This is a genomic window from Hymenobacter sp. UYP22 (assembly GCF_040547285.1).
In the GTDB taxonomy this organism is placed as follows: Bacteria; Bacteroidota; Bacteroidia; order Cytophagales; family Hymenobacteraceae; genus Hymenobacter.
This window is the reverse complement of the sequence record NZ_JBEPPK010000008.1, coordinates 115,343-173,013: the sequence shown is the minus strand read 5'-3', so window position 1 is coordinate 173,013 and position 57,671 is coordinate 115,343. Positions and strand designations below refer to the sequence as shown.

Below are 57,671 nucleotides of genomic sequence, written 5' to 3'. Positions count from 1 at the left end.
ACAAGTACGGCCAGGACGCCGGCGACGCCCACGCCTACATGAACATGCGCAACTACCTGCGCAGCCCCCGCGACGCCCAGAAGCAGCTCGTGCGCTTCCATTACGCCGATAAGGAGGACATGTTTGACCTGGTGAGCTACCAGAAGGGCGGCCAGATTCTGAACATGCTGCGTAGCTACCTCACCGACGACGTGTTCTTCGCCGGCCTGAAAAAGTACCTTACCGATAACAAGTTCGGCAACGGCGAGGCCCACCAGCTGCGCCTGGCGCTGGAGTCCGTATCGGGCCAGGATTTGAACTGGTTCTTTAACCAGTGGTACTTTGGCAGCGGCCACCCCGTAGTTACCATCGACTATGGCTACGATGCTGCCGCCAAGCAGCAGACCGTGACCATCAAGCAAACCCAGCCCGGCACCATATTCCAGCTGCCTATTGCCGTGGATGTGTACGTGAACGGTAAGCCGGAGCGCCACCAGGTGATGATGCGCCAGGCCACCGAAACCTTCCGTTTCCCGGCGGCCAGCAAGCCCACGCTGGTAAATGTGGATGCTGAAAAAGTGCTGCTGTGGCAGAAAACCGACAACAAGCCCCTGGAGGAGTTTGCTTATCAGTATAAGAACGGCCCGCGCTACGTTGACCGCCGCGAGGCCATTGCCGCCGCCGCCGCCAAGCCAACTACCGACGCCACCGCCCGCCAGCTGCTCCTCTCAGGCCTCAACGATAAGTACACCGGCATTCGGATGGCCTCCATTGCTGCCCTGAAACTGGATGACAAGGCTGTGCAGAAAGCCGCCGCCCCCGCCCTGCGCAAGCAGTTCGCCCAGGAGAAAAACACCAACGTGCAGGCGGCGTTGCTCGGTGCCCTCGGCCAGGTGAAGGACAAGAAGGACGAAAAGACGTTCACCAAAGCCCTCGAAAGCCAGTCGTACGCGGTGCTGGGCGCGGCCCTGGAAGGCTTGGCCGAAGTGCAGCCCAAAGCTGCCCTCACGCGCGCCAAGGCGCTGGAAGCCGGCGCCAAAGGCAACGTGGCCACTGCCATTGCCAGCGTGTACGCCACTCAGGGCGACGCCAGCACCTGGACTTACGTGCGCAACCAGTTTGACACGGCCGGGCCCCAGGGTCAGTTTCAGATGCTGGAAAGCGTAGCTAACTTCATGACCCGCCTTGACGACGCAACGGTGCTGAAAGAAGGCACGGAGCGCCTACAGAAGCTGGCCGTGCAGTACAAGCGCTACGGCGTGGATGAGCCCATTCTGGCTATGCTGGAAAAGGCTAAGCAAGGTAAACCCGCCGACCAGCAGGCTACCGTGCAAGCCGCCATTGAGACTATTAAAAAAGCAGAATAGCTCATTCATTTCTTGATTCTACACAAAAAAGGCCGGACTCATGTTCGGCCTTTTTTGTGGGACACAGTGTGGGGTTTCACCCTTTTTTACCCTGTTATTACGCCAGGCCGGTGCAACGCAGGAGTTGAGCTTGGGTTACAGCATCTTTGAAAAATCGAACTATTCTTGACCGCCGGGTGTCGGTACTGCATGCGAAAGACCACTCTGCTGACTGCCGGAGCCCTGCTGCTTGCGGGCCCGACCTGCACCCTGGCCCAGACCACTGACCCCGGCCTCAACAACGGTGAGTCGCCTTTTGTGCGGCTTATCCGTCCCGACCGGCCCGGGCAGACCATCACCACCAACATGCTCTACCCCGGCCAGTTTCAACTGGAAACCGGCCTTACCCGCTACGATGCGGGCAGCAGCGTGGGCTACGCGGGCCGCTCGGCCTGGGGCAGCACGTTGCGGGTGGGCTTTTTCAACCACATTGAGCTGCGCGCCACTCAACACTACCTGCTTGCCCCGCCCGCGCAGCCCCTACTTTCCGACGGTGCCCCTACGCCTTACGCTGGCCCAGCCGGGTTTGCGCCCCTAAATGTAGGCGCCAAGTTTTTGGCCTCTACCACTCAAAATGCCCGCTCCCAGGTGGTGGTACTGCTGGATATGAACCTGCGCAACGGGGATACCAGCTTCGGGGAAAAACAATTTGAACCGGGTGGCCGCCTGCTGGTGTCGCAGCAATTAGGGCAACGGTTTGGCCTGGAAGGCAACTTTGGCTTTCGACAGCGCGGTTTCAAGGCCGAGGGCACCAAACAGGGCCAGTACCTGACCACCCTGGCCCTCAATGGCCCAATTGGCGCTGGTACGCACGTTGGCTTTCTGGCCGAAACCTACGCTACCTGGCAGCGGCAGCAGGGCTGGCGCCCCGGCCTCACGTCGGGCCTCTACTACCGTCCGGCTCCCGGCCTGCGCCTTGATGTTACGGCGGGCCACGGCCTTACGGCCAACGCGGGCGGCTTCACCGTTGGGGCCGGCCTAGCTTTCCGGTTTGGCAAGTGAATCAGAAGAGCTGAAGTACAAGAGCTGTGCTGAAGGTGCCATCAGCCTGAGTTTGCAAAGAACCTTCCCACGCTGGAACAAACCACTCCTACGAGCCTGGTTCCAGCGTGGGCAGGCTCTTCGCGCTGGTTAGGCCAACAGCGCCCCGGTTCCTTACTCTCCCCGCTTATCGGCTCTGCTACCTCATTTGCGCACCATGCGCACAGTGGCTATGCACCGGAAGCCCAGCCAGTTTTGCGGGCTTTGGTAGGCCTGCCGGGCACTGAGGGTAAGCCCCCGCACCGAGGTTTTGAATGAGCCTCCTTTGGCCACGCCCTTTGTTGCCGTCATTTCGGCCACATTCCCAATGACATTCTGAAGGCTGAACCCCTTGGGCGGCCCGATAGTAATCGGCTGCAAGGGGAATTTTTCCTTGCCTGGAGCGCAGGCAAATACCTGGTTGCTACCCGCCAGATAGTAATTCTCCCGCAGGTTGTAGGGCAGTCCGTAGGCCGTTTCGGTGGCGGGATGAGCCAGCTGCTGAGCATCCAGGCAGGCTACCAGCTCTTCCGACTCATTGAGCTTACGGGCTTTGGGCTTGCGCACCGAGCGGGTTTGTACCAGTTCAAAAGGTCGTGCGCCTGTCGGCAGCCCACCGGCAGCAGCCTGCTCACACTCCGCCTCCGTAGGCAGGCGGTACTGCACCGTTACCTCATAGTCGCGCAGCTCGGGATGCTGCTTGCGAAACTCCGCGCTCCGGAAATAGCTGCGGTTTACTACGGCGCTGCGCCAGCGGCAATAGGCCTGCGCCTGCTCGTAGCTTACTCCCGTGGCCGGATGGTAGCGGTAAGCCGGTGCCCGGAAGTAGGATTGGGGCGGAGCGGTCTGCTCCGGGTCGGGTACGGGCTGCCAGCCGGTAGAGTCCGGCAGCTGCGCCTGGAAGAAGGCCAGGGCGGAGTCGCGGCGGATGAAGTGGAGGTACTCCAGCCAGTGCAGGTTGGCCACCTCGGTTTCATCCATGAACAGGTTATCGGCCACGCGGGCGGTGCCGGGCGGCTCGGGTAGCGCAGGCACGGACGCCACCCTTGCCTGCGCCTAGCTCGTTACCGGCCAGAACACCGCCGCACTAACCATGCCAAGCCAACACATCCAAACAAGCTTTTTCATATACTCCGGCAGCCTAAAAAGACCAGAAACGACCTGGGAAACCTGCGCAAGATACTTCAGCGGCAAGTTAGCCCGGCTACGGGCCGGCACTGGGTTTCCGGGGCGGCAGTTCGGCTACAAACCAGGAAGCTGCGTACTGCCTACCACGCATCCTTTGCCAAGCCGTTATGTGGGTAGTTTTTTCGTTGTTGGCCGCTTTGTCGGCTGCCGTGGTAGTTACGCTTTCAAAAGTAGGCGTCAAAAATGTTGAAGCCAGCGTGGCCTTCGCCATCCAGTCGGTTCTGATTGTATCGGTGGCTTGGGGCGTAGTGGCCTGGCAGGGGCACCTGGGGCAGGTAGCCGAAATTGACCGCCGCACCTGGGGTTTTCTGATTGCCGCCGGCATCATCACCTGCCTGTCCTCCCTGTTCTCCTTTCAGGCCCTCAAAATGGGGCAAGCTTCGCGCACATCTTCCTTTGATAAAATCTCGCTGGTGTTTTCTATCCTGCTGGCTGTGTTTTTTCTGAAGGAGAAGGTTACTTGGCAGATAATTTTGGGCGCCGCCCTCATGGCCGGCGGGGCTCTGCTCATTGCCTTCACGCGGGAAAGCAGCTAACCACCCCTGTTACTTACAGCGCCAACAGCTCATGGTTGACGAAGGCCCCGGCCTTGGTGCCGGCCGCTACGGCCACGGCCACTGTACGCATGGGCGTAGTGGCGTCTCCGGCCGCATACACGCCGGGCACTGAGGTTTTCTGCCAGTCATCTACCTGCAGGTGGCCGCTTTCCGTGAGGGTGCAGCCCAGCAGCACTGGCAGCTCGCAGTGCTGCCGGAAGGGCACATGCGCAAACAAAGCCGCTAAAGGTACCTGCCTGCCGCCTTGTAGCACCACTTGTTGCAGGTGCCCCCGCTCATGGTACAGGGCCTGCAGCGGGGTTTCTTCCGTGCGTATTCCGGCCTCCCGTAGCTGCAAGGTTTGCTGCGGACTAAGGGTAGCAGGGCCGTTGGTGAACAGTGTGAGCTGGGGGGTCCAGTTCCTGATCAGGCGGGCCTGCATAAAACCGGCGTCGCCGTTGCCAAGCACGCCCAGGGGCTGGCCGTGCACCTCATACCCGTGGCAGTACGGGCAGTGCAGCACGCTGATGCCCCAGCACTCCGCAAAGCCAGGCAGGGCGGGCATCAGGTCCTGAATTCCCGTCGCGAAAATCAGCTTCTGGGCCGCAATGAGCTGGCCGCTGGCAGTAGTAACCAGGAACCCGGCCGGTGTTTTTTCGGCTTGCATGGCTTGCTCCTGTACCACTTGCACGGTGGGATACTGCAGCACCTGGGCCAGGGCTTTGGCCCGAATTGCGGCCGGCGTTTCCCCATCCTGCGTCAGAAAGTTGTGCGAGTAGGGTGTTTGGCGGTTGCAGGGCTGCCCACTATCCAGCACCAACACCGTGCGCAACGCCCGCCCCAACGACATGGCCGCCGCCAAACCCGCGTAGCTGCCGCCAATAATTACTACTTCCACACTGCTGTTCGGTTCCATTATCAAGTAGTTAACGAAGCTTATTGCAGAGGAGCCCACCCTACCGGGCGGGCCATACAACGCACGAAGGTACACAAATGCAACTTAGTTGCATTTGTGTACCTTCGTTTTACGCTCCTTTGCTTACTCTAGTGCAAGCACAATTTTACCAGCGGCACGGCCTGTTTCGCTGTAGCGGTGGGCCTCGGCCGTTTCACGGAGCGGGAAAGTCTTGTCAATTACCACGCGTATAGTGCCCGCCTGCAGCCAGGCCGAAATCAGGGCCAGATCTGTGCCTCGCTCCTTGGCGAAGAACATATGGGCCGATTTGGTAGTGAGGGCGGCGGCCAGCTTATCGGTGATGAGCAGGGCCGGCTCGGGCGTGGTGGTTACGTAGCGGCCGTTGCGGCGCAGGGCCAGCTGGCTGGCCGAAAAGCTACTCTTGCCCACGGCATCAAACACAATATCGTAGTGGCTGCGGTTTTTGGTGAAGTCCTGCTCCTCGTGGTTGAGCACCGTATCGGCCCCCAGGCTACGCACCAGCTCCTGGTTATCAGGGCCGCACACGCCAATTACCTCGCCGGCCCCCAGGGCCTTGGCTATCTGCACCGCAAACATACCCACGCCCCCCGAAGCGCCGTTGATCAGCACCCGGTCGCCGGAGAGCAGCTGCCCGTGGTCGTGGAGGCCTTGTAGGGCCGTGAGGGCGGCCAGCGGCACGGCCCCGGCTTCCTCAAAGGTGAGCTTATCCGGAATAAACGCCGCCACCGACTCCGCCAGTACCGCGTATTCCGCATTGGCATTGCCCACGCCATCATTGGGCATCCCGTACACCCGGTCACCCACCTTAAAGCGCGTTACGTGGGTGCCCACGGCAGCTACCTCCCCGGCCACATCCCGCCCCGGAATTTTGGGAAAGCGCTGGCCCGTCACCAGCTTCATGTCGCCGTTGCGCACTTTCCAGTCGATGGGGTTGATGCTGCTGGCCCGCACCCGCACCAGAATCTGGTCGGATTTGGGCGTGGGGGTAGGTTGCTCGCCGTAGCGCAGCACATCGGCCGGGCCGTACTCAGTGAAATAAATGGCGTTCATCAGGGCAAGTTCGATAGTTGAGCTTTTGCCTACGCAATAACGGCGCAAGGGGGCCGGCATTGGTCAGGGTTTTGGGCAGCCTTTTGGCTTATACGAGGGCGAAACTACCCCAATAGACGCAAAAAACCGCCCTATCCAATGAATAGGGCGGTTCCACACATCGAAAGCGCACTCCCCTCAGACTACGCCCGATGATGGTGTGCAGCGGTGGCGGTAACCCTCGCTGCGGTATCGTGATTCTTTAGTGTAATAACTCAAGCAAGAAAATGAACGGAATCAATTGCACTACCTTCCCCTAATGCCCGAGCACCTGTACCTGCGGAATAGCTCGTAGCTCCAGCTGAATACCTCGCTCAGGGGCAGCCAGGCGAAAGTTTTCAATGGCTTCCAGCACGTCGTAGTCAATGAAGGAAGAGTTGGAGCCGTCAATTAGCACCTGCGTATCATCGGGCAGCTCATCCAGCACCTTCACAATGCTGGCTTTGTTGAGGAAGGAAACCTGCTCGGATAGCTTGAGGTGAATGGGGCCAGCCTGCATAGCGGCTGGTTTGCTCAGAAAGTAGGCCGACTCATAATTGGCCTTGAGAATGTAAAAGATGCCTACGGCTAGCCCAATGGATACCCCTTTCAGCAGATCGGTGAGCAGAATGGCCACAATGGTGATGATGAAGGGCAAAAACTGCTGCCAGCCCAAGCGCCACTGGGTAACATATAAAGCCGGTTTGGTGAGCTTGTAGCCTACAATCAGCAGCACGGCGGCCAGCGCCGAGTACGGTACTTGATTCAGGATTGACTCCAGAAACAGCAGGCTAACGAGCAGCAGAATACCGTGGCTGAAGGCTGCCATGCGCGTTTGGCCCCCCGCGTTAATATTAGCCGAGCTTCGCACGATAACCGCTGTGATAGGCAAACCACCCAACAAGCCGCTGATGATGTTGCCGGTGCCCTGGGCTACCAACTCCCGGTTGGTGGGCGTAATGCGCTTGTGCGGATCCAGCTTATCCACGGCTTTCACACTCAGCAACGACTCCAGGGACGCGACAATGGCAATGGTGAAAGCCACCACAAAAAAGCCCGGCCGCTGCAGGGCCGTCCAGTCGGGTTGGGTGAAGGAGCCAATGAAATCCTGCCAGGAGGAGATGTTAGGGAGACTAACCAGGTGCTCCGGCCGGATGCGCAGCACGGGCGCAGCCTGGTCGAGCAGGTTATTCAGCCCAATGGAGAGCAGTACCACCACTAGCGCGCTGGGCACCAGCCGTAGAATCCGGAAGCGCTTGGCAATGACATCGTCCCAGAGGAACAGCACACCCAAGGACACCAACCCCACCAAAGCCGAGCCAGCCCCAATTCCCTGCATAGCCCGCTCAATAGCCGAAAATGTATTCTGGCCATCAAACTGCAGAAAGGTCATGTCCTCAAAATAGTCGGCGTCGGCGCCTACCAAGTGCGGAATCTGCTTGAGGATAAGAGTCAGGCCAATAGCAGCCAACATACCCCGGATAACGGAGGTGGGGAAATACATACCCACAATACCGGCCTTCACTACCCCCAGCACCACCTGAATGATACCCGCAATAACCACGGCAGCCAGCACGGCCTGAAACGACTGTAACGACTGCAGAGATGCCAGCACTATGCTCGTAAGCCCGGCCGCGGGTCCGCTCACGCTCAAAGGGGAGTTGCTAACCCAGGAAACAACCAAGCCCCCAACGATGCCCGCAATAATGCCCGCCAGCAGCGGCGCACCCGAAGCCAGCGAGATGCCCAGGCACAGCGGCAAGGCTACCAAAAAAACAACCAGCCCAGCCGGTAAATCTTTGCCAAGGTGCTTCCACGGCGAGGATGGCACCCCGGAGGGCGTGCGGCCCGTGGAAGTTGCAGCGGAAGGAGCAACTTCAATCATACAAACGAGGGGAGGGAGAAAGAGCAGGATGCCCGCCGCGCAACGACTTTGCGTAGCGGATTTACTGCAAGTCTACAGCCACCTCGTTAAGACCTAATTAAAAGTGAATTAAAATCTAGTTAAAAGCGGTATAGTTTGTTGTTCAGCGTCTTACGCGGCATTTTACTGGCTATTTATTTACCGCCAGGCCTCCCCCTTGCCTACAGAATGGAAGGCAGCTCCAGGCTAACTGCTGTGCCCTGCCCCAACTGACTTTCGATTCGGATTTCGCCCTCATGCAGCTCCATGATTTTGGCCGTGAGCGGCAGCCCAATACCGTGCCCGGGCACCGTGCGCACCGACTCGGCCCGGAAGAAGGGAACGAACACCTGCTGCCGGTCGGCTTCCGTCATGCCCATGCCCTGGTCGCGGACGGTTAGGCGCACCCGGGTGCGGGAGCAGAACAGGCTGGCTACCACTGGCTGAGCAGAGGCGGCGGAAAACTTGCAGGCATTTTCCAGAATGTTGAGAAAGGCTGAGAGCAGCAGCGCCTCGTTGCCCAGTACAGCAAACGGCAGACGGTTCGGTACTTCCGAGGACTCGGAAAATTCCAGGTCGATGCGGCAGGTGGGGTGGCGGCGGTGCACCTCCTCGTGGGCCTGCAGCAACAGCTCATCCAGACGCACCAGGGAGCGGGGCACCTGGGAGGGGTCGTCGGAGGCGCGGGCAATTTGCAGCAGCCCGTTGGTCAGGTCCTTGAGCAGGCGGGCGGCATCCAGGGTATTTTGCAGCACCTGCCGGTACTCCTGCTGGCTTCGCTCCTGCTGCAGCAAGGCCACTTCCAACTGCCCGATGATGGCCGCCAGCGGCGTGCGGAGCTCGTGGGAAGCATCTCGCACAAAAGTGCGCTGTCCGGCAAAAGCCGTTTCCAAGCGGTTGAGCAGGCTATTGAAGCGCTGGGCCAGCAGAGAAACCTCGTCCTGCCCATCGGCCTGGGAAAGGCGGCGGTGCAGGTCGGAGGCGGTAATGCTGTCTACCTCCTGAATGATGCGCTGCATGGGCTTGAGGGCCTGGCCGGCAAAAAACCAGCCCCCAATGCCTACTATCACAAACGAGGCCAGCAGCCCAAACGTGAGAACGGTGAGCAGATCCTGCAACTTCTGGCGGCTGTCGGCATCCACGGAGGAGGCCACCACCACAAAGTCGCCGCGCAGGGCGTCGCGGTAGAGCAGGCCCACGGTCTGGCGGTGGTCGTCTTCCAGCAGAATTTCGCGGCCATCTTCCCGCACGGCATTCAGCAGGGCCAGCGGTATGGCCACGCGGCCGGCCAAGCCTTCCTCAAATACCACTTGGTTGTCCGCATCGAATACGCGCACCTCCTCTTCGGGAAGGGTGCGATAGAACTGACGCAAATACAGGCGGTACGAGGCCCGGCTGGCTTCGTCACTGCGGCGGGTACCATCCAGGTATACGTGGGCCACAATGCGGGCCCGGGCAAACAGACTCTCGCTGAATGCCTCGCGCCGCGCCTGCTGGGTGAAGAAGTAAATGGCCGAGGAAAACAGCAGCAGCGTTACTCCCAGAATAGCCACAAACTGCAGCGTGAGGCGGGTACGGATGGACATTGCTAGGAGCTGTCAGTTGGTGATTGCTAGTTGTCAGTTGCTGGTTGTTAGGGCTGGATAGAATGTCGTACCGGACTTTGGGCTAACCAACAACCGTCAACTAGCAACCAGCAACTCATCTACTCCTCCTTCATCACGTAGCCCATGCCTACCAGCGTATGAATAAGCTTGGGCGTGAAGTCCTTATCAAGCTTTTTGCGCAGGAAGTTGATGTACACGTCGATGACGTTGGAGCCAGTATCGAAAGAGGTTTCCCAAACGTGCTCCAGAATATCTACCCTGGACACCACCCGATTTTGGTTGCGCAGCAGGTACTCCAGCAGGGCAAATTCCCGGGCCGTGAGCTGCACCGTTTGGCCGGCGCGCTGTACCACCTTGCGGGAGGGGTCCAGGGTGAGGTCGGCCAGGCGCAGCACGGGGTCGGAGGGCAGCTCGTTGCGGCGGCGGGTGAGGGCCCGAATACGAGCCAGCAGCTCCTGGAACGCGAAGGGCTTCACCAGGTAGTCGTCGGCCCCGGCATCAAGGCCCCGGATTTTATCGTCGGTTTCGCCGAGGGCCGTGAGCATCAGGATGGGCACGCTGGTATCCTGAGCCCGCACTTGCCGGCACACTTCTAGCCCGCTCAGACCGGGCAACAGCGTGTCCAGCACAATCAAATCATAGTGCCCACCCAGTGCCAGGCGCAGGCCCAGCACGCCATCAGCCGCCAAATCAACGGTGTGGTGCTGCTCCGTGAGGCCTTGGTGCAGGAAGGAGGCCACCTTGGGTTCGTCTTCAACCAACAGGATTTTCATAGGCGGGCTATAGAATGCTTGGAAGCCCGAAGGTAGAACACGCGGCCGGCACTCCGTCACTACCAGAAAACAGCTTGGGGGCATGGCACGGCGCCTCACTTATATCAATACAAAAAAATACTAGAATAATTTAAAAATAACTTGACTTTACAGCTTCAATCCAATACGTTTATGGAAATATTCAATACTAGTGCAAACCGGCAAAATTCTGGTTCCGCTTGCTTTTTGCCCTGCTCAGCTACTCTTCTCCCTAGCTTTTCTCTACCGTATGCTCCTACTCTCACGCCTTCGTTACTTACTGCTTGTACTGCCCTGGCTGGTGTTGTTGAATGGCTGTGTGTCCCAGAAAAGCCTGCCCTACCTGCAGGGCAAAACTTATAACACCCGCACGCCGGTGACGGCTGACAATGTGCGGCAGCAGTACCGCCTGCAGCCCGGCGACGTGCTCAGCATCCGGGTACAGAGCGTGCAGCCGCAGCTCAACGACATGTTTAACACGGTGGATGCGCGGGCCGTGTTTAACGGCGACCCGGGCAACCTGTACCTGACGGGCTATTCCGTGGATGAAAACGGCAACATTACCCTGCCCACGGCCGGCGTGCTGAAGGTAGCGGGCCTGACCGTGGAAGAATCCCAGACGGCTGTGAAGCAGAAGGTAAGCACGTTTGTGCGGGATGCCAATGTGCTGGTAAAGCTGCTTTCCTTTAAGATAACGGTGCTGGGTGAGGTGCGCAGCCCGGGCCGCTACTTTGTGTACAACGCCCAGTGTACCGTGCTGGAAGGCCTGGGCCTGGCCAACGACCTGACCGAGTTTGGTAACCGCCAGAACGTGAAGCTAATCCGCCAGACGGCCAAGGGCTCGGAGGTGGTGCTGCTGGACCTCACCGACCCGGGGCTGCTGGCCTCCCCCTACTTCTACCTGCTGCCCAACGATGCCCTGTACGTGGAGCCCATGCAGGCCCGCACCTCCCGGGGCAATGCCGGCAACCTAGCCCTGGTATTCGCCGGCATTTCGGCGGTGGTACTGGTACTCAATTACCTGAAAGTTTTATAGCCCGCGCTATCCGCTTGCTCTGTCGCCTTCCCTCACCCTGCTAATATCTATTGCAATGGAACAACGCCCACACTCCTCCGCCGACGAACTCGACCTGCACGAGCTATTTTTCCGTTTGCGGCACCGTTGGCCGCTGTTTCTGGCGGCTTTGGTGGTAGCCGGCCTGGCGGCTTTCTTTTATCTAAGGGTGAAGCAGCCGGTGTACGCCTTCCGCTCCACCATGCTGCTCGGCGACCAGGGCACGGGCTCCAAACAGGCCCAGGAGCTGCTCAAGATTCTGGAGGTGAAGGAGAAGGGCACCAAGATGGAAGATGAAATTGGCCTGCTAACCTCGGCCGACATGGTGCAGCAGGCCCTGCACCGGCTACCATTTGAAACCTCTTACTACGTAGCTCCTACCACCTGGCTAAATACGGTGAGTGATATGCAGCTGCAGGAGCGGCCGGTGGGTGCAGTGCCGTTCCGGCTGCAGCCTCTGGCCTCAGCCCCGCAGCTGACCGGGGTGCGCATTTACGTGGAGCCCATGGCCGACGGGCGCTTCCAGGTGCGGGCCGATGCCGACAAGGGCCGGCTCTATAGCCTGCCCACCGGGGAAATGGTGCGCGAGGTGCTCAACCCCCACCTCAACGAAACCGTGCGCCCCGGCGACACCCTGCGCACTCCTTTGCTCACGGCCGTACTCCAGGCCGAGCCTGGCTACCCCGCCCAGAACGTGACGGAGCGCTACTTTGTGCTCCTGCGCGACCGAACCAGCCTGACGGGCGAGTACCAGCAGCACCTAGCCGTCCGGCCCATCGACCGGGAGTCGCGCATTATTGAGCTGACCAGCAAAGGCACCGTACCCCAGAAGGAAATCCAGTTTCTGGATACGCTGATGCGGGTGTACGTGGAAAACGACCTGCATACCAAAAACCTCACCGGCCAGAAAACCGTGGCGTTCCTGGACAAGGAAATCGGGCACCTATCGGACTCCCTGCGCCGCTCCACGGCCGCGCTCAGCTCCTTCCGGGTGGCACGGGGCGTAGTGGATGTGGGGGCGCAGTCGGCCAGCGGTATTCAGCAACAGGGCGAGCTGCAAATGCTGCGGGCCAAGGTGGCCACCAACCGCAAGTACTACCAGAACATGCTTGGCTACCTCCGCTCCCACCAGCAGGCGGGGCAGCTGGCGGCACCCAGCAGCATTGGCATTGAAGACCCGGTGGTAAACAACCTGATTATTCAGCTGACCGACCTGAACAGCCAGCGGGCGGCCCTGGGCGTGAATGCCTCCGTGGAAAACCCCATGGTCACGATTATGGACGAGCGGATTCGGGTGGCCAAGGAAAGCCTGACCCAGACGCTGACCAACATGACCCACGCCGCCGACATTGCCCTGCGCGACCTGGACAGCCAGCTGGGCCGGGTGCAGGGCACCATGAGCCTGCTACCCGAGAATGAGCGCCAGCTGGCCACGCTAAAAAGCAAAACCGACTTCAACGACAAAAACTATCAGTTTCTGATTGAGAAGCGGGCCGAAGCGGCCATTGCCCTGGCCACCAACGCCACCGATAAGAAAGTGGTAGACGTGGCCAGCATGAACGGCGACGGCCCCACAGCTCCCAAGCCCGGCCTGGTTATTCTGATTGCGCTGCTAGGTGGGCTGGTGGTGCCAGTGGGTATTTCATTGATGCTGGACAAGGCTAACCGCCGCATTCAAAGCAAGGAAGACCTCTCGCGCATTACCAACATTCCGCTGCTGGGCGTGGTAGCCCACGGCAGCAAGCACGACAAGGAAGTGATGCTGACCGAACCCAAGGGCGCCATTGCCGAGTCGTTCCGGTCGATACGGGTAAATCTGCAGTACCTCTCCGCCGGCCTCGACAAGAAGGTCATCGGGGTTACCTCATCGGTACCGGGGGAGGGCAAAACCTTTTGTGCGGTAAACCTGGCGGCCGAAATGGCCCACAGTGGCCGCAGGGTGCTGCTGCTGGAGTGCGACCTGCGCCGCCCCACCGTGGCTGGCTACTTCAACCTGCAAAGTGCCTGCGCCGAACACGGCTTGAGCAGCTACCTGATGGGCCTGAGCACGTTTGAGGAGTGCCGCCACAGCACCACGCAGGTACGCAACCTGGATGTGCTGTGCTGCGGCCCTATTCCGCCCAACCCCACCGAGCTCCTGGAAAGCGCCCGCATGGACGACCTGATGCAGCGCCTGCGCCAGGAGTACGATTACGTGCTGGTAGACACCCCGCCCACCGGCTACGTGGCCGAGTTTTTTATGCTGCTGCGCCACCTGGATGCCAACGTGTACGTGGTGCGCCAGAACTACACCGACAAGGGCCTCATCAGCCAGATTAACGAGCTGCACCATGAGCAGAAAATCAAGCAAATCTATATGATTATCAACGATATGCATTTCACTAAAACCTACGAGTATCGCCATAAGGAAAAGGCATACTCCTAAGGCTACTAAGCACTACACCTAGGAGCGGGCCACTTACTTTCTGCCGGCTCTTGATCAGCCACGAGCTGCCTGCTTCTCACCTGCCAACTCCACTCCTCCCCACCCTACCGCGCTGCTTTTCTCTGTCCGTTGCCCCTTTCACCCGGATAGTACCCCTACATGGCCTCCACTGCATCAAACCTGACTACTGCCGCCGTGCACGGCGTAAAATGGACCACTGGTGCTACCATCACCACGGCCCTGCTGCAAATTGGCTACACTGCCACCATGGCCCGGCTGCTCAGTCCGGCGGCGTTTGGGCTGGTGGCCCTGGCCGGGGTTATCCTGCGGTTTGGGTCCTACTTCGCTCAAATGGGCATGGAGCAGGCCATCATTCAGAAGGCCGAGCTGACCCGCGCTGACGTGCGGGCGGCGTTTACCTCCTCGGTGGTGCTGAGCCTGGTATTTGCGGCGTTGCTGGTAGTGGCGGCCCCCTTGGCTGCCAGCATTGTGCAGCAGCCCGAGGTGGTGCCCGTGGTGCGGGTACTGGCGGCCGGCCTGCTGCTCACGGGCCTGAACGCCACAGCCCTTAGTCTGCTGCGCCGGCACATGCAATTTCGCACCTTGGCCATCATAGAGGTAGTTGCCTACGTGCTCGGCTACGGCGGCCTGGGTATTGGGCTGGCGCTGCACGGGTACGGGGTCTGGAGCCTGGTAGCCGCTACGCTGGGGCAGAGCTTGCTGCTCACCATCCTGAGCTACCTGGCCGAGCGCCACGATATCCGGCCGTTGCTTGAGTGGGAAACGTACCGGCCGCTGGTGGCCTACGGCAGCCGCATGTCGGCCATTAGCTTTCTGGAGTTTGTAACCGGCTCCCTGGATACGCTGCTGATTGGCCGCCTGCTGGGAGCCGCCGCCCTCGGTATTTATAGCCGGGGCTGGATGCTGATTGGCTTGCCCGTATACCTGCTTACTACCAGCGTATCGAAGGTGGTTTTTCCTTCTTTCAGCCAAGTACAGGCCGACCGGCCCCGCCTCCGGGCCGTGTACCTGAGCAGCATTACGTTAGTTGGCGCCTTGGTAATTCCTATTTGCGCCGGGGCCGCCGTGGCTGCCCCCGAAATTGTGCGCGTGATGCTGGGGCCCGACTGGCTGGCGGCCGTACCCATTCTGCGGGTGGTGTGCGCGGCGTTTGCCCTGAGCATGGTGACCATGTTTGCCGGCGTGGTATGTGATGCTACCGCCACGCTCACGCCCAAGCTCTGGCTGAACCTGCTGTACGTAGTGCTGCTGACCGGCCTGTTTATGGGCCTGAGCCGCTACGGGCTGCTGGGCGTAGCGGGGGCGGTGGTAGCCGGCGAGGTACTCCGGACGGTGCTGTACCTGGGCCTGATGCGCCGGGTACTGCAGGTTTCCGCAACGGCTGTGCTGAGCACCTACGTGCCGGGTTTGCTGGCCGGAGTTCTGGTAGCGGCCGGTATTGCCGGCGTACGGGAACTGCTGCCCTCTGGCTCGGTGCCCGCCGCCGCGCTTTTGCTCACTGAAATACTAACGGGTGGCTTGCTGCTGCTGGCCTTTGCAGTAGGCACCCCACCCGCCCAACTGCGCCACGTGCTGCGCCGCATACTCCAGCGCCTGCTGGAAGGCAATACGGCTTCCGGCCGGTTTGGGCACTTGCTGCTTGCTTTTTCGGCCCGGCTAGCCCACCTGGATAATAGGCCCGTAGCCGCCCCGATTACCTCCTCCGCTCCTGTTCATGCGCATCCCGCCCTGTTTCCCGATCCTGAAACCGAACTGATATAACCATGCGTGTTCTGTACGATCATCAGGCGTTTACCCTCCAGGATTTCGGGGGCGTCTCCCGCTACCACCACGAGCTGCTGTGTCATGCCACCTGGGAGTCGGAGCTGGCGGTAGCGCTGAGCAACAACCTGTACCTGCGCGACGGGCACTACTCGCGGCACCGCACCTTTCTGCCCAACTCGCGGCTGCCGGCCCGCTGGCGGGTAATCGAGTTTTGCAATAACCGGGCTTCGCGGCGGGCCATTGAGCGGGGCGAGTTTGATGTATTGCACCCGACCCTGCTGGACGACAACTATTTCTTGGATCTGCTTCCGGCCGGCAAGCCCTTGGTTGTTACCATCCACGACATGATTCCGGCCCTGTTTCCGGAGCACTACCCCGACCGGGACGCCCGCCGCCTGGAACGGACAGTTCAACGGGCTGACCGCATCATTGCCGTATCGGAGCACACCCGGGCCGATATCCTGCGGCTGCTTCCTGTGGCCCCGGAAAAAGTGCGGGTAGTGTACCACGGCTATACCGACCGGGAGTATCCCTCGGCGGGCCCCGCTTTGCCCGTGCCCGCGCGCTATGTGTTGTTCACGGGTAGCCGGGCGCTGTACAAAAATTTTGGCTGCGTGGTAGAGGCCCTGGCCCTGCTCCCGGCAACTCAGGCCCGAGGCTTGCACCTGGTATGCGCCGGGGGAGGCCCCTTTACCCCCACGGAGCACGCCTTGCTGCAGCGGGCCGGCTGGGCCGGCCGGGCCCATCAGTTTGGGCCGGTTTCCGATGCTCAGCTCAACTTGCTGTACCGCCAGGCGCAGGCTTTTATTTTCCCTTCGGAGTACGAGGGGTTTGGGCTGCCTATTCTGGAAGCCTACGGGCAGCAGTGCCCCGTACTGCTCAGCCAGGCCTCCTGCTTTCCCGAAATTGCCCGCGAGGCGGCTCTCTACTTCCCGCCCAACCAACCGGCCGCCCTGGCCGAGCAGCTGGGCCGCTTGCTCACCGACGCCCGCCTGCGCCGGGAACTGGTGCAGCTAGGCCAGCTGCGGCTGCTCGATTTTACCTGGCAGCACACGGCCCGACGCACCCGCACCGTGTACGAGGAAGCCTGCCAGCCCCTGGGGGCCGCCGGTGCGCGCATGCCCACGGGTAGTCCCATTCCTGCTTTGGAGTTATGAAAATCAGTCTTCGCTTCCGCCACGTGCTGCCTATTCTGTTGGTGTTGCTGACCGACCGCGCCTTCACGGAATTTGTTATTGCCTACCCAGATGACCCCAGACTGGGCTGGTACAACTACGCCATTACGGGCTTTTCTCTGCTGCTTATTGCCCTGTATTTCCGTCAGCTGAGCCCATTGATGCGGCGCTGGCTGCTGGTGCTGGTAGCCGCTGTGGGGTTATTGGCCCTGGAGTCTTACAGTGGTTGGGGTGCTCCCTTCGTGTACCTGCACGTATTTGCCAAGCTGCTGGCCCTATTGCCCATTTTTGCCCTGTATGCCTATTATCGGCAGCACCCGCTGCCCATGGGTCTGCTAATGGTGCTGGTGCTGGTGGGGTTGGCTACCAGCCTGGCCCTTTTCCATTCGGATGCCCTGAGCCTCACAGCCTTTCTGGATACGGAGCGGGGCTTCGATGTAACTTCCGCCTTCCTGCTGCTGCTACCGGCGCTGTACTACTTCAACCAGTACCTGTTACGGGGCGGGCTGCTGCGCCTAGTAGTGTTTTTTGGGATACTGGCGCTGATTGTGTTCTTGCAGCACCGCACGGTGTGGCTGACTACGGCCCTGGCCCTGGCCCTCAACCTGCTGCTGATTGTGACCCACCGCGTGGAGGGTCTGCGGCTTAGCGCCCACCGCCTCACGCCCCTGCTGCTGCTGCCGGTGCTGGTGCTGGCCCTGGGGGGCACCGCCCTGGTGCTGGATAACCCGCTGGTACTGCGCAAGCTGGAAAGCAACGTGGAGGATATTACCAACGCCGACAAGCAGGGCACCGGTAGCTGGCGGCTCAAGCAAATGGAGGCCTACCTGCCTTTTGTGGAAGAGCACCCGGTAGCCGGTATGCGCCTGGCGGGGTTTGAGCTGCCCGTGCAGTTTTACGGCGACGGTGACCGGCCCGTGTGGGCCGACCGCACCGGCCACCACTTTCACAGCTTTTACTTCGACCGGCTGTTTTACTTCGGTATTCTGGGGGTGCTGCTGGTGCTGGCCGTTCCTGTCTGGCAGCTACTGAAACGGGCGCGCCAACCCGAGCCCTTCGCCCCCAATACGGCCGTGTTGCTTTGCTTTTCTGCCTGCGCTCTGCTCTACGGGTTTTCCTACGATTGGCCACCCTACCTCTACGGCATCATTGGGCTTACGCTGGCCGTGGCCCCGCCCCTGCGGCTGCCGGCCCGCCACCCGGCTGGCTCCCTACCCGCCCCGCTCCGGGTAGCCGATACGCCGGTGCCCTCCCCGGCCCTCCCGCTGCCTGCTTAACCTGCGCTTTTGCCTGTACCTGCTGCTTTGGCCATGCTCACTTCTACCTCCCACTCCACTCCGGCAACGGCGCTTCGTACGGCAGTGCTGCTGCTCATCTTTAACCGCCCCGAAACAACCCGGCGCGTGTTTGAGGCCGTGCGCCGGGCGCGGCCGCCCCGCCTCTACATTGCCGCCGACGGCCCCCGCACCACCCACCCCAACGACCCCGCGCGCTGCGCCGAAGCCCGGGCCATTGTGGCCGCTATTGACTGGCCCTGCGAGGTATTTACCCTGTTTCGGACCACCAACCTGAACTGCGGCGTAGGGCCGGCCTCCGCCATTGACTGGTTTTTTCGGCAAGAGGAAGAGGGAATTATTCTGGAGGATGACTGCGTGCCGGCACCCAGCTTTTTCCGGTTCTGCGAGGAGCTGCTGGCCCACTACCGCCACGATGCCCGGGTAATGCACATTGGAGGCAACAACTTCAGCCGCGAGGCCCGCCGGCCCCGCCCCGCCGGAGCCGAATCCTACTACTTCTCCACCCAGGTAAATAGCTGGGGCTGGGCTACCTGGCGCCGGGCCTGGCAGCACTACGATTTTCAGCTGAGCAACTTCCGGGAGCTACACCGCCAGGGCAAGTTGCAGGGCCTGTATGGTACCCGCCTGGAAAACCGCTACCGGCTCAGCAAAATTGCCAGCGTACTGGACCTTCCCCAGCCTCCCGATGTGTGGGACTATCAGTGGCACTTTGCCATTGTGGCCAACTCGGGGCTGTGCATTGTGCCGGCCACCAACTTGGTGGGCAACATTGGCTTCGGCGACCAGGGCACCCACACGCTCAACAGCACCGATGAGTTTGCCGATGTGCCCACCACCGATGCCCACTTTCCCCTGCACCACCCCAGCACCATACTGGCGGACCGTCGCCGGGATAACCGCCGGTTTCGGGAGTTTTTGCGGGGGCGGGTGGCAGCCAAGCTCCGCCAGCTTCTGTCCCGCCGGCCGGCTCCTGCAGCCTCAGTATCTGCGGCGCCCTACACCCCACCCGTTCCACTACTCACTTCAGTTACTCACGCCTGACCTCTATGAAGATTCTACTTTCCGCCTATGGATGCCAGCCGGCTAGTGGCGGCGAAAATGGGAATGGCTTCAATTGTCTGTGGGAAACGGCTGCGCTGGGCCATGAGGTATGGTGCTTTACTACCCCGCTCAACAAGGGTGATTCGCTGGATAGCCATTTGCGGAAACTTGCCCATGAGCCCGCCGCCCAGCGCATTACTATTGTGTACGTGGCAGTACCGGCTTTGCTTACCTATCTGTACCGGTGGCAGTTTGGCGTGTACCTGCATTATATTTTCTGGCAGTTCAGGGCCTGGCGCAAAGCCCGGCAGCTGGATGCGGTGGTGGATTTTGATATGGTACACCATATCACCTACAACAGCCTGCAAATGGCCTCCTGGATGTGGCGCCTGGGCAAGCCCTTACTGCTGGGGCCCTTGGGAGGCGGCATTCATGCGCCGGCTTCGCTGCGCAGCTACTTACCCGATTGGTTTAAGACGGAAACCATGCGCAACGTCATCAGTTGGCTGCTGATAACCTTTGACCCGAACGTCCGTCAGTCTTTGCGGCACGCCACGCTGGTGCTGGCCGCCAACCGCGAAACTGCCGACCTGGCCCGGAAACTGGGTGCCACCCGCGTGGAGCTGGCCATGAGCACCGGCCACCCCCTCTCCTTCTATCCCGAAGCGTACACCCCCCGCGAGCCGGCCCCGAACGGGGAGCTGCGGATTCTGTGGCTGGCCCGGCTATTTCCGCGCAAAGGCCTGCACTTGGTGCTCGATGCCCTGGGCCGGGTGCACCCCCGCGTCAAATTTCATCTGGATATTATGGGCGACGGGCCCGTGGCCCCCTATCTGCCGGAGTGGGTTGCCGCGGCCGGTCTGGAGGGCCGGGTTACCTGGCACGGGGCGGTACCCTACGCCCGGGGCCGGCAAGCATACCAGGAGCACGACCTATTTATGCTCTGTAGCCTGCGCGACACCTACGCCGCCCAGTACCTGGAGTCGATGGCTATGGGGTTGCCCATCCTGACGCTTGACCACCACGGCGCCACCGATTTTATTCCGGATGAGGCCGGCCGCAAAGTGCCCGTGGGCACCCCCACTGCAACGGCCGAGGCCCTGGCCCGGGCAGTGGAGCACCTCTACGACCACCCCGCCGAGCTGGAGCGCATGGGCCGCGCCAGCTTTGCCTACGCCCGCGCCCACAACTGGCCGGCACTGGTTGCCCACCACCTGGGCCGCATGGCCGCCGCCACCCCCGCCCTGCACGACTTGGCTACCCCACCTGCAGCAGTTGCCACTGCTGAGCTTTTCCCGGTTGCCTAAGCCGCGCTGCGCCGCCTTTTCTCCACCGCCCAGACAGGCTTCCAACTCCTGCCCTGCTTTCCGCCCTCCCTATGAACGCCTTGGTTTCCGCCTACGCCTGCAATCCTCAATTTGGGGGTGAAGACGGCTTTGGCTTCAACTGGGCCTGGCAAACTGCCCGCCAGGGGCACCGCGTGTGGTGCCTGACCACCCCCTGCGGCCGGGCCGGCATTGAGGCGTTTATGGCGCAACACAGCCCCGAACTGAGCCCCAACCAGATGCAGTTCATCTTCGTGACGGTGCCCGCCTGGGTAGAGTTTCTGCAGCGCTGGCAGTTTGGCGTGTACCTGCACTACATGGTGTGGCAGTACCAAGCCTGGCGGGTGGCCCGGCAGCTCAGCCAGTCCGTGGCCTTCGACTACGTGCACCATGCCACCTATGGCAGCCTGCAGATGGGCTCCTGGCTGTGGCGCCTGGGCAAGCCGTTGGTGTTTGGGCCCGTGGGGGGAGCTCAACAGGCCCCGGCCGCCTTCCGCCGGTTCATCCCGGACTGGTTTAAAACGGAAACCTTGCGTAATGCCATTGGGTGGTTGCTGCTCACCTTCGACCCCAACGTGCGCCAAACCCTGCGCCATGCCACCCTGGTGCTGGCCACCAACTCCGAAACGGCGGCCTTGGCCCGCAGGATGGGGGCCCGCCGGGTAGAGCTGTTCCTGGATTCTGGCCTGCCCGACGCTTTTTTCCCCGAAATCTTCCCAGTACGCTCCCCCCGGCCGGTGCTGCACCTGTTATGGCTGGGCCGGCTGTTTCCGCGCAAGGCGCTGTTTCTGGTGCTGGAGGCTTTGTCCAAAGTAGATAAGCAGGTACCCTTCCACCTCACCATCATCGGCGACGGGCCATTACGGCCGCTTTTGCCCGCCTACCTTGCCCGCTACGGCCTCCAAGACCGGGTAACCTGGCGGGGTGGCGTACCCTGGCAGGAAGTGCGGGCGGCCTACCTCTCTCACGACGTGTTTCTGTTTGGCAGCCTGCGCGACTCGTTTGCCTCGCAGTTTCTGGAGGCCATGGCTACCGGGCTGCCCATCATCACCCTCGACCACCAGGGAGCCCACGACTTTATTCCGCCTACCGCCGCCGTCAAAGTGCCTCTCAGCACTCCTGCTGCTACCGCCCTGGGGCTGGCGCAGGCCGTGGAATATTTTTACCAAAACCCCACGGCCCGCTGGGCGGCCGGCCGAGCGGGCTTTGCGTTTGCCACCACCCAAACCTGGGCGCTACGCACTCAGCGCCTGCTGAGCCTGCTGCAGCCGCTGTTGCCCCTGCCCCTGGCGCTGGCTCCCAGGTCTGCTTCCCCACCGCTTCACGCCTCACCCCAACCGGTGCGAGCATAACTTTTTACCTGGCTTCTACTGCTTTTCGCCATGCTGTACATCGTCATTCCCGTCTTCAACCGCAAAGAGTTTACCCGGGCCTGCCTGCATTCCTTGCAGCAGCAAACCACGTTGACTTTCACTATTGTGGTGGTAGATGATGGCTCCACGGATGGCACCGGGCAGATGCTGCGTGAGGAGTTTCCGGCGGTGCTGATTGAAGAAGGCGACGGCAACCTGTTTTGGACGGCGGGCGTGAACCTGGGCATCCGGCGGGCTTTGCGCGAGGGGGCCACCCAGGTAATGACCCTGAATAATGACGTGCTGGCCGCCCCCAACTTTGTGGCCGATATGCTGGCTAAAGCGGCCCAGCACCCCACGGCCGTACTGGGGGCCTTGGAGTTAGATGTGGCCACTGGCCGGCCCGTGTACGGGGGCGAAACCCTGGACTGGCGCACCAATACCCGCCACGACCTGCTGGCGCAGTTGCCCGCCAGTCAACGCCACGGCCTGCACCCGGTAACTTACCTGCCCGGCCGGGGCCTGCTCATTCCGGGGGCGGTACTAGAAACTATTGGGCTATTCGATGAAAAGCACTTGCCCCATTACCTGGCCGATTTCGACTACACCAGCGTGGCCCGCCGCCACGGCTTCCCGGTGTACTGCAACTACGATGCCCACCTGAGCACTTACCCCGAGGAAAGCGGGCAGGAAATTACGCGCCGCCGCCGCAGCGTCCGGGGTTACTATCAGCATCTGTTTGGCATTCGGGGGGGCGGCAACCTACGCAATTTCACGTGGTTCAGCCTCAAAAACTGTCCCCGGCCTTACCTGCCCTATTTTCTGCTGAATGGTTACGCCCGGCGGCTGGTAGGGTATTTCCTGCACTAGCCCCCGCCTCAGCGGCCGGCTGCTTTCCTTTCGTGTTATGCTAACTACCTTCTGGACCCGCCTATTGGTAGCGGGGGCCCTGCTGGCCACTGGAGCCACCTGCGCCTTACGCTCCGCCCCCGACGCCGTATTGGTCATCCGAAAAGGGGGCACTTACACGGGCCACTACCAGAGTACCAGTTCCGGGCAGGCCTGCATCCGCATTGCCACCACCGAGCCCGTAGTGCTGGAAGGCTGCGAGCTGCGCGGCCCGGGCCTGCTCATTGATGCCCGGGGCGGCGGGGCCAACCTAACGGTGCGCAACTGCCGGGGCTACGGCGAACAGCCCACCACCGACAACCAGGCCCGGGGCCGCTTTCTGGAAATCAATGATGGCACCCACCTGCTAGCCGAGCGAAACTACCTGGACCACACCAGCGGCTTGCTTGTGTACCGCTGGCAGGGGGCGGGCACAGCGGCCCAAACCATTACGGTGCGCGCCAACCAAGCCCGTAATATTGATGGGCGCTACCGCAACGGCGGGGGAGCCCTAGTGAGTTTTCTGCAGCTAAACCAGGTGCACGGGGTTGAGCACATTGATATCAGCTGGAATGAAATAGTAAACATGCCCAACCACAGCCTGGTGGAGGATAACATCAACCTGCACAACTCCTCTGGCACGGCCCGCAGTCCGCTGCTCGTGCATCATAACTACATCCAGGGTGCTTACCCGCTGCCCGCTACGGCCCCTAAGTTTACCGGCTCCGGCATTACCACCGATGGCGACGCCTCCTCGGCCCTAACGACCACCGCCTACGTGGAGGCCTACCAGAATACGGTGGTGAGCACCTGCAATGCCGGCATGAACATAGCGGCCGGCCACCACAACTACTTTCACCACAACCGCATCATTACCAGCGGCCTGCTGCCCGATGGCAGCCGCTTACCAGCCACCTACGCCGGCACGGCCGTGTTCAACGGGTATGAGAAGCCAGGCACGGTATTCTTCGGCAACCGCATGCACAGTAACACCATTGGGTTTGTGAGTTGGGGCCGGCATAGCCCCTACCCTAACCGCCACGACCTGAGCACCGATGCCTGCGCCCCCTGCACCGGCACGCGCCACCTGCCGGGCCCGATTACGCTGCAAACCGAAGCACAGGAGCACGCTAGCTGGCAAACCCAACTCCGCCAGGCCGGTCAGCAAGTAGGTTTAATTACCTCATTGGCAAGTAATTGACCAGGCAACGTATATTTTTTTGTCATTTACGCTCAGTAAGAAAAAGGCCCGTCTGTTTCAGATGGGCCTTTTTTGTTGCCTCCATTTCTATTGCCAATTAAAATAATACAATTCATTAGCAAGCACCGGTTGTATCCATATGTAAGTTGTTTTATACATTTGCAATGAACCTCAGGTATCGATTTGGTACTATTACCATAATCAAGTCGATCAGGCTTTATCCAAACCCTTCTGTATTCCCTGAAACAACGGATTCGGATTGGATGGAAATAAGAGCCGACTGTTCAGCGGGTTTTTACAACCCCTGGTGGCTGCAGATAGGATTGTGCGGAAGGATAAACAGGTTTGCCACACGTTTTTAAGCTTTCATCACTTCAGCAGATTTTGCTCTACTGAAGCGGCAGGATAAGAAGAAGCAGGAGCATCAGGTGCCAGATAACTCCTCACTTTCTACCCGTTCTGCCAGAGCAATGCCTTCAAACAGCGCCTTTTGTCAATAGTACGAATTCCATCCAGCTGCCTGGAACAAATTGACTCAGGAATGAATTTATCTAATCATTCCTATATAAATTTTTTCTTGCATAGGCTCGCAGAATGCAAAAAGCCCTCAGAACATCTTTTCACCTGATGACTCAACGCAACCGCTCTGGTGTCCGTTTGCTGTCCTTGACGGCAGCAGTAGTATCTTTCTTTAACCTGCAGCCCGCCGCCGTGCAGGCCCAAGGCCAGTACCCCACCAACATCACGTACTCAGCCCCCATTACCATCACCCAGGGCGGTACCTACACGGGCAATTTCCGCAGCACCGACTCCAACACGCCCTGCATCCGCATTCAAACAACTCAGCCCGTAACCATTACCGGTTGCGTATTGGTTGGTGCCGGCGACCTGATTGATGCCAAGAACGGGGGCTCTACCCTCATCATTACCAACAACAAGGGCTACGGCATTCAGCAAAGCGTGGATAACCGCCGCCACGGCCGCTTTGTGGAGGTAAATACGGGTCGCTCAGTGCGCGTGGAGAACAACTATTTCGAGCACACCTCGGGGGTTGCCCTTTACCAGTGGAGCGGCGACGGCTCGCCCTCCCAGACGCTAACGGTGCGCTATAACCAGGCCAAGAACATTGATGGGCGCTACCGCAACGGTGGGAGCGAATACGTGCAGTTTCTGGGCCTGAACCAAGTACGCAACGTGGGCAACATGGAAATTGCCTGGAACCAGGTGATTAACGAGCCCAACAACAGCCTGGTAGAAGACAACATCAACTTTTTCAACTCCGGCGGGGTGCAGCAAAGCCCGGCCCGCGTGCACGATAACTTCGTGAAAGGGGCATACCCCTACCCGGCCAATGGCACCAAATTCACCGGCACGGGCATGACTACCGACGGCGACGGGTCATCGGCTTCCACCACGGCGGCCTTCATTGAGGCCTACAATAACCAGTTCATCAGCACCTGCAACGCGGGCATGAACATTGCCGCCGGCCACGACATCTACTTCCACGACAACCGCATGGTTACCAGCGGCCTGTTGCCCGATGGCTCGGCCATGAATGCCCACTACGCGGCTACGGCCGTGTTCAACGCCTATCAGCAGTCGGGCTCGGTATTCTACAACAACCGGATCCAGAACAACACCATCGGGTTTGTGAAGAACGGGTACAACGTGCCGTTTGCCAACCGCCACGACCTGAGCTCGGGGGCCTGCGCGACTTGCACCGGCACCAACCACTTGCCCAACCCCATCAACCTGCAGACGGAAGCGGGGGAACTGACCCTGTGGCAGCAGAAGCTGCAGCAGAACAACATTGCGCTGGGCGCGGGCGGCACCAATACGGGCACTACCACGCCGGCTCCAGCCCCCGCTCCTACTACTACCTCGCCGCCGGTAGCCACTACCCCGCCCGCCTCACCCTCTAACGCTACGTTTGTGCGGGCCATCAATGTGAACGGCAGCGCCACCACCATTGACGGCAAAAGCTGGGAGGCCAGCAACACCTCGGGCTTCCAGGTAAACGGCACCACCTTCGCCAACCAAGGCGTAACGCTGACGCCGGCCACCGATGCGGCCCGCGCCCAGATGATTCGCTCTTCCTCCTACGGCAATGCCCTAACGGCTAACGTAGCGGTAGCCAACGGCACCTACTTAGTGTACGCCTATGTGTGGGAAGACAACAATGCCGAAACCTTCAGCCTGGCGCTGGAAGGCCAAACGGTGCAGAGCAACTTCAACAGTGGCTCGGCGGGCAGTTGGAGCCGCCTGGGCCCCTTCACGGCCAACGTTGCGGATGGTACTGTTACCCTCACGTCTTCGGGCGGCACCATCAACCTGTCGGGTATCGAAATCTGGAAATCGGGCACCACGGCCCCTGCCAACCAGGCTCCTACGGTTAGCCTGGCGGCTGCCAGCACCAGCCTAACGGTAAATTCGGCCCTGGCCCTCACGGCTACTGCCGCCGATGCGGATGGCTCAGTAGCCAAGGTGGAGTTCTTCAATGGTGCTACCAAACTGGGTGAAGACACGTCGGCCCCTTACCAGTTGAGCTGGACACCCACGGCCACCGGCACGGTTTCGCTCACGGCCAAGGCCACCGATAACGCGGGGGCCAGCACTACCTCCGGGGCAGTTAGCGTAGCAGTTACTGCGGCTCCGGTGGCGGCGGCCACTACCACGTTCTACCGGGCTATCAACCTAAACGGCGCAGCTACTACCCTGGATGGCAACGCCTGGCAGGCTAGCTCGGCCGGTGGCTACACCACCAACGGCACCACCTTCGCCAACCAGGGCGTGGCCCTGACGCCGGCCACCGATGCGGCCCGCGCCCAGATGATTCGCTCCTCAGTGTACGCTCGTAACCTGACTTTCACAATGAACAGCGTACCCAACGGCACTTACGAGGTGTATGCCTACATCTGGGAGGATAATGCCGCCCAAACTGTGAGCATTGCCCTGAACGGCCAGCCGGTGCAGAGCAACCTGAACACGGGTGCAGCGGGTAGCTGGAAGAAGATTGGGCCTTTCACCACCAGCGTTACCAACGGCACACTCACGCTCACCAGCTCCGGCGGCGACCTGAACCTATCGGGGGTGGAAGTGTGGCGCAAGTCGTCGGGCACGGCCTTCCAACTGCTGAACCCTTTCCAGTCCTCGGCTTCCACGTTGGCAACCACTCTCAGCCCTGCTGCGGGTAAGCCCGCCGCTGCTGCAGTACTGCGCCCTACCCTGCTCGCCCTGGCACCAACCAACTCGCGTCAGCGTATGGCAGCTCGCCTCGGTTAATTTAAAGCAGAAGTTTTCGGCCCCGGCCGATACCCAACCAAAAAGCCCAATGCCTTGCCGGCGTTGGGCTTTCTGTTTGGGTATGCATTTTATTTATTTACCTTAATCAATATTTAAAATAAATATTTTTATACAATAAGTTGGATATGCGGTTTATAATACAATAATTTGAAGCAAAAGTTCTACTACATCAACCTACTGTTGACCTGTCTGTTCACTTCTCAATACGCATCTCTATGAAGCGCGCACTCATTACTGGCATAACTGGCCAAGATGGCTCTTACCTGGCGGAACTCCTGCTCAGCAAAGGATATGAAGTGCACGGCATTAAGCGGCGCTCCTCCATGTTCAACACCGAGCGGATTGACCACTTGTACCAGGACCCTCACGAGGACCACGTGCGCTTCAAGCTGCATTACGGCGACCTGACCGACTCCACCAACCTGATTCGGATTGTGCAGGAAGTGCAGCCCGACGAGATTTACAACCTCGGGGCCATGTCGCACGTGAAGGTGAGCTTTGATACGCCCGAGTACACGGCCGACGTGGACGGCATTGGTACGCTGCGGCTCTTGGAAGCCATCCGGATTCTGGGTCTCACGCACAAAACGCGCATTTATCAGGCCAGCACTTCCGAGTTGTACGGACTGGTGCAGGAGGTGCCCCAGCGCGAAACCACGCCCTTCTACCCCCGCTCCCCCTACGCCGTGGCCAAGCTCTACGGCTTCTGGATTACGGTGAACTACCGGGAAGCCTACGGCATGTACGCCTGCAACGGCATCCTCTTCAACCACGAAAGCCCCCAGCGCGGCGAAACCTTTGTGACGCGCAAAATTACCCGCGCCGCCGCCCGCATTGCGCTGGGCTTACAGGACAAGCTGTATTTGGGCAACCTGGACGCCAAGCGCGACTGGGGCCACGCCAAGGACTACGTGGAAGCCATGTGGCGCATGCTCCAGCAACAGCACCCCCGCGACTACGTGGTGGCTACCGGCGTAACCACCACGGTGCGCGAGTTTGTACGCCTAGCCTTTGCCGAGCTGGGTATTGAGGTTGGCTTCAGTGGCAACGGCGCCCAGGAAACCGGTTTTGTAGTGGCTTGCCACCACCCCGATTTCCAGCTGCCCATTGGCCAGGAAGTGGTGGCCGTTGACCCCGCCTACTTCCGCCCCACTGAGGTTGAGCTGCTCATTGGCGACCCGACTCGGGCCAAAACCGAGCTAGGCTGGGAGCCCCAATATGATTTGCCGGCCCTGGTGCAGGATATGGTACGGGCCGACCTGCGCCTGTTCCGCCGCGACGCAGTGCTGCTGGAAGCCGGCCACCAGATTATGTACCACGATGAGTAGGCGGTGAAATGGTGAGTGGTGAAATGGTGAGTTTGACGGGCTATTTGCGCCACCTGCGCAGCTTGCCCTGATAAGACCGCCAGAACATCCACCTCACCAGTTCACCACCTCACCAGTTCACCTATTCTCCCTGCTATGGAACTCAACGCTAAAATATACGTGGCCGGCCACCGGGGTATGGTGGGCGCGGCCCTTGTGCGCCGCCTAAAACAGGCCGGTTTTCAAAACTTAGTTACCCGCACCTCCCAGGAGTTGGACCTGCGCGACCAAGCCGCCGTGGAGGATTTCTTCGCGCTGGAATGCCCGGAATACGTGCTGCTGGCCGCCGCCAAAGTAGGGGGCATTCAAGCCAACAACACGTACCGCGCCGATTTCCTGTATGATAACCTGATGATACAAAGCAACGTGCTGCGTGAAAGCCAGCGGCACGGGGTGCGTAAGCTGCTGTTTCTGGGTTCCTCCTGCATTTACCCCAAGCTGGCGCCCCAGCCCATTCGGGAGGAGTACCTGCTCACGGGCCTGCTGGAGCCTACAAACGAGCCCTACGCCATTGCCAAAATTGCCGGCCTCAAGCTCTGCGAAGCCTACCGGGCCCAGTACGGCTGCAACTTTATCTCGGTGATGCCCACCAACCTCTACGGGCCCGGCGACAACTACGACCTGCAAGGCTCCCACGTGCTGCCGGCCTTGCTGCGCAAGTTTTCGGAGGCGGTGGCCCTGGGCCTGCCCCGGGTGCAGGTGTGGGGTACCGGCACGCCCCGCCGCGAGTTTCTGCACGTGGATGACCTGGCCGATGCCTGCCTGCACCTGCTGCTGCACTACAACGGAGCCGAGCCGGTGAACATCGGGACCGGGCGCGACATCAGCATTCAGGAACTGGCCGACCTAGTAGCGGAGCTGACTGGGTATGCCGGCGAAATTCTCTTTGATTTCTCCAAGCCCGATGGCACGCCCCGCAAGCTCCTGGACGTGAGCAAGCTGCACCACCTGGGCTGGCAACATTCTATTGGTCTGCGGGCGGGCATTGAGTCCGTGCTGCAGTCGGCCGAGTGGCGGCGGGCGGCCCAGCTTCCTGTACCGCAGTTAGTCTAGCTAGCTGGGATATAGCGTTCAACCAAACCGGTACATGTATGCATGATGTTTTACTTCGGACGCAACGGAAGGCAGGCCGGCTGCTGCGCGAGTGGCTTCCTTATAACTTACAATACCGCCCGGTGGGGGTGCACGCCAGCAGCCGCGAGCTAGCAGCCCGGCCTGGTAGCGGGGCCGCTTATTTTGGCGTGGTGCCGGCCTATACTTCCCGCCTGCACATTCCGGCAGAGTTTTACGCCCAGGCCTCCGAGTACGCCGGCCTCCACGATAAGCCTCACCCCACGGAAAATGTGCCGGCCTCTTTTGTGCTGGAAATTATTGACGGCCGCATTTACGCCGACAACTTCAACAGCGTGGCCATTATTGCGGCCGACAACCGGCTGGTGGGCGACGTCTCGTTTCAGTACAGCAGCAAGCACTGGAACCTGACGCCGCCCGAGGACAACAACATCTTTCAGCAGCGCTACTTTGAGCCCCCGGTAGAGGTGCCGGGCACCATGTGCAGCCTGCTGGCGGGCGGGGGCGCAGCCAGTGGCAACTACTACCACTGGCTTATCGACTCCCTGCCCCGCCTGCACCTGATTCGTGAAGCCGGCCTGCTGGACGCCGTGGATTACTTTGTGGTGTATGATAAAACCAAGCGGTTTGTGCTGGATACCCTGGCTGCGCTGGGCATCGGGCCCGAGCGGCTGCTGGACGTGCAAACCACGCCCCACCTGCGGGCGCGCAGCCTGCTGGCTACCTCCGCCGTGCGGGGTCGCCTCACCCACACGCCCAACTGGGCCTGCGACTTTTTGCGCAGTATTCTGCTGCCGCCCCCGCCGGTAGCGCGCACTTTTAGCCCCTACATCTACATCAGCCGCCGCGACGCGCCGGGCCGCCACATCCTCAACGAGCCCGAGCTGGAAGCCATGCTGGCGGAGTACGGCTTTGAAACCCACGTGCTCACGCCCTACTCCCAAGCCGAAAAAATTGCCCTGTTTGCCCAGGCTCAAGTGATTATTGCCTCCGTGGGCGCGGGCTTGGCCAACATCGTGGTGTCGCCGCCCGGGGCCCAGCTGATTGAGTTGTTCCCGCAAAGTTTCGTGGTGGCCGATTACCTGGAATTTACTTCTCGCCTAAGCATGGGCTATCAGTTTCTGGTGTGCGGCTCGCCCCACGCTAGCGCAGACCGCACCAATGCCCAGCGCGACGACCTACGCGTGGACCTGGCCGCCCTACGGCCCTTAGTAGAGGCCGCCCTCAACCGGCTGCCGCAAACTACGCCCGCCTGATACTTTCGCCTCACTTTTCCTGTTGCTTATGCCTGCCGTTTTACTTTCCGTGGTTACCTGGAACAGCGCCGCAACTATTGAGGCGTGTTTGCAGTCGGCCCTGCAGCAGACGTTCCGCGACTTTGAGCTGTGGGTTGTGGATAATGATTCGCACGACGATACGTGTGCCCGGGTGGCCGCCCTGGCTGCCCAGGATAGCCGTATCCGGCTGCACGCGCTGGGACAGAATACGGGTTTCTGCGGCGGTCATAACTTCTCCCTCGACCGCACTGAGCACCCGTTCGTGCTGCTGGTAAACCCCGACGTGGAAATGGAACCCGACTACTTAAGCCAGGCCGTGGCCACTATGCAGCGCGACGCCCGCATTGGCACCGTGTGCGGCCTGCTGGTGCAGAGCACCGAGGCCGACCCCCGCATCGACAGCGCCGGCATGGTGGCCCTGCCCGATGGCCGCTACAGCCTGCGCCTGCACGGCCAGCGGCTAAGCGAGGTTGCGGACCTGGAGTCCACCTGTGTGGATGGGGCCGATGGCGCATTGCCGCTGTACCGCCGCACCTTTATTGATGATTTGCGCGTGCAGGGCGAGTTTTTCGACTCCCGCTTTTTTGCGCACAAGGAGGATTGGGACATTGCCTGGCGGGGCCAGCTGTTTGGCTGGCAGACGGTGTTTGAGCCCGCGTGCCGGGCCTTGCACCCCCGCGTGTTTCAGCCCGCCAACCTGCAGCTGCGCCGCCGCCTGCATGGGGCCATCAAAGTAGATGCGGTGAAGAACCAGTGGCTCCTGCTCATCAAAAACACCCCGCGCAAACAGGCGCTACGCACGTTGCTGCGGGCCCTGCCCCGCCAGCTGGCCATTGTGGGTTACGCGGCCGTAGCGGAGCGCAGCTCATTGCGGGCCGTGAGCTACCTGTGGCAAAATTGGCGTAGCGTGTGGGCAACCCGGCGGCTGGTGCAGCACCGGGCCCGCCTCCCCTGGGAGCCGGCACTGGCTTCCCCGGAGCCCTTACTCAGCATCTGCGTGCCTACGTACCACCGCCCGGAGCTACTGGCCCGGGCATTACGCTCCATTGGCCCGTTGCCGGCCGATGTGGAGGTTATCGTTTCGGATAACTCTACTCAGAACGATGCCGGCCAACACATAACCACTCATGTACTGGCCGAGCAACCCGCCGCCCGCTGGCGCTACTACCGCAATGAGCCGGGTGGCACAGCTGCCACCAACTGGACCGCCTGTGTGGAGCGGGCGCGCGGCCACTACCTACTAATGCTGCACGACGATGATTACCTGCTGCCGGAAGCACTGCCTACCATGCTCCAAACGCTGCGCGTGGTACAACACAAGCAGCACGCCGTGTTGTTTGGCGTGCGTGTGGTAGATGCCGCCCGCCACGAGCTGCAACGGCAAGTGCCAGCCCGTACCGAGTACTTACCAAATCAACGGGCTGTTGAGGCCCTACTTTCCAACTCAAGCATGGTGCGCATGCCGGCCCTGGTGGTGAGCAAGGAAGCCTACCTGCACACAGGTGGCCCCGACCCTCAGCAGCACGACACGGATGATACGGACTTATGGCTGCGGGTATTTGCCTACGGTGGTGTGCTACAGGTGCCGGCCCTCACGGCCGCTTATTCCGTGCATGAGGGTGCCTTGACCACCAGCGTTTTTCACGAGCAAAATATCCAGCTACTGCAGCGCATTTTCCAGAGAGCCCGCAGCCGCCAACTACTTCCGAAGCGGCAGCTGCAGCGCGCAGAAGCTCGATTTTTTCACCAGTTTGTGCTGGCCGGTGCCTACCGGGCCCTGCGCCGCCACGATGTGCAAGGGGCCCGCAAGGTATTGGCCCTGCTGCAACTTTCCCAGCTTCGGCACCTTTCCACTCCCCTACCCTGGCTGCCCATCCGACTAGCTATGCAGGTGCTGACTCGCTTCCAGCTCACGCCGCCACCGCTGAGCCGTGTGAGCTGGCTGCGTCCTTCACTGTAGGTAAGCTACCCGGACATGGCCAGAAGCAGAAAACGCTCATAAAACGAACCTTCATAAAACAGCACAAATCCTCCGAACCCTGACTAATCATGCAGTCAGGGTTCGGGGGCTTGGCATTAATGGGAACTAGTTATACCGGCGGTACACTACTTTGAGTGGGCGCCCGGCCAGGTATTTCTCCACGCCCGCATCCAGGGCCCGGCGGTATATCTGCACTACTTCGTGCAGGCGGTCTACCGTTTGGTCGATAATGGCGTTGGTCATGGAGTAGTTGGTGATGAAGGACGGACAGATAAGACCGCGCCGCATGGTTTCCTGCAGAAACAACGCCCGCAGCGCCTGAGAGGGTTGACCGGCCGCGTCGCGGGTGGCGTAGGTGAGGCAGCAGGGCCGGCCCAGCACCTGCAGGTGAGCCTGCAGCCCCTGGTGGGCAATGGCCTGGTTGAAGCCAGTTGCCAGCCGCTCACCCAGCGCATAGAGGTGCTCCACTACCGGTTCCTGCTGATACACACGCATCACGGCGCGGGCGGCAGCCAGGGCGTGGGTTTCGGCCCCGTAGGTAGTTGAAAGCAGAAATACCCGCTCATGTGGGTGCTCCAAGCCGCCACGTTCCATCATTTCCCGTTTCCCAGTTAGCGCCGCCAAGCTGAAGCCGTTGCCCAGGGCCTTACCGAACGTGGACAGATCAGGGCGGATGCCGTGGCAGTACTGGGCCCCTTGGTTGTGCCACCGGAACCCGGTAATGATTTCGTCGAAAATCAGCACTACTCCTTCGCGACGGCACAGGGCCTGCACTCCGGCCAGGTAGCCCGGCAGTGGGGGCTGGTCTTTTTCTACCTCCATGATTGCGCAGGCCACCTGCCCTGGGTGCTGAGCCAATAAGGTTTCCAGGCTACCAAGGTCGTTGTAGCGGAAGCCAAGGCTGAGTTTTTGAACGGCAGCCGGAATGCCGGCGTACACGGGCGTGGTGGCCATAAACCAGTCATCAACCGAAAAAAACGGATGATCCTGACACACGGCTACCAGGTCGCGGCCAGTGTAAGCCCGGGCCAGCTTAATAGCGGCGCTGGTTACATCGGAGCCATTTTTGGCAAACTTCACCATATCCCCGGCCCCTGTAAATTCCAGAAACTCCTCCGCCGTCTCCAGCTCCAGCAAAGCCGGACGGCCAAAGTTGGCGCCCAATTGCAACTGGTGCTGAGCGGCCTGCACCACCGGCGCGTAGGCGTGGCCCAGGGTTACAGAGCGCAAACCGGCCCCAAACTCCACAAATTGGTTGCCATCCACGTCCCATACGTGCGTACCCTGGCCACGCACCAGGTAGGGCGCCATGCCCTCCGGAAACTGGTCGTCGCCCTTGGCATAGGTATGGCTGCCTCCCGGAATTACAGCGTTGAACCGTTTTTGCAGCAGCGTTGAGCGCGTAAAGCGGGGCCGCATCCGCCCTGGGCTGGCAGGCGACGCTGGTGGCTGTGGCAGGTGTTCCAGCATCATGAGCAAAGTTGTGTTGCGACGCTTTTCAGTGGAAAAAGTACCCGAGCTGATTGCTGGCCCAACCGCCGCCCTGCGCCCTCCGAGCTCAACGTCTCGGGTGAGCTAGAAAGCCGGGGCCATATTGCCGCGCAGCACGCCATACCTAGCTGTACTAGGCACGGCCACCATGAGGAGATGAACGGCGACAGAAACCTAAGGCAAGATGGGTCCACTTTGGCAGGAAGAGGAAAACAGTGTACCCCGAACTGCGTTAGGTAAGCAAAAGCGGCCCACCGTTGCGCTCCAGGTATCAATCAAATACCTGCACCGCCGGAATAGGCACCACAAAGCGCCCACCCCACTCCCTAATGTCCTGCATCTGCTCCATAATCTCCTCGCGCAAGTTCCAGGGCAGAATCAGTACGTAGTCGGGGCGGGTTTGCCGGATGCGGTTGGGGTGGCAGACGGGGATGCGGGTACCGGGCAGGAAGTTGCCCTGCTTGTGCGGGCTTACATCCACGGTATAGTCCAGGAAATCAGTACGAATACCGCAGTAGTTCAGCAACGTATTGCCCTTGCCCGGCGCGCCGTAGCCTACTACCGTTTTGCCTGCCCGCTTCGCCTCCAGCAGAAATTCGAGCAGCTTGCGCTTCGTTTCTTTGGCGTTTTCCTCGAAGTGAGCATAGTAGTTTAAATCCGTAACGCCGGCCGCCAGCTCCAGCTCCCGCAGCTTGGCCACACGGCTGGTTGTTGGGTGGCACCGGGAGGCCAGGTGCCGGGCATAAATGCGCAAAGAGCCGCCGTGCGTAGGTAGCTCCTCCACGTCAAACAGCGTGAGTCCGTGGTGGGCAAAAATCTGCTCCACGGTGTAAAACGACAGGTAGCTGAAATGCTCGTGGTAAATGGTATCGAACTGGTTGCCTTCCATCAGGCGCAGCAGGTGCGGAAACTCCATGGTAATCACCCCATCGGGCTTGAGCAGTAGGTGCATACCCTCCACAAAGTCGTTGATATCGGGTACGTGGGCCAGCACGTTGTTGCCCAGCAGCAGGTCGGCCTGTCCGTGTACCTGGGCCACGTAGCAGGCCGTGTCACGCCCAAAAAAGCGCACCAGCGTGTTGATGCCCTTGGCCTGGGCATGCCGCGCTACGTTGGCCGCCGGCTCAATGCCCAGCGCCGGTACCCCTTTCTCCGTAAAGTACTGCAGCAGGTACCCATCGTTAGAGGCCACTTCTACCACCAGACTGTTACTCGTGAGGCCAAACCGCTCCGCGGCCATGTCGGTGTAGCGGCGGGCGTGGCGCAGCCAGGAGGCTGAATACGAGGAAAAGTAGGCGTAGTCGTGCTGAAAAATACGTTCTGAGCTCACGAACTCATCCAGCTGCACCAGAAAACAGGCCCGGCATACCCGCGCGTGCAGGGGATAAAACGCCTCGGCCCGATTGAACTCATGGGGCCGCACGTGGTCCTGACACAGGGGCGAGGTACCCAGGTTGACGAAGGTAAAATCGAGGGGAGCCCCGCAAAAGCGGCAGGGGCTGACGGGTGGCTCAATGGGTCCAAGCAGCGCATCAGCCTCCAACGATACGGCAGACGACGCACTGAGGGGAGAAAGAGCCACCACGGGCAAGAACGGGGCAACCGGTTCCGTGGTCATACGAGGGGAGGAAAGATAGAGGAAGGAGCCTAGGCCGCTGAGGGCAGCTTAGAGAATAGAGCGGACACCCGAGAGGATGGCAGTTGTGGAGTACGAGCGGAAGTATTCTTCCTGCTCACGGCGGAGCTGGTCAATCAGGCGGCTTTCGGGCAGCAGCACATCGTCGTAGGTCAGCACCTGATCCTGGGGCACATCATGGCGCAGAATGCAGCCTTCGGCTACCCCTATTGGGAGTAAGTTTTCGCGCTGGGCTACGTCGGCGTTTTCGGCCAGGCCGTAGGTGTGATAGTGCCCGATACCATCCAGCACCTGCCCGGCGTGCAGGGCAATTTTGGCCGCCGTTACCACCTCCACGCACATGGGGCCAGCCGGAGCAAGGGCGGCGTCCTGGAACAGCACGGCCCGGGCTACGGTAGTCGGGGTTTCAAAGTGGCAGAGGTGGTAGGGCGTATGGAAGCAGTATAGCGGCCCGGGGCCCAGCTTGTACAGCTTCAGGTAATGTTGCTGCACGGGGTCATCAATAGTGCCCAGCACAAACACGCCGGGGCCTGGCTCTGCGCCCACCACGTAATCTACAATACCAGGGCCACCGCTCAGCAGCAACTCCTGCGGGTACCACTCGGCCGCTTGAGTAACGGGCGTGCCCGGCGCTACGGTGGGGCCCAGCATCCCGCGCCGGGCCACCTGCATGCCCAAGGCATTGGCAATTACGGCCTGCTCAAAACTGATTTTGCTGCCATCGGCGAAGCTGGTAACCATACTCGGGTTCTGGCCCCACTGCCGGGCAAAACCCTCCTGAGTGGTGGGGTTGCGGTAGGGGTCGTGCAAGCCTTTGATGTTGCCGCACAGCACCGGCGTAACACCCAAGCCCTTCACGAAGCGAGCCAGGTTGAGCGTAACGCCCGGCTGGTCGCCGTCGGATACGGTGTACACCACGCCGGCGCGGTCGGCGTACACTTTCAGAATCGGGCCCACGGTGCCATCCAGTTCGGCGTTCAGTAGCACAATGTGCTTGCCGTGCCGAATGGCTTCCAGTACTACCCGGGCCCCATGCTCTACGGCGCCGGTTACCTCAATAATGGCCTCAATGCCGCTGGCCCGGCTTAGGAGCAGGGCATCGTCCGTAATGGCGGGGCGGCCCTGCTCAATGCAGGCTTCCAGCTGAGCCACGGTGCCCACTTCCGTCACATCGGGCACGCCGGCCTCGGCGTAAATAGCGCGAGCCTTATCAAGGGTGCGGTTGGCAATGGCCACCAGCTCCATCCCGGGTACGTAGCGGCAAATCTGGCGGGCTACTCCCCGGGCCATAAAGCCCGCGCCTACCATGGCCACGCGTATGGGCCGGCCTTCCCGCTGACGTTTTTGCAAGGCAGTATCAATGATGAGCATATGCGAGAGTATCTGAGTGAATAAGGAACTGAGTAGCCGAATGCGGAAAAGCAGCGGAAGCACGGAGTGAAACCAGCCCGCCTGAAGCCGCGCCAGTATTCGCCCCGGCGGGGTAAGCACTCCGCCAGGCCGCGTACTGCGTTATGCTACCGGCTCGGGCACCCGCAACAGGAAATCGGGGTGGCATTGGTCCTTCCCGGAAATCAGGGTGGGTGCAATGGGCCACTGAATGTTGATGGCGGGGTCGTTCCAGCGCAGGCCCCGCTCGTGGCCGGGCGCGTACTTAGCCGATACCTGGTAGCTCACATCGGTGTTATCCTGCAGCGTGAGGAAGCCGTGGGCAAAACGGCCGGGTACGAATAGCATCCGAAACGAGTCGGCGGTAAGCTCCACGCCCAACCACTGCCCGTACGTGGCCGACTCTTCCCGCAAATCCACGATGACGTCGTAGATGGCGCCGCGGGTGCAGCGCACCAGCTTGGTTTCCTCGTGGGGAGGCAACTGGAAGTGCATGCCGCGCAGGGTGCCCCGTTGGGGGTTAGAGGAGACGTTGGACTGCAAAGGCGGCATCAGAATGCCGTGGGCGGCAAACTCGTCCTCGCACCAGGAGCGGGCAAAAAAGCCCCGCTCGTCGGCCATCCGGTCAACATCAATAATAAAAGCCCCGGCAAGTTCCGTTTCGGTAAAAATCATGGCAGTGGTGGTTGGTTGGAGTAGTTGAGCGGTAGAGCGCGGGGGAGAAACTAGGCTAGCAGAGCAGCCGGCACAGGCCGGGTACTGCTCGCGCGGGCCCAGTTCAGGTCGTCGCCCAGCTCCTGCGTTTCGCGCAGGCGCGTGAGCACCCGCAGGCGCATCAGCTCCGAGGAGCGGAAGCTGGCGTCCCGGAAATTCATGGCCAGCAGTCCGTCACGCAATTCGGCAATGGCATCTACCAATGTGCGGCGGGGCTGGTGGTTGGGGGCCAGCTCCTGGTACAGGCTGAAATCGACGCGGTAGGAGCGTTTGTCGGGTGGGGCATCGGCGTTCAGGCTCACGCGGGTACCGGGCAGGGCATCGGCCACGGCGTAGGCTAGGTCGCGCACTTGGTAGTTCCAGTGGGCCGAGCCGGTATTGATAGCCAGAAAGTTGCCGCCTACCTCGGTGGGCCGGCCAATGGCCCACTCAATGGCGCGGGCCATATCTTGCACATGAATCAGGGGCCGCCAGGGCGTACCGTCGCTCAAAATGCTGATTTCGCCGGCCGCTACGGCCCCGGCCACAAAGTCGTTCACCACCAAATCCAAGCGTAGCCGCTCACTCCAGCCGCAGGCCGTGGCAAAGCGCAAACAGGTTACCACAAACTCGTCGTCGGCCAGGGGGCGCAGGTCCTGCTCACTCATCACCTTGGAGCGGGCATAGGCCGTGAGCGGGTTGAGCTGGGAGCTTTCGGTTTTAGCCCCTTCGCCCCCGGCCCCGTACATGCTGCAGGAGGAGGCAAACACGAAGCTGCTTACCCCGGCGGCCTTGGCCTGGCGGGCCAGCTCAATGGTGGCGTGAAAGTTCACGTCCAGCGTCACCTGCTCGTAGGTCTGGCCCATGGGGTCGTTGCTGATGGCGGCCAGGCTTACTACCGCATCAACGCCCTCCAGCAAGCCCCCGGGCAGGTGGCGCACGTCCCCAAAAATCTGCCGGTCCAGGCGCGACTCAGGCAGGCGCGTGGGCCCCGTCAGGCAGTGGGCAAAGTAGCCCATGTCAAAGCCAATCAACTCAGCGTGCGGAAACTGCTGACGCAGGTGGCGCACTACGCCCGGGCCCACATAGCCCATATTGCCCGTGATAAGAATGCGCATATGGAAAGGTGATTTAGTGAGTTAGTGATTCGGTGAGTTGGTGATGTAGTAATCTGAGAGTGTATAAGGCTGAGACAGGAGCCATCCGGTACGGCTCATTTAGCACCCTACTCACTAAATCACCACTTCACTAACTCACCGCTAGTCGGCGGGCATGATGGTGGGGGCGGCTACCCGCTCACTGAGCGGAGCTACCAGCGGCGAAGCCAGAATTTCGGCCAGTACGGGGTCGGGCTCCAGGGGCTCAGGGGCACTGCCCCACACCTTCCATTTGGCCCGGCCCTGCTGCCACATTTCTTCCAGCATGTTCTTGTCGCGCAGGGTGTCCATGGGCTGCCAGAAACCAGTGTGGCGGAAGGCCGCCAGGTTGCCCTCCTGGGCCAGGCGCTCCAGCGGGGCCTTTTCCCACACGGTGTCGTCGTCGGCTATGTAGTCGAGCACGCCAGGTTCCAGCACAAAGAATCCGCCGTTAATCCAGGGTGTTTCGCCACCCTCCGGCTTTTCGGTGAAAGAGCCCACCAAGCTGTTCTCGTCGCTGAGGTTGAACACCCCGAAGCGGCCGGGCTGGCGCACGGCCGTGAGCGTAGCCAGTACGCCCTGCTGGCGGTGGTAGCGCACGGCGGCGCGCAGGTCAATATCCCCTACTCCGTCGCCGTAGGTCAGGCAGAAAGTTTCGCCGGGGGTGAGGTAGTCGCGCACCCGGCGCAGGCGGCCACCCGTCATGGTTTCCTGGCCCGTGTCTACCAGCGTCACAGTCCACGGCTCGGCGTGGTTGCGGTGAATCTGCATCTCGTTGCGGTCCATGCGGAACGTCACGTCCGAGTTGTGCAGGAAGTAGTCGGAGAAGTACTGCTTAATCATATGGCCCTTATAGCCGCAGCACACCACAAAATCCCGAATGCCGTGGTGGGCATAAATTTTCATGATGTGCCACAAAATCGGCTTGCCCCCAACCTCCACCATGGGTTTGGGCCGCACACCGCTTTCCTCACTAATGCGGGTGCCGTAGCCGCCCGCCAGAATAACTGCTTTCATAGGAAGTAGAATTGAGAAACATCGACTACAGGAAAAGACGAGCTGAGAAGCCCAACTACCGCCATGCAATCGGTGTACACGAAGGGCTACGGTTTAGGAAATGTAGCACTATTTATAATATTGTCAATATTTTTTATTACTATTTTTTATATGAAGTAAAAATAAAATATAAATAGTATAGTACATCAAACACATCTGCTCTGCTTACATTCATTGCAAGCGGTAGCATTACCAGGACATCGTTAGCTTAAAGCAACTCAGGCCGCAGCCCGGGGCGCAGGCTTACCCACCAGTTGGGCTGCGCCTCGGCGGGCCAGCAGGTACAGAAAGCGGGAATTGGTGACTAAGTACCGCCGCCACAACCGCCGCGGCTCCAGCCAGAGGCGGTAGGCCCATTCCAGCCACAGCTGGCGGGCCCAGGCCGGCAGGCGCTGCTCCAGCCCGGCATACACGGGAAACGCCTGGCCCACGCCCAGCATACAGGCTTTCACCTGGCCCCGGTGGGCCGCCATCCAACGCTCCTGCCGCGGGCAGCCCAGGGCCACAAACAGCAAATCGGGGTCGGCGGCGTTAATGGCGGCTATTTCGGCGGCATCCTCGGCCGGCGTGAGGGGCCGGAAGGGCGGTGAGCAGGTACCCACAATGCGCAACGTGGGCAACTCGTGCCGGGCCCGGGCTACCATGGCCGCCAGCACCTCTTCGGTAGTGCCGTAAAAGTAGACCGACTGCCCACTTTCCGCTGCCGCTGCCAATAAAGCCGGCAGCAAATCCATACCTGCTACGCGGGGCTGCGGCGGTGTTCCCGGGTTTAACCAACTTACCGAGGCCGCCACCGGGCTGCCATCGGGGGCTACCACGGCGGCTTCGCGCAGTATCTGCCGAAACTCAGCATCCTGCTGGGCTTCTACTACCATGTGTACATTGGCAAAGCACACGTAGGCTGATGCGCGCATGGCCCCCAGCCGCAGGATGGCCGCCACAAACTCAGCCGGGGTACCGGTGGAAATCCACGAATCCAGCAGGGGCAGCTTGGGCAGCATAGGTGGAATGGTGAAGTTGTGAAATGGTGAAGTGAACTATTGGCAACAACTGCGCGGGTGCAACGGCAAAACTCACCATTTCACAACTTCACCGCTAGTAGGCGTTTTTCTCGCCGCGCAGCATGTTCCACACGGTGAGGAAGATGATTTTCATATCCAGGCCAAACGACCAGTTTTCCACGTACTTCAAGTCGTATTCCACCCGTTTTTCCATGGTGCCGGCCTCGCGGGTTTCGCCCCGGTAGCCGTGTACCTGCGCGTAGCCGGTGATGCCGGGCGTTACGGCGTGGCGCATCTGGTAAGTGCGAATGTGCTTGCTGTATTCCTCCAGTTGCGAAATCATGTTGGGGCGCGGGCCCACCACCGACATGTGCCCGAGCAGCACGTTAAAGAATTGGGGTAATTCGTCCAGGTTGTACTTGCGCAGGTACCGGCCCACGCGGGTAATGCGGGCGTCGCCCTTGGTGGCTTGCAGTTCCGTTTGGCCGTGGTTGGTGCGCATGGTGCGCAGCTTGTAGCACGGAAACAACTGGTTGCGCTTACCAGGCCGCAGCTGCTTGAACAATACAGGCCCCGGCGAATCGAGTTTGATAAGCACGGCCAAAGCCGTAAGCACCACCGGAAAAGCCAGCAGAATAACGGCCAATGAGAAGGCAATGTCAAATACCCGCTTCAGCGCCAGGTTGGTCCGGATGCCCAGCGGCTCGTGGCGGATGGTGAGAATGGGTAGGTGGTCGTAGAAATATACATTCACGTCTTTACGGACGGTGCCGCGAAAATCGGGTACAATACGGAACGCTAGAAAATGGTCGTCGGCGAAACGGGACAGGTCCTCAATCAGCTGCCGCCGGTCCAGGGGCATCGCAAAGTAGATTTCGTCAATCTGCTCCTGCAGGCAATAGTTTTTCAACTCGGCCAAACGCCCCTGCACCAAAGGGCGCAACTCCGCAGACAGCGAAGCGGGCGTATCCGTGAAGAAGCCCATGAACTGATTGGCAATAGGGTCGTGCGACTCCAGAAAGCGGTACAGCTCCTGCCCGCTTGGGCCGGCACCCACTATCACAAAGCGGCTGTTTGGCCGGGCGAAGTGCTGGTGGTAAGCCCGGTACAGAAACGTAAGCAGGAAGCGGCCAGCCACCACCGCCGTGGTAGACAGGCTATACACCGAAAACAGGTACTCAGCCGGCGGCCAGTACAGGTGCAGCACTACCACTACGAGCAGTACCACGCTTGCGTGCAGCACAAACGTGCGCATCAGGTACAGCAGCTTTTCCGGGTAGGTGATGAGCCGGTCGGTGCGGTAGATGTTCGCAAACTGCCCCGACAAAATCCACCATAGCAGGGCAAAAATGGCAAAGAAGAGTGGATAGTAGCCGTTGAAATGCCAGGTACCCAGGTGCTGATAGCCCGCCAGACGGAAAGCCCCGAAAATCAGCAGCACATCTACCACAGGCAGAATGATGCGGGAGGTATCAGTGTAGTGCCGGTAACGTTCCATGGAGCAGGCAGTAGAGGTATGCGTAAAGGACTTAAGCAGACCGGGTGGGAACGGCTCAGAGCGAGGCAACCTTTGTTTCTACAAAGGAAGCATTATGTATGTTTTAAACAATAATTTTTAGAACTTTTTAACACAAAAAGCATATAAATAATCAAAATGATTCACTTAATCATCGGTTGCTTCCCAAACGGATAAGCATGTCTAAGGTTGGGAATGATGAGTTCGGCTTGTAGGTTTTTACTCCCAGGCATTCGGTAGTGGCCGGTTACAAGCCCGCCCGCTTGCCCATGCCTACCACTCCTCTGCTTTCGGAAACTTGGCTAACCGCTTTCTTGCCTGGAAGCTGCGTATCCGAAAACCGCCCAATACCAGCATCACCATTGCTGTAACGCATTAGCAGTGCACCTTATGTACGCATAACCGATTGAAACACAGTGAATATATAGTACGTCCATATATTTAATCCCCGTTTTTCAACATTCTACCGAGCTTTTTCGTAGTTTCGTCCTGCCAGGCAGTTACAGGTGTGTGTCTGTCGGCAAGAGCCTCCTATTGCAACACGAAGGCCTCAACTCATCAGTTGAGGCCTTTTTTGCGGGCACTAATCCGGTAGCAGGCAGGTTGTTGGCAGAACGCACGCTAGCCTGCAAAACTGCCTATCTTTGTACCACCATGGCCACCCCCGACCGGATTTCTCAGACTCTTACCCGCCACAAGCTGCGCCATACGCCCGTGCGCCGCGCAGTGCTGCAGGTACTGTCGGTTTCGCCGTTTGCCTTATCGGGCCACGAGGTGGAGCAGCAACTTGGCGGCGAGGTTGACCGCATTACCCTCTACCGTACCTTCAAGACCTTCGAGGAAAGCGGCCTAATTCACCGCGTAATTGATACCAGTGATACGGTGCGCTACGCAGCCTGCTCTATGGAGTGCAATGCTCACGCCCACTCCGATGACCATGTGCACTTCAAATGCACGAACTGCCAGCACATTTACTGCCTCAACCAGGTGGCCATTCCGGCCGTAACGCTGCCGGCTAAATTTCAGGCCCAAACCCGCGACTATTTGCTGGCGGGCGTCTGCCAGGATTGCCAGCCCTAGGCTTCCGCGTCAGCAAGTGGCCCCTCTCCGCATTTTGCACGGGTGCATAAACGTGATTTGGTGAGCGTGGCAGGAATAAAGTGTATCAATACCACCACTGTACCGCTTCCTGGTAGCAGCAGAAAAGCAAACAGCGTCATTACCAGCAAATAGCCCTGCAGTCTGCCATAGAGGCAACATAACCCGCCCCTATCCACTACCAGTTAACGCTATCATGTTAAGGCGACAGCGCCGGCGTTACGACTTGCAGGTAATGAGTAGCAAAGGCGTTCTGCAGCACCTAAAACTCGTTGATCTAACTTAACAGGCAGTTCTGTCCATTCACCGGCTGGATGACCCAGCAGAATCGTGAGCGGCCGAATATAACTACTAGGAAACCTTCAACACTCTCCCTTGCTCTCTTTTCAGGGCAGAGTAACGGGTTAGGGCTTCCATGCAAAATGCTGTGGTTATTTCCTCGGAACCCCAACCCAGCAAACGTTTGGGTCCGCCGTAATAGACCAGCCAACGAGGCCACTCGCCTGTAACCTCCTGCGCTTGCAAAATGTAGCTTACAGCGGGCTCTAATTCAGGGGGGTAGCATTGTAAGTTAATCAGCGTGCACACGGCCCACGCTGTGTCTACCAGTGTCTTGCCCAGTCGGCCATCGGGCTGAGCCTGCGCTAGGATACGCGTAATAATGGGCTGGCGCAATGGCTCCAGCTGCGTAATACCGGCGTAATAACATCGGGTAAATGAGTAATACACGAAGAAGATGTCCAGATACCACAAATCACACGTTCCTTCCTCCTCATTGGCAATGACGCGCAATAGGAAACTTATAACTGCCTGCGTTTCTGGAATAGCACCTAAGTAATATAAGGCATTGGCGTTTACCACTGCATCCACATCATTCCGCTTGGCCTCAACTCCGTACCAGAATAATATGCTTTTGAGGGGATGAAGCAATTCCTGGGCGGCAACACGCCAGAAAGTACGGTTGGCAACCCAGCGGGGACGGAGTAGAAACCAGGAGTAGAATAAGCCTTTGCTATTCCGATTAGCCAGTATTAAGGGCTTATTTGTGGGCACCGGACAATTGACGCCCCGCGCCTGCAGTATAGCCGATACGCAGGCTGTATCATCAATGTCGAGCGGGCATAAGTGACGCAGGTGATGGATATTGGTAAAATGATTCCATAGACCGCCGTGGTTCATCTGATTTCGAAAAAAGTCGGTAGCCCGCGTTAGGATGAGGTCTGTTTCAGCGCTTGCGGGCACGTGTAGCAAAGAGTGAGCGACTAAAGCCGTCGGAAACACAGCACTGTCGGTGTACCGCCACCCCTGCATAGGCAGGTCAAGAGCACAATAAGAAACAAACTGCCCATCAGCGGATTGGCGCTGGCGTAGGTAGCTAACAGCCCGCTGAACTGCTTGCTGCAGTTGATTTTGCCAATCCGACAGATCAGACAACTGGGAAACGACAGGCTGCATAAGGTATTTGCACTATGAGTAAGGAAGATTTTTGCGCTGGCCGTACTACCCCCCGGATACGGTACGGTTACGTATGATGATTGAAAAATAAAAGTTCTCCGGTAGGGTTGGTTTGCTCTTACCTGGTAATTATACTCTTACTTTGTACAAATGTAGACATATACAGTCCGGCTGTTGTCATGTACTGCTGACTGGTCAAGATTCTACCAAAATTATGTCACAAGCGCGAGTTGTTAGTAGTGTATCTTCAAATGGCGCTTTGTTGGAAATAGCACGCTTGCAGGATTGGTGGAATTGTAAGTTTTCTCCGGTGCTGGCCACTTTTTACGCTTCCGCTTATCTTATTGGCATACCGGTTTGGCCTTTACTACCCAAACTATTGGTTTTACTGCTGAGCTTGACTGTGGGCGCCACGTACGTGAGTATCATCAATGACTGGGCCGATCAAAGTGATGATGCCGCCGGAGGAAAGTACAATCGGGTGGCCAATAAACCTGCTTGGGCAACGGCTTTGGCAGTGGGCCTCTGCCTGACGTTTGGCCTGGCATCAGGCATTTACTTTTGGCAGACCAACCATTTAAGCGGCTGGTTGTATTTGGGATCTTGGGTAGCTTTTTCGGCTTACTCTTTCCCTCCGCTACGCCTGAAAAAACGAGGGTTGGCCGGCGTGCTGGCCGACGCCTCGGGCTCCCACTTATTTCCGCAATTACTCACCGTGTCATTGGTTGCAGCTTGGGCTGGCCAACAGCTTCCGGCTTTCTGGTACGGTGCGCTTGGCACTTGGGCACTAACCTGTGGCCTACGCAATATCCTGCTTCACCAGCTTTCCGACGCGGAAGCTGATGCTCAGGCGGATGTAGACACGTGGGTCTTACGCCGAGGCCCACAGCGTGCACAATGGTTCGGACAAGCTGTGCTGTTCCCCATTGAGCTTGCGGCTTTCTGCTCACTTCTTGCCATGAGTCAGCAACTATGGTCACTGGTTCTGCTACTGGTGTATGCTGCCCTGGAAGGGTTGAGATGGCGCTTATGGGGTAGCCCGCCCCGGATTTTACAGCCCCAAACGCGTATTCTGCTGGGTGAATATTATGAGGTGTTTTATCCGCTGGCTTTTCTTATCGCCCTCAGTAGTCGGCATCACACTGATGGGATAGTGCTCCTTGTCCACCTAGTTTTATTTGGCACCGTTTTCTGGCAACCCTTGGTTATAGTAGGACGGGCAATTCCACTGGCAATACATAAAATACTAGGAAAATTACGCTAGGAAACCAGCGCGTGCGTCCACTCCAGTACTTTGTGGGCTAATAACTCTACTGAGTTGGCGGGCACTGTAGCCCGAGCATGATGGGCAGCAGCGGTTCCGTACGCAGGCCATTGGCCTCGCAGCAGCCATGCTCTTTCCATTGCCTCATCCAGAGCCTGCACGGTAGCCGCTCCTGCCAGAAAACCGGTCTGGTTATCAACCAACAATTCAGCTATCCCCCCGGCGTCTACCGCAATTGTTGGCCGGCCCGACAGCATTGCTTCCACCAAGGCAAGTGGTAAACCTTCGTGGCGGGAGGGCAGAATCAAAGCGTGGTGGTTACGCCATATAGCCATAATATCGGCTGTATGGCCTCCGAAGCTGACGGAAGAGTCCAGTTTTAAAAATCTTATCATCTCGCTAAGCGCAATTTTATCGGGCCCGTTGCCATACAAGGTTACCTGAACGGGGCGGCGGCGCCACTTTGGCTGGGCCAATACCTGCAATAGTAAATCCTGCCCTTTATCGGCTATGTGTAGGCGGGCTACGCAGGCTAGTCGAACGGGGGCCTCGGCACTGGTAACGGGCCAGGGTAACTCGCCCAGGAAAGGTACATTAAACGGGTTCCACACTACCTCGGCCGTTGGCAACTCCATGCCCAACTGTAGCTGAGTGAGCAGGAGATTATGCCGCGACACGAATAAACTACGCTGGGCAGCTTGAAAAACCGTCTGTACCAGCCGCCGCTCCAGGTAAGGAGGTAAAAAATAATCAATGGCTTTCTGGGCCAGCAAGATGTAAGGAAAACCCTCCTGCCGACATATGTCAGCAAAGATGAATCCATCGTAGTTAGAGCCCTGCGAGATGATGACAATATGGGGTTGTAAAGTTTTCAGCCCCTGCTGCAATAGACGCTGGCTGATTTTTCGGCCGGTGTACTGCTGCCGATATGGTAGTAGCCGATTAGTGATACGACGACTCAGGGAAACTGCCGGATCAAGATCCGTAACCGGGCAGCCTGCAGCCTGCAGAGCAAGTAGCCGGGGCTGGTGCTTATCTACATGCGTTTTAAATGCCCTCACGGTATGCCCAGCCCGAACTAAAAAATGAGCCGTTCCGGCCCATAATTCTTCGCTCCCCCCCCAGTCGCCAGTACAGGAGCTTACAAAGACAATGCGTAAATGTGTAACGGAACTACAGTTCAGTTTAGTGGAGTTGGTCACAAACCAGGTTGTATTCTGTTGAGAGTCAAGTAAGACCTATTATGGGGCAACCCTCAGGTATTGATCATCCAATCTGATAAAGCAAATATACTATTCAAGAACATTTTTTTCAAGATATAATACCGCTTATATAGACAGATTATATAGTTCTGCTTGCTACAAATCTAATTTTTGAAACTAGTCTGTTCTGCCGGATTAATCATCTCATGCCGCCAATAATATTTCGCTTCAGCCAGTCCTTGCCGCTTGGTGGCCGTAGTAGTTAGTCAACTAACTATGCAATATGAACACGGAACAAAACGAACCGCGCCCTACCAATAGCGAAATCAAGCCCAAGCCCACCAGCTACCCCACCGCCGAGGGCGACATGCAACAGCAACCCGACTGGGATATGTCGAGCTACCAGCCGGCGGGGAAGCTGCGCGGCAAAGTGGCCCTGATTACCGGCGGCGACTCCGGCATCGGGCGGGCGGTGGCGCTGGCCTTCGCCATGGAAGGGGCCGATGTAGCCGTTATCTACCAAACCAATGCCGAGGATGCCGCCGTAGTGGGCCGGGCCGTGGAGGCCCAGGGCCGCCGGTTTCTGGCTATCCAGTGCGACGTCCGCTCCGCCACCGAGTGCCGGGAGGCGGTGCGCCGCACCTACCACGAGTTGGGCGGCTTCAACATTTTGGTTAATAACGCGGCCTACCAGATGGGCTACGAGAATTTTGAAACCATCCCGGAGGAGAATATTCACCGCACCTTCGATACCAACATCAAAGGCTACATTTTCATGGCTCAAGCGGCCATTCCCTTCCTAAAAGAGGGTGACTCCATCATTAACACGGGTAGCATTGCCGGGCTGCTGGGCAACCCCCACCAGATTGACTACGCCAGCACCAAAGGCGCTATTCATACCTTCACCAAAGGCCTGGCCGCTTACCTGGGCGAAAAGAAAATCCGGGTGAATGCCGTGCTGCCTGGCCCCGTCTGGACGCCCCTGATTCCGGGCACCATGCTGGAGGAAGACCTCAAGAAATTTGGCGACGCCACCCATTTGGGCCGCCCCGGTCAGCCCGAAGAGTTAGCACCGGCTTACGTGTATTTTGCCTCCCAGGATGGTAGTTATGCCACCGGGGCGCTGCTGGAGGTTACCGGCGGCATGCCCAAAGGCAGCTAACCAGTTCTTACTATCACTCTTGCAGGGGCTCCGCACGCAGCGGGGCCCTTGTCGTTTGGGGTTTTAAGTTCCGGAGGACTGCTACGGGGGCCAGTTACCCCAACATTGCCCGTATCTTGCGAGTCGTATTTTTTGCCCAACCGCATGGTTCATTTTCTACTGATTGACTGCCCCGACGAGCCGGGGCTGGTGTTTCGTATTACCGAAGTGCTGTACCGCCACGGCCTCAATGTGCTGCGCAACGGCGAGTTTGTGGAGCGCGAGGACAACCACTTTTTCATGCGCACTGAGTTTGACGGGCAGTGTGAGCCGGAGGCTTTGCTGCGTGATTTGACTGCCGCCTTGCCTGCCACGGCCCGCATCCGGCTGCGCGACAGCCGGGCCCGGCGCATTGTGGTGCTGGCGACCAAGGAGCATCATTGCCTTTCCGAGTTGCTGGTGCGCCACTTCTTTGGGCAGTTGCAGGCTGAAATAATAGCCGTTATCAGCAACCACGACAACCTGCGCGAGCTGACGGAGCGCCTGAACGTGCCCTACCACCACATCAGTGCCGAAGGAATTTCCAGGGAGGCGCACGAGGCCGCCGTACTCCAGCAAATTGCCCACTACGAGCCCGAATTTGTGGTGCTGGCCCGCTACATGCGCATTCTGTCGCCGGAGTTTGTGGCCAATTTCCCGGAGCGGCTCATCAACATTCACCACAGCTTTTTGCCCGCTTTCATTGGTGCCAGCCCCTACGCTCAGGCCTACGCCCGAGGAGTAAAAAGCATTGGGGCTACGGCGCACTTCGTAACCGACCAGCTCGACCAGGGGCCTATTATTGCCCAGAGCGTTATTCCGACGGACCACACCCAAAATGCCCACGACATGGCCCAGGCCGGCCGCGACGTGGAGAAGCTGACCCTGGCCCGCGCCCTTACCTTGGTATTTCGGGAGCAGGTGGCCGTGCACCGCAATAAGACCATTGTGTTTGAGTAGAGGCAGCCGCCTTCTGCTACCTGTTCAGCTCGCCTGGTTCCAGCATTATACTGGTTGCAGGCGAGCTTTTTTTACGGCCCGGCCACTTGCTTTCGTGGTATCTTTGAAGCCTTTCCCTTCGCCAACTTGCTCTTTACTGAATGAAATACTTCTCCTTGCTTTTACTACTGCTGAGTAGCCTGGGGGCCCAAGCCGTGCAGCTTACCTTCCGGGTAGATATGCGCCAGCAGACGGTGGCTGCCGGCGGCGTGCACGTGGCCGGCAACTTTCAGGCCGCCGCCGGCTACCCCGCCGACTGGAACCCCGCTACCACCCTGCTCACCGACCCGGATAACGACCGAATCTACGAGGTGACGGTGAACGTGCCGGCCGGCACCTACCTCTACAAGTTTGTGAACGGCAACGCTTGGGGCGGGGCCGAGCTACCGCCTGCCACCTGCGGCGTTACGGATGGCAGCGGCAACGTGAACCGGCAAGTGGTGGTGGGCAGCAGCGCGGTGCGGCTGCCGGTGCTGACCTTCGGCGGCTGCAACACGCAGGTACGCTTCGCCGTGAACATGCGCGGCCAAACCGTGGCCCGAACCGGGGTGCACATCGTTGGTAACTTTCAGCCGCTGGCCGGCTACGGCTTGGAAGGCGACGCTACTGCCCTACCCCTCACCGACGACAACGGCGACGGAATTTACGAGGTGCAGATTGCCTTGCCCGCCCCCATCCGGTTTCAGTACCGCTTCGTGAACGGCAACGTGCTGAGCGGCGCGGAAACCGTGCCCGCCGCCTGTGGCACCGCCGATGCCAGCGGCACCCTGACCCGCGTGTTTGATGCCACGGCCGCCGTAAATACCATGCCGGCCGTGTGCTTCGGCACCTGCCAGACGTGCACGCCCTCCCTCACCGAGTACACTACGCACTGGTGGAATGACGCCGTATTTTATGAGGTGTTTGTGCGCAGCTTTTATGACAGCAACGGGGACGGGAAGGGTGACTTCGCGGGCCTCACCCAGAAGCTCGACTACCTCAACGACGGCAACCCTGCCACTACCTCCGACCTGGGCATCACCGGCATTTGGCTGATGCCCATGATGGAGAGCCCCAGCTACCACGGCTACGACGTAACCAACTACAAAGCTACCGAGCCCGACTATGGCAGCATGGCCGAGTTTGAGGCTTTCCTGACTGCGGCTCACCAGCGCGGTATCAAGGTAATTATCGACCTGGTGCTCAACCACTCCTCCGACCAGCACCCCTGGTTTCAGCAGGCCGCCAGCAGCCCCGCCAACGCGTACCGGGACTGGTTCCGGTGGTCGAATACGGTGCAGGGTACGGGGCCGGGCAACGGCACCGTATGGCACCCGCGCAACGGCAGCTACTACTACGGCGTGTTCTGGAGCGGCATGCCCGACGTGAACTGGCGCAACCCCCAGCTGAAAGCCGCCATGTGGGATGCCTCCCGGTTCTGGCTGCGCAAGGGCGTGGATGGCTACCGCCTGGACGCAGTGAAGTATCTGGTAGAAAATGGCAACATTCTGGAGAATACGCCCGAAACCCTGGGTATTCTGGAGGAGTTTCACGATTCGGTACGGGCCGTGAACCCCAATGCCTTTACTATTGGAGAAGCCTGGACGAACACAGCGGCCGTGGTGCCCTACGTGCTCAACCAGCGCCTCGACGCCTGCTTTGAGTTCGACCAGGCCGCAGCCATCATTAGCAGCCTGAACGCGGGCAACCCTGCCGCCCTACGCACCCAGCTGGGCGTGGTGGACCGCTCTTACCCCAAGCTGCAGTACGGCACCTTCCTCACTAACCACGACCAGAACCGGGTACTTGACCAGTTGGGCGGCAACCTGGCCCGCATGAAGCAGGCCGCCGCGCTTTACCTCACGCTGCCCGGCGTGCCTTTTTTGTACTACGGGGAAGAAGTGGGCATGCAGGGCTCGGGGGTGGATGAGGACAAGCGCAAACCCATGCAATGGACGGCTGGGGCGCAGGCGGGCTTTACCACCGGCTCGCCCTGGCGCGGCATCAACAGCAACTACGGCCAGTTCAACGTAGCCACCCAGCAGGCCGACCCCGCTTCCCTGCTCAACCACTACAAGCAGCTCATCCGGGTGCGCAATAGCCAGGAGGCGCTGCGCAAAGGCTATCTGCTGCCCCTCACCTCCCCGGCCAGCTCGGTACTTAGCTATGCCCGCGTGCACCAGCAACGGGCGGTTCTGACGGTAGCTAACATGGGCAGCTCGACCAGCCCGGCACTCTCCCTGGCTCTATCAACGCTGCCGGCCGGCGTGTACCAAGCTACGGAACTACTTACAGGACAGGCAGCCGGCACCGTTACACTTGATGACCAAGGCGGCTTCAGTAGCTGGGCGCCCAACCTGGCGACGCTGGGCTCCAACCAAACCTGGGTACTGCAGCTGGTGCCCACGCAAATTACGGCTACAGCCGGCGCAAACGCGGCGTTTGCACCCCAGCTCTACCCCAACCCCGCTGCTCAGCAAGTAACCTTGGAGTTGCCCAGCACTACCCCGGCCCAACTGCTGGTATATACAGTGCAGGGCCAGTTGGTGCGCACTATTCCACTCAATGGCCGCCGCCACACGCTTGATACCAGCGCTTGGCCAAATGGCACCTATCTGCTGCGCATTCAAAGTGGCACGGCCGTTGCCGTACAGCGGCTGGTAGTGGCGCACTAGGTTTTATGGACTACTCTGAGCAGGAATAGCTGATTCCTGTTCAGAGCAGCTCAGGTTGCCGAAAGTATGATTTTCACCTGACTGGGAAGTAAATTCGCCAGCGTGGCCAATTCCAGTCGGTTGAGTCCACGCCGCCAGTCTTGCAGAGTTTCACACTCCACCGACCAGCAACTGCCGGCCCCTAGAGCATCATATTCCGGCGGGTAATACAGGCTGCAACTAAGCTGCCAGAACTCCTCCTCTCCTTCCAGCTGAAACTGTCGGGTGACATCGAGGCAAAACTGTCGGCCCATTTCGCCTTCGTAGTAATAAGTGCCCCACTGAAATAATAGCATATCGTTATCATATGCTGAAGTATCGATGCTGGCGATGCTAGTATCAAGGTAAAACTGGCTCATTACATCAAGGACCAAGCCTATTGTCAGCGGTGTACCTGGAGGGGCAGTGGTGGCCAACCGTTGCCGGAAGTAAACCTCGACTTCATTGAGCGCAATGGATGGTTTCCTGTTCATTTTGCTACAGCTTCATTTTGCTACAGCTTGACTTTTCAAAAACCGCTGCAGAAATGGGGCGGTTTTGCTGTTTCGGGACTTAGCTACCTCGGCCGGTGGGCCGGCGGCCACCACTTGCCCACCCTCGTCGCCGGCACCGGGGCCCATGTCCAGTACCCAATCGGAGGCGGCTACTACGCGCATATCGTGCTCCACTACTAGTACGGTATTGCCCGCATCTACCAGCTTTTGCAGTTGGGCGAGCAGGCGCTCCACATCGGCGGGGTGCAGGCCGGTGGTGGGCTCATCCAGCACGTAGAGGGAGTTGCCCCGGCCGGTGCGCTGCAGTTCGGTGGCCAACTTGATGCGCTGGGCCTCACCCCCGCTCAGCTCGGTGGCGGGCTGGCCCAGGCGCAGGTAGCCCAGGCCCACGTCGCGCAGCACAGTGAGGGCCCGGTGCACGGTGGCATCGTCCCGGAAAAACTCCCAGGCCGCATCAACCGTCAGGTTCAGCACCTCCGCAATGTTCTTATTCTGGTAGTGAATTTCGAGGGTTTTGGCGTTGTAGCGGCTGCCGTGGCACACTGAGCAGGGCGCATACACGCTGGGCAGAAACAGCAGTTCCACCATCACAAATCCTTCGCCCTGGCAGTTTTCACAGCGGCCTTTGGCTACGTTGAAACTAAACCGCCCGGCATCGTAGCGGCGTTTACGGGCCTCGGGGGTGGCAGCAAATAACTTACGTACGTGGTCGAAGAGGCCGGTATACGTTGCCATATTGGAGCGGGGCGTGCGGCCGATGGGCTTTTGATCCACGCGCACCAAGCGTTTGATGGCTTCTAAGCCGACCACAATGCGGCCGCCGGTTGTGGGGGCGGCGGTGCGTTCCAACGGATCGGTTTCGGCTTCTTCCTCCGCTTCGACGGCCTGACCCAACTGCTCGGCTACCAGCTCTACCAACACCTGGCTAACCAGGCTGGATTTACCCGAGCCCGACACCCCCGTAACGGTTGTCAGCACGCCCAGCGGGAATTCCACGGCCAGGTTGCTCAGGTTATTGCGGTGTACTCCTTCCAGCCGCAGCCAACCCTGTGCCGGCCGGGCGGCGTCAACTGAGGCCGAGCCGGTAGTCGGGTACAGGAAGCGGCGAGTTTCCGAATGCGGCACGTTGGCTAAACCGGCTGGCTCCCCGCTGTACAGGATTTCGCCGCCCAGCTCACCGGCGGCCGGACCCACATCTACCAGCCAATCAGCCTGCCGAATCACGTCCAGGTTGTGCTCTACCACGAACAGGGAGTTGCCAGCCTGCCGCAGGCTGGCCAGGGCTTTTAGCAGCGCCTGGGTATCGGAGGGGTGCAGGCCGGCCGAGGGCTCATCCAGCACATACACCACGCCAAATAGGTTAGAGTACAGCTGCGTAGCCAGCCGCAGCCGCTGCAGCTCACCCGGTGAAAGCGTGGGCGTGCTGCGTTCTAGCGACAAATAGCCCAGGCCCAGGTCGAGCAGCACGGTGAGGCGGGCGCACAAATCCTGGGTGATGCGGCGGGCTACTTCGGCCTGCTCCGGGTGCGCGGCATCGTGGGCCTGGGCGCGGGCTTTGCCTTCGGCAAAAGGCCGGATCAGGGCCTCCAGACGCTTGAGCGGCAGGGCTGAGAAATCGGCAATATCCAGCCCGGCAAACGTGACGCTCAATGACTCCCGGCGCAGGCGCTTGCCCTGGCAGGTAGGGCACTCGGTGCTGAGCATGTACTGCAACGCCCGTTTCTTCATGAGTGGACTTTGCGTAGTAGCGAAGGTGTGCAGCACGTGGCGGCGGGCACTGCTGAAGGTGCCCATGTAGTTGGGCGGCTCCTTGCGCTTGAGGGCCCGCTGGGTTTCCTCAGGCGAGTAGCCAGGGTACACCGGCACCACCGGCTGCTCCTCCGTGAACAGAATCCAGTCGCGCTGCTGCCGGGGCAACTCCCGCCACGGAACATCCACGTTATAGCCCAGGGTTACGAGGATGTCGCGCTGGTTTTGGCCACCCCAGGCCTGGGGCCAGGCCGCAATGGCCCGCTCCCGGATGGTAAGGGTAGGGTCGGGCACCATGCTGTCCTCGGTTACCTCATAGATGCGGCCCAAACCGTGGCAGGTGGGACAGGCTCCTTCCGGCGTGTTCGAGGAAAACGCCTCGGCGTAAATGATGCCCTGGCCCTTAGGATAGTCGCCGGCCCGGGAATACAGCATGCGCACCAGATTGGACAGGGTAGTAACTGAGCCCACCGAGGAGCGCGTGGTAGGCGTGCCGCGCTGCTGCTGCAACGCCACGGCCGGCGGCAGCCCGTCAATAGACTGCACCTGGGGCACCGACATCTGGTGAAACAGCCGCCGCGCGTACGGCGACACCGACTCCAGGTAGCGGCGCTGGGCCTCGGCGTACAGGGTGCCAAACGCCAGGCTGCTTTTGCCCGAGCCCGATACGCCCGTAAACACTACCAGCGCATCCCGCGGGATGTCCACGTCCACGTTTTTGAGGTTGTGTTCCCGCGCCCCGCGCACCCGCACGAAGCCGTTAAAGTTGGCAGTAGATTGAGAGGAATCAGGCATGGCGGTGAAGCGAGTTGGCGGCTCCGTATACGAGGCTGGCAGGGAAGTATCCACCCTACCCTTATGCCCGGGGGCCTTTACGGCCGAAGCTAGCTGATGGCTTGGCGGTTAGGCGCCCAATATTCTGCCGGAGGCCAGGTGCTTGAACCCGTTACCTCCGCTCCAGGCTCACGGAGTTGATGCAGTAGCGCAAGCCCGCTGGAGCGGGTCCATCGGGAAAAACGTGGCCGAGGTGGCCCTCACACACATTGCACACGGCCTCCATGCGCTGCATGTGGTGGCTGTCGTCGAAGGCGTAGCGAATGGCGTTGCGGGTGGCGGGCTGGGTGAAGCTGGGCCAGCCGGATATGGCGTGGTACTTGGTGGCCGAATCGAACAGTAGAGTTGCGCAGCCGGCGCAGTGGTAGCAGCCCGGCTCGTAGCTGCGGCAGTAGGCGTTGCGGTAGGGTGGCTCGGTGCTCCGGTTGCGCATCACCGCGTAGCAGTCCACCGACAACAGGCGGCACCACGCAGCCTCCGAGAGCACCACACGACGCGGCGGCTCCGGGTTACCGTATTTTGCGTATGTCAGTACATCAATCCATCGAAGCATTGCCTTGCGTAGGTTTTGCGCTTTTTAGTTTATATTCCGGTAACTATGTCCGCGCGGGTACATCTGCCCAGCCTATTTACCGCCCCAGCATATGGAGCATTTGTACGATACCTCTCCCCTAAGTATTTCCTACGATTTTGCCAATAGCTGGCTGTTTGTGGAGTGGAAGGGCGCACACGATGCTCAATCATCCCGGGCGGGCGGCGAGCTAATTCTGCAGTACCTGCAGCAGTACCCCTGCCGCAAAATGCTCAACGATAACAGCCAAGTGACCAGCGACTGGGAGTTGGGGGCCCGGTGGGTGGGCAGTGAGTACTACCAGCAACTGGCCCGGCAGGGCATCCGGCACGTGGCCTGGGTGTGTCCCCCCTACTGGCCGGCCCGCAAATCCATGGAAACAGCCATGCGCTTCGTTACCATCCCCACCGTGCTCCTCTTCGATGACGTGGCCGCGGCCTACACCTGGCTGCTGCGGCAGGTATGAGTGAGTGGGTGGTTGATGGTTGTTGGGTGTCAGTTGTTGGTTATTCGCGAACGAGCTTCTGCTAACAACCAACAACTGACACCCAACAACTAATATTTCATCAAGAGCTGCACGAAAGGGTGGCGCTGCCCGGTTTGGTACGGGCCCACTCGGGGCGCTTGGCGGCCAGGTCCTCATAGGCGGGGTGTTCCTCGAAGGGAGTTTTCAGCACATGGTAAAGCCGTTCCAGATCCGTCAGGTCGCCGGCCTCCGCGGCCTCAATGGCTAGCTGCGCCAGGTAGTTGCGCAGCACGTATTTAGGATTGACGGCCAGCATACCCGTTCGAATATCCTCGGGGGAGGCAGTTTCCAGTCTCAACCGCTCGGTGTAGCGCTGCAGCCACGCCAGCAGCAGTGTGTGTGGCGCACCCTGAGGGTTGTAGCTCGCCTCCTCAATGAACGCCCGATGGTTAGCCGCGTCACCTTCGGGTGCGGCCAGCAGCTCAGGTACCAAGTGCGACAGGCGCCGGAAAAACAACGTCATATCTACCTCGGAGGCTTCCAGGGCCGTATCCAGCGCTTCAGCCAAAGCCAGGTCGGGGGCGGCATCGGGCTGGGCAGTGAGGCCGAGCTTGCCCAGCATTAGGGCCTGGCGGGTGTGGTTGAAGGTGGCCGCATACGTATCCAGGCCGGGCCGCAGGGCTTCGTTGGGCGCGGTTACCAGCGGGGAAAGGGCCTGGCCCAACTGCATCAGGTTCCAGAGGGCCACCCGGGGCTGCTGACCAAAAGCG

General features: G+C 59.8%; 44 protein-coding genes (2 of these 44 running past the window's edge). 24 read left to right on the top strand and 20 right to left on the bottom strand.

Going from position 1 to position 57,671, the window contains the following annotated elements; all coding sequences use genetic code 11:
- Both ABIB60_RS14415 and ABIB60_RS14410 read left to right on the top strand, forming a co-directional pair.
- Positions 1 to 1,346 carry the 3' portion of a M1 family metallopeptidase gene (locus ABIB60_RS14415; protein ID WP_354580837.1) on the top strand. It extends 1,123 nt beyond the left edge of the window, so 1,346 of the gene's 2,469 nt are visible here — the last part of the coding sequence; its start codon lies off the left edge, out of view; its stop codon occupies positions 1,344 to 1,346.
- Positions 1,347 to 1,535: 189 nt separating this feature from the next.
- Complete coding sequence (locus ABIB60_RS14410; protein WP_354580836.1) at positions 1,536 to 2,387, top strand: transporter; 852 nt, start codon at positions 1,536 to 1,538, stop codon at positions 2,385 to 2,387.
- Between the two features lie 183 nt (positions 2,388 to 2,570).
- On the opposite strand, the gene ABIB60_RS14405 is transcribed toward ABIB60_RS14410, so the two are convergent.
- Positions 2,571 to 3,440, bottom strand: a complete 870-nt coding sequence (locus tag ABIB60_RS14405; RefSeq protein WP_354580835.1) for an SUMF1/EgtB/PvdO family nonheme iron enzyme — start codon at positions 3,438 to 3,440, stop codon at positions 2,571 to 2,573.
- A 260-nt stretch (positions 3,441 to 3,700) separates the two neighbouring features.
- Between ABIB60_RS14405 and ABIB60_RS14400 the strand changes: the two genes are divergently transcribed.
- Positions 3,701 to 4,129: an EamA family transporter gene (locus ABIB60_RS14400; RefSeq protein WP_354580833.1), complete on the top strand. Its 429-nt coding sequence runs from the start codon at positions 3,701 to 3,703 to the stop codon at positions 4,127 to 4,129.
- A gap of 13 nt (positions 4,130 to 4,142) precedes the next feature.
- On the opposite strand, the gene ABIB60_RS14395 is transcribed toward ABIB60_RS14400, so the two are convergent.
- From ABIB60_RS14395 to ABIB60_RS14375, 5 genes are all read right to left on the bottom strand, one after another.
- Positions 4,143 to 5,045, bottom strand: a complete 903-nt coding sequence (locus ABIB60_RS14395; protein WP_354580832.1) for an NAD(P)/FAD-dependent oxidoreductase — start codon at positions 5,043 to 5,045, stop codon at positions 4,143 to 4,145.
- A gap of 123 nt (positions 5,046 to 5,168) precedes the next feature.
- Entirely contained in the window at positions 5,169 to 6,116 is a 948-nt protein-coding gene (locus ABIB60_RS14390; RefSeq protein WP_354580831.1) for an NAD(P)-dependent alcohol dehydrogenase, read from the bottom strand.
- A 295-nt stretch (positions 6,117 to 6,411) separates the two neighbouring features.
- Positions 6,412 to 8,019, bottom strand: coding sequence for a SulP family inorganic anion transporter (locus ABIB60_RS14385; RefSeq protein WP_354580830.1), 1,608 nt, complete (start codon positions 8,017 to 8,019; stop codon positions 6,412 to 6,414).
- A 200-nt stretch (positions 8,020 to 8,219) separates the two neighbouring features.
- Entirely contained in the window at positions 8,220 to 9,623 is a 1,404-nt protein-coding gene (locus ABIB60_RS14380) for a sensor histidine kinase (RefSeq protein WP_315996666.1), read from the bottom strand.
- A 119-nt stretch (positions 9,624 to 9,742) separates the two neighbouring features.
- Positions 9,743 to 10,417 carry a response regulator transcription factor gene (locus ABIB60_RS14375; RefSeq protein WP_315996667.1) on the bottom strand — a complete coding sequence of 225 codons (675 nt, stop codon included), beginning with the start codon at positions 10,415 to 10,417 and terminating at the stop codon, positions 9,743 to 9,745.
- A gap of 268 nt (positions 10,418 to 10,685) precedes the next feature.
- On the opposite strand from ABIB60_RS14375, the gene ABIB60_RS14370 reads away from it, so the two are divergent.
- From ABIB60_RS14370 to ABIB60_RS14300, 15 genes are all read left to right on the top strand, one after another.
- Positions 10,686 to 11,471: a polysaccharide biosynthesis/export family protein gene (locus tag ABIB60_RS14370; protein WP_354580829.1), complete on the top strand. Its 786-nt coding sequence runs from the start codon at positions 10,686 to 10,688 to the stop codon at positions 11,469 to 11,471.
- A 55-nt stretch (positions 11,472 to 11,526) separates the two neighbouring features.
- Positions 11,527 to 13,914, top strand: a complete 2,388-nt coding sequence (locus ABIB60_RS14365) for a polysaccharide biosynthesis tyrosine autokinase (protein WP_354580828.1) — start codon at positions 11,527 to 11,529, stop codon at positions 13,912 to 13,914.
- Between the two features lie 159 nt (positions 13,915 to 14,073).
- A complete protein-coding gene (locus tag ABIB60_RS14360) occupies positions 14,074 to 15,696 on the top strand; it encodes a lipopolysaccharide biosynthesis protein (RefSeq protein ID WP_354580827.1) in 1,623 nt (540 codons plus the stop codon).
- Positions 15,697 to 15,698: 2 nt separating this feature from the next.
- Positions 15,699 to 16,856 (top strand): glycosyltransferase family 4 protein, encoded by a 1,158-nt coding sequence (locus ABIB60_RS14355; protein WP_354580825.1) that lies wholly within the window; start codon positions 15,699 to 15,701, stop codon positions 16,854 to 16,856.
- Positions 16,853 to 18,151 carry an O-antigen ligase family protein gene (locus tag ABIB60_RS14350; protein WP_354580824.1) on the top strand — a complete coding sequence of 433 codons (1,299 nt, stop codon included), beginning with the start codon at positions 16,853 to 16,855 and terminating at the stop codon, positions 18,149 to 18,151. The genes ABIB60_RS14355 and ABIB60_RS14350 overlap by 4 nt, the downstream gene beginning before the upstream one ends.
- A gap of 33 nt (positions 18,152 to 18,184) precedes the next feature.
- Positions 18,185 to 19,213, top strand: a complete 1,029-nt coding sequence (locus ABIB60_RS14345) for a nucleotide-diphospho-sugar transferase (RefSeq protein ID WP_354580822.1) — start codon at positions 18,185 to 18,187, stop codon at positions 19,211 to 19,213.
- 5 nt (positions 19,214 to 19,218) lie between these two features.
- On the top strand, positions 19,219 to 20,520 hold the full coding sequence (locus tag ABIB60_RS14340; protein ID WP_354580820.1) for a glycosyltransferase family 4 protein: 1,302 nt from the start codon (positions 19,219 to 19,221) through the stop codon (positions 20,518 to 20,520).
- Positions 20,521 to 20,591: 71 nt separating this feature from the next.
- Positions 20,592 to 21,890 (top strand): glycosyltransferase family 4 protein, encoded by a 1,299-nt coding sequence (locus tag ABIB60_RS14335; protein WP_354580818.1) that lies wholly within the window; start codon positions 20,592 to 20,594, stop codon positions 21,888 to 21,890.
- 30 nt (positions 21,891 to 21,920) lie between these two features.
- Entirely contained in the window at positions 21,921 to 22,760 is an 840-nt protein-coding gene (locus ABIB60_RS14330; RefSeq protein ID WP_354580816.1) for a glycosyltransferase family 2 protein, read from the top strand.
- 37 nt (positions 22,761 to 22,797) lie between these two features.
- Complete coding sequence (locus tag ABIB60_RS14325; RefSeq protein ID WP_354580814.1) at positions 22,798 to 23,979, top strand: hypothetical protein; 1,182 nt, start codon at positions 22,798 to 22,800, stop codon at positions 23,977 to 23,979.
- Positions 23,980 to 24,606: 627 nt separating this feature from the next.
- Positions 24,607 to 27,261 (top strand): Ig-like domain-containing protein, encoded by a 2,655-nt coding sequence (locus ABIB60_RS14320; protein ID WP_354580812.1) that lies wholly within the window; start codon positions 24,607 to 24,609, stop codon positions 27,259 to 27,261.
- 236 nt (positions 27,262 to 27,497) lie between these two features.
- Complete coding sequence (gene gmd / locus ABIB60_RS14315) at positions 27,498 to 28,610, top strand: GDP-mannose 4,6-dehydratase (protein WP_354580810.1); 1,113 nt, start codon at positions 27,498 to 27,500, stop codon at positions 28,608 to 28,610.
- A 135-nt stretch (positions 28,611 to 28,745) separates the two neighbouring features.
- Positions 28,746 to 29,702 (top strand): GDP-L-fucose synthase family protein, encoded by a 957-nt coding sequence (locus ABIB60_RS14310; protein ID WP_354580808.1) that lies wholly within the window; start codon positions 28,746 to 28,748, stop codon positions 29,700 to 29,702.
- 38 nt (positions 29,703 to 29,740) lie between these two features.
- Positions 29,741 to 30,976 carry a glycosyltransferase family 61 protein gene (locus ABIB60_RS14305; RefSeq protein ID WP_354580806.1) on the top strand — a complete coding sequence of 412 codons (1,236 nt, stop codon included), beginning with the start codon at positions 29,741 to 29,743 and terminating at the stop codon, positions 30,974 to 30,976.
- Positions 30,977 to 31,004: 28 nt separating this feature from the next.
- Positions 31,005 to 32,957 carry a glycosyltransferase gene (locus ABIB60_RS14300; RefSeq protein WP_354580804.1) on the top strand — a complete coding sequence of 651 codons (1,953 nt, stop codon included), beginning with the start codon at positions 31,005 to 31,007 and terminating at the stop codon, positions 32,955 to 32,957.
- Between the two features lie 126 nt (positions 32,958 to 33,083).
- On the opposite strand, the gene ABIB60_RS14295 is transcribed toward ABIB60_RS14300, so the two are convergent.
- The 8 genes from ABIB60_RS14295 to ABIB60_RS14260 form a co-directional block, all read right to left on the bottom strand.
- The gene (locus tag ABIB60_RS14295) at positions 33,084 to 34,397 is read right to left on the bottom strand and encodes a glutamate-1-semialdehyde 2,1-aminomutase (protein ID WP_354580802.1); all 1,314 of its coding nucleotides are present in this window, start codon (positions 34,395 to 34,397) and stop codon (positions 33,084 to 33,086) included.
- Positions 34,398 to 34,740: 343 nt separating this feature from the next.
- Positions 34,741 to 36,087, bottom strand: coding sequence for a methyltransferase domain-containing protein (locus ABIB60_RS14290; protein ID WP_354580800.1), 1,347 nt, complete (start codon positions 36,085 to 36,087; stop codon positions 34,741 to 34,743).
- Between the two features lie 48 nt (positions 36,088 to 36,135).
- Entirely contained in the window at positions 36,136 to 37,476 is a 1,341-nt protein-coding gene (locus tag ABIB60_RS14285; protein WP_354580798.1) for an NAD(P)H-dependent oxidoreductase, read from the bottom strand.
- A gap of 141 nt (positions 37,477 to 37,617) precedes the next feature.
- Positions 37,618 to 38,169, bottom strand: a complete 552-nt coding sequence (gene rfbC, locus ABIB60_RS14280; protein WP_354580796.1) for a dTDP-4-dehydrorhamnose 3,5-epimerase — start codon at positions 38,167 to 38,169, stop codon at positions 37,618 to 37,620.
- Positions 38,170 to 38,219: 50 nt separating this feature from the next.
- A complete protein-coding gene (locus ABIB60_RS14275; protein WP_354580794.1) occupies positions 38,220 to 39,305 on the bottom strand; it encodes an NAD-dependent epimerase/dehydratase family protein in 1,086 nt (361 codons plus the stop codon).
- Between the two features lie 141 nt (positions 39,306 to 39,446).
- Entirely contained in the window at positions 39,447 to 40,340 is an 894-nt protein-coding gene (gene rfbF, locus ABIB60_RS14270) for a glucose-1-phosphate cytidylyltransferase (RefSeq protein ID WP_354580792.1), read from the bottom strand.
- Between the two features lie 257 nt (positions 40,341 to 40,597).
- On the bottom strand, positions 40,598 to 41,380 hold the full coding sequence (locus ABIB60_RS14265; protein ID WP_354580791.1) for a WecB/TagA/CpsF family glycosyltransferase: 783 nt from the start codon (positions 41,378 to 41,380) through the stop codon (positions 40,598 to 40,600).
- A 94-nt stretch (positions 41,381 to 41,474) separates the two neighbouring features.
- On the bottom strand, positions 41,475 to 42,878 hold the full coding sequence (locus ABIB60_RS14260) for an undecaprenyl-phosphate glucose phosphotransferase (protein ID WP_354580789.1): 1,404 nt from the start codon (positions 42,876 to 42,878) through the stop codon (positions 41,475 to 41,477).
- A gap of 672 nt (positions 42,879 to 43,550) precedes the next feature.
- On the opposite strand from ABIB60_RS14260, the gene ABIB60_RS14255 reads away from it, so the two are divergent.
- Complete coding sequence (locus ABIB60_RS14255; protein WP_354580787.1) at positions 43,551 to 43,976, top strand: Fur family transcriptional regulator; 426 nt, start codon at positions 43,551 to 43,553, stop codon at positions 43,974 to 43,976.
- Positions 43,977 to 44,345: 369 nt separating this feature from the next.
- On the opposite strand, the gene ABIB60_RS14250 is transcribed toward ABIB60_RS14255, so the two are convergent.
- Entirely contained in the window at positions 44,346 to 45,449 is a 1,104-nt protein-coding gene (locus tag ABIB60_RS14250) for a hypothetical protein (protein WP_354580785.1), read from the bottom strand.
- 214 nt (positions 45,450 to 45,663) lie between these two features.
- Here ABIB60_RS14250 and ABIB60_RS14245 point away from each other — a divergent pair, with 214 nt between their 5' ends.
- Positions 45,664 to 46,713, top strand: a complete 1,050-nt coding sequence (locus tag ABIB60_RS14245; protein WP_354580783.1) for a UbiA family prenyltransferase — start codon at positions 45,664 to 45,666, stop codon at positions 46,711 to 46,713.
- On the opposite strand, the gene ABIB60_RS14240 is transcribed toward ABIB60_RS14245, so the two are convergent.
- The gene (locus ABIB60_RS14240; RefSeq protein WP_354580781.1) at positions 46,710 to 47,486 is read right to left on the bottom strand and encodes a glycosyltransferase; all 777 of its coding nucleotides are present in this window, start codon (positions 47,484 to 47,486) and stop codon (positions 46,710 to 46,712) included. The two genes, ABIB60_RS14245 and ABIB60_RS14240, sit on opposite strands and share 4 nt — an antisense overlap.
- Before the next feature lie 712 nt (positions 47,487 to 48,198).
- Between ABIB60_RS14240 and ABIB60_RS14235 the strand changes: the two genes are divergently transcribed.
- From ABIB60_RS14235 to ABIB60_RS14225, 3 genes are all read left to right on the top strand, one after another.
- Positions 48,199 to 49,077 (top strand): SDR family oxidoreductase, encoded by an 879-nt coding sequence (locus ABIB60_RS14235; RefSeq protein ID WP_354580779.1) that lies wholly within the window; start codon positions 48,199 to 48,201, stop codon positions 49,075 to 49,077.
- 144 nt (positions 49,078 to 49,221) lie between these two features.
- Positions 49,222 to 50,055 carry a formyltetrahydrofolate deformylase gene (purU, locus tag ABIB60_RS14230; protein ID WP_354580777.1) on the top strand — a complete coding sequence of 278 codons (834 nt, stop codon included), beginning with the start codon at positions 49,222 to 49,224 and terminating at the stop codon, positions 50,053 to 50,055.
- Positions 50,056 to 50,195: 140 nt separating this feature from the next.
- Positions 50,196 to 52,748 (top strand): alpha-amylase family glycosyl hydrolase, encoded by a 2,553-nt coding sequence (locus ABIB60_RS14225; protein WP_354580775.1) that lies wholly within the window; start codon positions 50,196 to 50,198, stop codon positions 52,746 to 52,748.
- Positions 52,749 to 52,798: 50 nt separating this feature from the next.
- Here the strand turns inward: ABIB60_RS14225 and ABIB60_RS14220 are convergent, their stop codons facing one another.
- From ABIB60_RS14220 to msrB, 3 genes are all read right to left on the bottom strand, one after another.
- Positions 52,799 to 53,260, bottom strand: coding sequence for a hypothetical protein (locus tag ABIB60_RS14220; protein WP_354580773.1), 462 nt, complete (start codon positions 53,258 to 53,260; stop codon positions 52,799 to 52,801).
- Positions 53,261 to 53,272: 12 nt separating this feature from the next.
- Entirely contained in the window at positions 53,273 to 55,825 is a 2,553-nt protein-coding gene (uvrA, locus tag ABIB60_RS14215) for an excinuclease ABC subunit UvrA (RefSeq protein ID WP_354580771.1), read from the bottom strand.
- Between the two features lie 151 nt (positions 55,826 to 55,976).
- The gene (msrB, locus tag ABIB60_RS14210) at positions 55,977 to 56,417 is read right to left on the bottom strand and encodes a peptide-methionine (R)-S-oxide reductase MsrB (RefSeq protein WP_354580769.1); all 441 of its coding nucleotides are present in this window, start codon (positions 56,415 to 56,417) and stop codon (positions 55,977 to 55,979) included.
- 91 nt (positions 56,418 to 56,508) lie between these two features.
- Between msrB and ABIB60_RS14205 the strand changes: the two genes are divergently transcribed.
- Entirely contained in the window at positions 56,509 to 56,901 is a 393-nt protein-coding gene (locus ABIB60_RS14205; RefSeq protein WP_315996700.1) for an STAS/SEC14 domain-containing protein, read from the top strand.
- A gap of 100 nt (positions 56,902 to 57,001) precedes the next feature.
- On the opposite strand, the gene ABIB60_RS14200 is transcribed toward ABIB60_RS14205, so the two are convergent.
- Positions 57,002 to 57,671: the end of a protein adenylyltransferase SelO gene (locus tag ABIB60_RS14200; RefSeq protein WP_354580767.1), read on the bottom strand. Its footprint extends 938 nt past the window's final position; 670 of the gene's 1,608 nt are visible here — the last part of the coding sequence; the start codon falls outside the window, past its right edge — the gene reads right to left on this strand; its stop codon occupies positions 57,002 to 57,004.

Excerpts from the sequence above, each read along its gene's own strand:
- ABIB60_RS14410 (WP_354580836.1), top strand. The coding sequence starts at position 1,536 with ATGCGAAAGACCACTCTGCTGACTGCCGGAGCCCTGCTGCTTGCGGGC.
- ABIB60_RS14400 (WP_354580833.1), top strand. The coding sequence starts at position 3,701 with ATGTGGGTAGTTTTTTCGTTGTTGGCCGCTTTGTCGGCTGCCGTGGTA.
- ABIB60_RS14395 (WP_354580832.1), bottom strand. The coding sequence starts at position 5,045 with ATGGAACCGAACAGCAGTGTGGAAGTAGTAATTATTGGCGGCAGCTAC.
- ABIB60_RS14390 (WP_354580831.1), bottom strand. The coding sequence starts at position 6,116 with ATGAACGCCATTTATTTCACTGAGTACGGCCCGGCCGATGTGCTGCGC.
- ABIB60_RS14385 (WP_354580830.1), bottom strand. The coding sequence starts at position 8,019 with ATGATTGAAGTTGCTCCTTCCGCTGCAACTTCCACGGGCCGCACGCCC.
- ABIB60_RS14380 (WP_315996666.1), bottom strand. The coding sequence starts at position 9,623 with ATGTCCATCCGTACCCGCCTCACGCTGCAGTTTGTGGCTATTCTGGGA.
- ABIB60_RS14375 (WP_315996667.1), bottom strand. The coding sequence starts at position 10,417 with ATGAAAATCCTGTTGGTTGAAGACGAACCCAAGGTGGCCTCCTTCCTG.
- ABIB60_RS14370 (WP_354580829.1), top strand. The coding sequence starts at position 10,686 with ATGCTCCTACTCTCACGCCTTCGTTACTTACTGCTTGTACTGCCCTGG.
- ABIB60_RS14365 (WP_354580828.1), top strand. The coding sequence starts at position 11,527 with ATGGAACAACGCCCACACTCCTCCGCCGACGAACTCGACCTGCACGAG.
- ABIB60_RS14360 (WP_354580827.1), top strand. The coding sequence starts at position 14,074 with ATGGCCTCCACTGCATCAAACCTGACTACTGCCGCCGTGCACGGCGTA.
- ABIB60_RS14355 (WP_354580825.1), top strand. The coding sequence starts at position 15,699 with ATGCGTGTTCTGTACGATCATCAGGCGTTTACCCTCCAGGATTTCGGG.
- ABIB60_RS14350 (WP_354580824.1), top strand. The coding sequence starts at position 16,853 with ATGAAAATCAGTCTTCGCTTCCGCCACGTGCTGCCTATTCTGTTGGTG.
- ABIB60_RS14345 (WP_354580822.1), top strand. The coding sequence starts at position 18,185 with ATGCTCACTTCTACCTCCCACTCCACTCCGGCAACGGCGCTTCGTACG.
- ABIB60_RS14340 (WP_354580820.1), top strand. The coding sequence starts at position 19,219 with ATGAAGATTCTACTTTCCGCCTATGGATGCCAGCCGGCTAGTGGCGGC.
- ABIB60_RS14335 (WP_354580818.1), top strand. The coding sequence starts at position 20,592 with ATGAACGCCTTGGTTTCCGCCTACGCCTGCAATCCTCAATTTGGGGGT.
- ABIB60_RS14330 (WP_354580816.1), top strand. The coding sequence starts at position 21,921 with ATGCTGTACATCGTCATTCCCGTCTTCAACCGCAAAGAGTTTACCCGG.
- ABIB60_RS14325 (WP_354580814.1), top strand. The coding sequence starts at position 22,798 with ATGCTAACTACCTTCTGGACCCGCCTATTGGTAGCGGGGGCCCTGCTG.
- ABIB60_RS14320 (WP_354580812.1), top strand. The coding sequence starts at position 24,607 with ATGACTCAACGCAACCGCTCTGGTGTCCGTTTGCTGTCCTTGACGGCA.
- gmd (WP_354580810.1), top strand. The coding sequence starts at position 27,498 with ATGAAGCGCGCACTCATTACTGGCATAACTGGCCAAGATGGCTCTTAC.
- ABIB60_RS14310 (WP_354580808.1), top strand. The coding sequence starts at position 28,746 with ATGGAACTCAACGCTAAAATATACGTGGCCGGCCACCGGGGTATGGTG.
- ABIB60_RS14305 (WP_354580806.1), top strand. The coding sequence starts at position 29,741 with ATGCATGATGTTTTACTTCGGACGCAACGGAAGGCAGGCCGGCTGCTG.
- ABIB60_RS14300 (WP_354580804.1), top strand. The coding sequence starts at position 31,005 with ATGCCTGCCGTTTTACTTTCCGTGGTTACCTGGAACAGCGCCGCAACT.
- ABIB60_RS14295 (WP_354580802.1), bottom strand. The coding sequence starts at position 34,397 with ATGCGGCCCCGCTTTACGCGCTCAACGCTGCTGCAAAAACGGTTCAAC.
- ABIB60_RS14290 (WP_354580800.1), bottom strand. The coding sequence starts at position 36,087 with ATGACCACGGAACCGGTTGCCCCGTTCTTGCCCGTGGTGGCTCTTTCT.
- ABIB60_RS14285 (WP_354580798.1), bottom strand. The coding sequence starts at position 37,476 with ATGCTCATCATTGATACTGCCTTGCAAAAACGTCAGCGGGAAGGCCGG.
- rfbC (WP_354580796.1), bottom strand. The coding sequence starts at position 38,169 with ATGATTTTTACCGAAACGGAACTTGCCGGGGCTTTTATTATTGATGTT.
- ABIB60_RS14275 (WP_354580794.1), bottom strand. The coding sequence starts at position 39,305 with ATGCGCATTCTTATCACGGGCAATATGGGCTATGTGGGCCCGGGCGTA.
- rfbF (WP_354580792.1), bottom strand. The coding sequence starts at position 40,340 with ATGAAAGCAGTTATTCTGGCGGGCGGCTACGGCACCCGCATTAGTGAG.
- ABIB60_RS14265 (WP_354580791.1), bottom strand. The coding sequence starts at position 41,380 with ATGCTGCCCAAGCTGCCCCTGCTGGATTCGTGGATTTCCACCGGTACC.
- ABIB60_RS14260 (WP_354580789.1), bottom strand. The coding sequence starts at position 42,878 with ATGGAACGTTACCGGCACTACACTGATACCTCCCGCATCATTCTGCCT.
- ABIB60_RS14255 (WP_354580787.1), top strand. The coding sequence starts at position 43,551 with ATGGCCACCCCCGACCGGATTTCTCAGACTCTTACCCGCCACAAGCTG.
- ABIB60_RS14250 (WP_354580785.1), bottom strand. The coding sequence starts at position 45,449 with ATGCAGCCTGTCGTTTCCCAGTTGTCTGATCTGTCGGATTGGCAAAAT.
- ABIB60_RS14245 (WP_354580783.1), top strand. The coding sequence starts at position 45,664 with ATGTCACAAGCGCGAGTTGTTAGTAGTGTATCTTCAAATGGCGCTTTG.
- ABIB60_RS14235 (WP_354580779.1), top strand. The coding sequence starts at position 48,199 with ATGAACACGGAACAAAACGAACCGCGCCCTACCAATAGCGAAATCAAG.
- purU (WP_354580777.1), top strand. The coding sequence starts at position 49,222 with ATGGTTCATTTTCTACTGATTGACTGCCCCGACGAGCCGGGGCTGGTG.
- ABIB60_RS14225 (WP_354580775.1), top strand. The coding sequence starts at position 50,196 with ATGAAATACTTCTCCTTGCTTTTACTACTGCTGAGTAGCCTGGGGGCC.
- ABIB60_RS14220 (WP_354580773.1), bottom strand. The coding sequence starts at position 53,260 with ATGAACAGGAAACCATCCATTGCGCTCAATGAAGTCGAGGTTTACTTC.
- uvrA (WP_354580771.1), bottom strand. The coding sequence starts at position 55,825 with ATGCCTGATTCCTCTCAATCTACTGCCAACTTTAACGGCTTCGTGCGG.
- msrB (WP_354580769.1), bottom strand. The coding sequence starts at position 56,417 with ATGCTTCGATGGATTGATGTACTGACATACGCAAAATACGGTAACCCG.
- ABIB60_RS14205 (WP_315996700.1), top strand. The coding sequence starts at position 56,509 with ATGGAGCATTTGTACGATACCTCTCCCCTAAGTATTTCCTACGATTTT.